Source organism: Novosphingobium sp. BL-S-34 (assembly GCF_056857015.1).
This window is the reverse complement of the sequence record NZ_CM166472.1, coordinates 2,074,081-2,130,000: the sequence shown is the minus strand read 5'-3', so window position 1 is coordinate 2,130,000 and position 55,920 is coordinate 2,074,081. Positions and strand designations below refer to the sequence as shown.

Here is a 55,920-nt window from a genome sequence, read left to right as displayed (position 1 = left end):
GGCCGAAGGCGACGGATTGGACGAGAAGTTCGATCGGTAGCTGCCGTCATATCCGAAGTAGACCTCACCCTCCTTGCCGAGCAGGGTGGCGGGGTTGTTGACCTCTGCGCCGAACGAGAACGACCACTTCGAGACGCCGGGCAGGCGCTGGCCGGAGATGTTGCAGTTGGCCGGGCTGAGCGCGCCGGGAACGCCGGGCGCGCCGGGGGTCTGGGCCGAGGTGGCGGTGGTGCCGCCCGAAAGCTCCGGCGGGCAGGGTGCGTCCGTGAACTTGCGGTAGGTGGCGTCGGTATAGGCGCCGTTGACGTAGGCATTGAAGCGCTCGCTCGGACGGACCGAGAAGTCCCATTCCACGCCCTGCGAGCGTACCTTCTGGGCATTGGCGAGATAGCCGCGGAGCACGCCGTACTGGCCGTTGCTGACATTGGCCTGATAATTGCCGATGTCGGTGCGGAAGATCGACAGGTTGAAGGTCGCCCGGCGGTCCCAGAACTGGGTCTTGATGCCGGCCTCGTAGTTGTGGACCGATTCGGGCTTCACCGTGGCGGAGGCCAGGATCGGGTTGTTCTGGGCGTCCACCGGCACGCCGTTCTGGTTGATGCCGCCCGATTTGAAGCTCTTGGCATATGTCGCATAGAACAGGATGTCCGGCGTTATCTTGTAGCTGGCGTTGAAATCGTAGCTGAAGTTCCAGTCGCTGAACTCGGGCGAGATTTCCTGCGGGGTGTAGATCGCCAGCTGTGCGGTCTGGCGTGCCGTATAGGACGCCTGGCCCAGCAGCAGTTCGTTGCCCTGGCCGTCGAACACGCGGCGCTGGTAGTAGCCTTCCTTCTTGTCGTAGTTCAGCCGCACGCCCGGCTGCAGGGTGAGTTCGGGCGTGAGATGCCAGCTGAGCTGACCAAACAGCGCGGCGCTCGTGTTCTTGAGATACTGCGTATTGTAGGCGACGAGGCCGTTCAGCACGGAGGGGGCGTTGGAAAGCGCATTCGATGGCGCGATGCTCCAGCGGCTGGCCGCGGCGCCCTGCGCTTCGGTGCCCTGCGTATCGATCCGCTGGTAGAAGCCGAAGGCGCCGACCACGAAGTCGATCTTGTCGCTGCTGTAGTTGTAGCGCAGCTCCTGCGTATACTGGTCCTGCTGCGAGGGGTTCTGCGAGAGTGCGACGATCGGCAGGCCGGTGAAGTCGCGGTCGTTCGAAGGATCCCAGTCCCAGAACCGCCAAGCGGTGATCGAGGTCAGCTGACCCGCGCCCAGGTCCCACTTCACGCGCAGCGAAGCGCCGCCGATCTTGTTCTTGGCCTGGAGCGGCGTGTCGAGATCTGTGCGCCGATCGAAGGGGTTGGTGCTGGGCGGTACATAGCCCTGCGCGGCGGCGAGTGCGGCGTACTGGCGGTTCAGCGCGCGCTGCGTGAGGCCGGTGCGAACATAGACGGAGCCGCAGCAATTGGCGTCCTGGGTGCTGTAATCGCCGGCAAGCGTGATCGCCAGATCGGCAGTGGGCTGCCAGAGAAGCTGGCCGCGCAGGCCGAGGTTGTCCTGGCTCTGGATCCACTGGTCAGTGGTGACGTTGCGGATCGTGCCGCGCCGGTCGGTCGAGGATATCGCCAGGCGCGCCGCCAGCTTGTCGGTCAGCGGGCCGGAAATGGCGGCCTTGGCCTGCTTGAAGTTGTAATTGCCGATCGACACTTCCGCCTTGCCTTCGAAATCGAACGTCGGCTGGTTGGTGGTGATGTTGATGGCGCCTGCCGTGGTGTTCTTGCCATAGAGCGTGCCCTGCGGGCCGCGCAGCACCTCGATCTGGGCAACGTCCAGGAAGTCGAACGTGGCCGAAGCGACACGCGAATTATAGACATCGTCGATGTAGATGCCGACGCCCTGCTCGATCCCGTCGTTGGTCAGGCCGAACGGCACGCCCAAGCCGCGAATGTTCACGGCGGTGTTGCGCGGATTGGAGGAATAGAACTGCAGGGTCGGCGTCAGCTGCTGGAGGCGGCCGACGTTGAACGAGCCAGTGGAATCGATGTGCTCTCCGCCCACCACCGAGATCGCCAGCGGCACTTCCTGGCTGGATTCCTGGCGGCGGCGCGCCGTCACGAAGATTTCGTTGCCCCGGTCATGCGCGCCGGTGCCGACGGAGGTCGGTGATTCCTGTTCGGCGGCGGAACCTGCAGCGGCATCCGCGGTAGCCACGGCAGGAGCCGCCCCCGGTGCGGTCTCGCCGGCCAGCGCGGGCGTGGTGGCCAGCATCAGCGGGGCGAGCGTGAACGTCAGGCATGCGAGCGGAAGCGGGGCCGGCAGCGGCCCGCGAATGGTCTTTCTCATGAGATCCCCCTTGTTTTTTCGAAGGGCCTCACATCCGGTGGTCCGGTCTGGTTGGCAGGAAATTGATTTTCCCGGTCAGCGATTGCCGGGTTGGTAACTGCCGGGGCAGCGCGCGCTTATGAAGCGAAGCGCCGCCGCTCGGTGATGTCGAGCTGCACCAGCTTGCCATCGTGGACTGTCAGTTGGATGACGCCGTAGCGCATCTGGTCCAGGGCATCGGCGACCACTTCGAGCGGTGCCGCCTTGGGATCGTCATTCCCGGAATCCCTGGAGAGGTGCCGTCCCGATCGCTGGTTGTCCGATAACGGTTGAGACATTGCGTATCTTCCTCTGAGCGCGGCTCTTCCCCGCCGCTGCCCCTCTCTATTCTCAACTGAATAAGTAGACAATACACCTAGCCGAAAGTTTCTCGTTTTCGCGCCCAAGCAAAAACTATTTACGCCGAAGCGATGTCTGGCGTTGCCCTTCGACGGATATGGCAATTTCGGGGGACTTAACGGGCACGGCTGACTTTTCGTTCGCCGATTGCCATTGAAAATGAGGGAGTTGGTCGAAGAAAGCGCCCGGCTATGCGCCGCGTCCGCAATCAGTCCTGATCGTCGACCTGGGCGGGGACGGGATCGATGCGATCCGAAAGTCTTACTCCGTCCAGCAGTTCGGCAGTCCGGTCGCGCACTTCCAGCATCAGGGCGCGCGTACGACAATCGCCCTCTTCCAGGCAGTTCTTGCACTTCTCGTGCGCGAAGCGGCTGGCGCATGGCACCAGCGCCAGGGAGCCACGCATCAGGCGGATAAGGTCGCCATAAGTGATGTCGATCGGGGACACCGCCAGCCGATAGCCGCCATCCTTGCCGCGCTGGGAATCGACGATTCCGAAACGGCTCAGTTCGGACAGGATCGTGGTGAGGAACTTGGCCGGAATGTTCTGTGCTTCTGCGATCTGCGCGAGCTGGATCGGACCCTGCCCGTAGTTGTCGGCAAGATGCTGCATGGCGCGGATGGCATAGCGGGTTTTCTGCGAAAGCACGCCTCCGTCATGCCGCACCCTTCGTGGCGATGGCAAGGCCGTTGAGGCCGCATTTCACAGATTGTCAGTCGCTTCGGTTGACAAGCATCCGGCCGGTCAACGCGGGCCGGGCCGGGGCAGACGCGGAGGCGCAGTTGTCGTCCTGGCCTTTGCGGCTTGACCCGGGCGCCCCGTGGCCCCCGCATTTTGCGGTGCAAAAGGATAGAGGCCGCCCCACATGGCGTAGCCCCGCGTCGATAATCTTCCGAATATCGGCGATTTCCATCAGCCCTGCCCTTCGCGGCAGGGGTCACCGATCAAGTACTTATTCGCAAATGCACAAGACCCGATCCGCTCCTCACGACAGATTTTCCCACAAGCGGCCAAAACCACAAACGAGCCGCACACCCGGGAATCGGTCTGACTTTGTTCGGGGAGCTACCATGATGATAAGCACGTCTCGATTTGCCTACGCGCTCGCCTCGAGCGTCTCCCTCCTGGCCTTCGCCTCGGCCAGCGCCCATGCGGAAGAAGCCGATGCCGCCGCCGCCGCGGTGGCAGCCGCCGTGCCGGCGGAAGGCCTTACCGACATCGTCGTCACTGCCGAACGCCGGGACGTCAGCCTGCAGCAGGCCCCGCTTTCCGTCAGCGCGATCACGGCCGAGACGCTGAAGGCCGCGAACATCAACGACATCACCGGGCTCAACGGCACCGTACCGGGCCTGGTCGTCGCCAAGAGCGGCGGCGGAGAGCGCATCATCACCATTCGCGGCGTGGGCTCGGAAACGCCGGAGAACACCAACACCCAGCCGGGCGTGTCCTACCACATCGACGGCGTCTATATCTTCAACTCGATCGCCGCGAGCGCCGCCTTCATCGACGTGGCCCAGGTGGAAGTGCTGCGCGGGCCGCAAGGCACGCTGTTCGGTCAGGGTTCGACCGGCGGCACCATCAATGTCGTCTCGATCGAGCCGAGCACGGACGCCATCAGCGGCAATGTGAACGCCGGCTACGGCAACTACAACTACATGGAAGGCTCGGCCGCGCTGAACGTGCCGCTTTCCGATAGCCTGGCGGTGCGCGGCGCCTTCCAGTTCACCAAGCACGACGGCTATGCCCATGCCACCGAAGTGCCGGGCACCCACGAGTACGACCTCGACGATCAGGACGAAACCGGCTGGCGGCTCGGCGCCAAGTGGCAGCCGGCCTCCAACTTCTCGATCGTGCTGAACACCGTCCAGTTCACCAGCAACACCAACGGCCCCGCGCAGAAGAACATCCTGGATCCCAACCCGGATCCGCGCGAACTGACGCAGGACTATCCCGGCCGCTCGGTGGTCAAGACCCAGCTCTACACCGGCGTCGTCAAGTGGGAGACGCCCTTCGCCACGATCAAGTCGATCACCGGCTACCAGAAGCTCCACTCCGAGCAGGCCTGGGATGCGGACGGCCTCGACACGGCGCTGTTCTATGCCCAGACCTACAACCCGGTCAGCTTCACCGGCGTCGCTTACGACCATGTGCCGCTCTGGGAATCGGATACCAAGAGCTGGAGCCAGGAGATCAACCTGACCTCCAACGGCACCGGCCCGTTCAGCTGGGTGCTCGGCGGCGTCTATCTCCATTCGTCGAACGACCAGTACGTCAACGAATACCGCAGCGACGACGACAACTTCCTGCAGGAAGCCCTGCCCACCGACACCGCCTGGAACGACCCGCTCGTCGCCAACCTGACCTATGCCGAGTTGTCGACGATCAAGCGCGACCTCTATGCCGTCTTCGCGCAGGGCACCTACAACCTCACCAGCCAGCTCAAGCTGACGGCCGGCGTGCGCTACAACCACGACAAGGCCACCGGCACATACGATTCGATGTCCGGCGGCGCGTCCGGCCAGACCTCGGGCGCCTATCTCCAGCCCAGCTCGACCGGCGGCCGCAAGGGCGACGCCTGGACCGGCAAAGTCGCGCTCGACTACCAGATCACGCCCAGCAACATGGTCTATGCAAGCTGGACGCGCGGCTTCAAGCCGGGCGGCATCAACTCTGCGGCCTCCACCGGAGGCAGCTACTCGATCCTGCCGACCTACAAGCAGGAGACCGTCGATTCCTTCGAAATCGGCACCAAGAACCGCTTCCTGGGCGATACGCTCCAGCTCAACGGCTCTGCCTTCCTGTATAATTACAAGAACATGCAGTTCCTGGAGGAAGACCCGATCCTCTACGGCGAAGGCATCAGCAACGCACCCAAGGCGCGGGTCTACGGCCTGGAACTCGAAGGCTCCTACATCCCCACCGAGGGCCTGCGCTTCGACGCGTCGCTGTCGTGGCTGGAAGGCGAGTTCACCTCGCACTACCTTGCGCTCGATCCGACCAATGCCGCGAATGCCCAGAATGCGGCGGGCTATCCCGACTACCTGTTCTGGACCAACTTCTACGCCGCCACCCTGGCGCGCGACGCCGCGCGCGAGGACATCAAGGGCAACCGCATTCCCAAGCTGCCGCGCTGGCAGGGCAATGTGGCGGCGACCTGGAACGGCAAGGTCGGCCCGGGCGAGCTGACCGCCCGCGCCCAGCTGATCTACCGGGGCAAGTACCAATACCGCCTGTTCAACGAAGGCGACGTGGACCTCACGCCTTCCTACACCCAGGTCAATGCCATGCTGAAGTACGAGCCGGAGGGCACCAATACCAACGTGACCCTGCGGGTGATCAACCTGTTCGACAGGAACGGCATCAACTCGCGGTTCTCCGACCCCTATGGCAGCGCCCAGGTGATGGACACGTACATTCCGCCGCGCCAGGTGATCCTTTCGGTCGGCTACAAGTTCTGATCCCTTCCGGCCTTCGCCGGAAAGCAGGAGGGCGCGGCGACTTCGGTCTCCGCGCCCTTCCCGTTTCCGGACATGCCGGCCACTTCCCCGCCGCGGGCCTTGTCCCGGCGTTTCGATCAACTATCTAGGCGCCCGTCATCAAGAGTGTGCAGCCGCAGCATGAGAGCCTGCACCGCGTGTCAGTCCGCGATTCCGTCCGGACGAAGCCCGCAGGAGTAGCAATGCCGCGCAGTGCCCTCGTCCTTTTCGCCGCCTCTCTGGGGTTCTTCTTCGTGACGGCGACGACGTTCACCTCGCTGGGTTACGTCCTCTACACGATGGTCGCGCAGCTCGGCTGGTCGAAGGCGGCCGCCGGCCTCAGCTTCTCGCTGCTGGGCCTCGCCTGCGGCCTCGCGAGCCCTCTGCCGCCATTGCTGATGAAATCCATCGGCACGCGGCTGACGATGTTCGCGGGCTGCCTGGTGCTGGCGGCCGGGTTCTTCATCGCATCCCAGATCGAGCATCTCACCCTCTTCTTCGTGGCCACCACGCTGATGGGCGTAGGCTTCTCGCTGATCGCCCCCTCCCCCGCCGTCTATCTGCTGGCGACATGGTTCCCCCGCACCTCGGCGCGGATGATCGGCTTCTATTTCATGAGCGGCGCGGCCGGCGGGATCGCCGGGCCGCTGATCGTGGGCGCCATCGTCGGCATGACCGGGGACTGGCGCCTCCACTGGCTGGTCATGGCCGTGAGCGCGCTGGCGCTCGGCCTGATCTGCCTGGTCTGCATCCGCGACGCCGTGAAAGTGGAGAGCGTGGAACAAGTGAAGGGCGCGGGCCACGAACAGGACGCTCCCACCGAGCGGAGCGCCTGGACCGTGCGCCAGGCCCTGACGAGCCCCAGCTTCCTGATCCTGGCGCTGATCATGACGGTGGTGCAGACCGCCGTCACTTCGGCCCACTCGATCCTGGTGGCCCATGTCGCCAACCTCGGCGAGGGCGCGGCGCCCGGCGCCATCGCCATGAGTCTGCTCGCCTTCGCCGGAACCGGCGCCAAGGGCGTGACCGGCGCCTTGTGCGAACGCGTCGATCCGCGCCGCATCCTCATTGCCGGGCTCGCGCTTCAGGCCCTGGCCATGGCGCTGCTCTGGTCCGCCTCGCTGGTGCTGGTGGCCACTGCCGCCGCCGCACTGTTCGGGCTGGGCTGGGGCATGGCCTGGCTTTCCGCCCATATCCTGCTGCTGCGCTATTTCGGCGCCGGCATCGCGGGGGACATGACGGCCATGGCCACCACCGCCACGACATTCGCCGTGCTCGGCCCGATCGGCGCCGGACGCATCGCCGACGTGACGGGTGGCTACGGCCTTGCCATCCTGATCTTCGCCCTGCTGCTGGCGGCCGCCACGATCGTCGCCGTGCTGTTCCTGCGCGCACCGGTGCGCCTGCCCACCGCGGCCGAGCCCGACATCGCCGACGGCGCGCTGCTTCCGGCCGAATAGGCGCCTGCCAAAAGTCCCTGCGCCCAGTGCAAAGCATGGACCGCGCAGGCCCGCTAGTCTGGCCGGGTAGCGGGAGGACGCAGGGCGTTCTCCCCGGTCTCACCGACATGGGGATCAGGCAGGAATGACTCTACTCAACGACCCGTTCTTCGACAGCCTCGGCAGCTCCATCAAGAACACGCTCGAGGCCGACACGCTGCCTCCGGCCTGCTATACCGACGAGGAATTCCACCACTTCGAAAAGGCCGCGCTGTTCGAGCACGAATGGCTCTGCGTCGGCCGCGCCGAGTGGCTGGAGCAGCCTGGCGACTTCTTCACGGTGACGCGCGCCGAAGAACCGATCATCGTCACCAAGACCCGCGACGGCAGCGTGAAGGCGCTCTCCGCGGTCTGCCAGCACCGCGCCATGCTGGTGGCGGAAGGGCACGGCAATGCCCGTGCCTTCGTGTGCCCCTATCACCACTGGACCTATGACCTGGACGGCACGCTGGTGGGCGCCCCGGCGATGAACCGGACCTGCAATTTCGACCGGAAAGCGGCGAGCCTGCCCGAGATCCGCCACGAGATCTGGCATGGCTTCGTGTTCATCAACCTCGATCCCGCGGCGGAACCGCTCACCCCCCGCCTGGCCGGCCTGGAGGCCGTCGTCGCCAACTACGATTTCGCCAGCTTGCGCGGTCCCCGTCCCGAGGAGGCCACCGTGTTTCAGTGGAACTGGAAGGTCATGCTGGAGAACAACAACGACGGCTACCACGCCAGCCGCCTGCACGCGGGGCCGCTGCACGACTTCATCCCGAGCGGGCTGGCCTCGTTTCCCGAGGTGCCCGAGAATTCGGCGGGCTACTACCGGCTCAACGGCACGCTTCACAAGAACGCTGCCTTCAATGCCACGCAGAAGGCGATCTTCCCGGTGTTTCCGAAACTCACCGAGGAAGAGCAGAACCGTCTCCTGTTCGTGAACCTGCCGCCCAGCCTCTCGCTGGTCGTGCTCAACGATACCGTGCTCTACCTCATCATGGACCCGCGCTCGGCCCAGTCGCACGCGCTGACCATCGGCACGCTGATGGTGCCCGAGGCGATGGACGATCCGCTGTTCGAACTGAAGATGAAGATGAACGACACGGCCGTCGAAGAGATCGTCAGCCAGGACTTCCATGTCGACGAACTGGTCCAGCAGGGCCTGCGCTCCAAGTTCGCGCCGCGCGGCCGCTATTCCTGGCAGGAGGGCGCCCAGCGGCTGCTCAACGTCTGGCTGGTCGAACGCTACCGCCGCGAATGGGACCGTCGCCGCGGGCCGCAGAACCCCCTGCCCGCGCCGATCACCCGCCTGCGCGCCTGATACACAGAGTTTTACCGTCACCCATTCCCGACGGTCTGCGGCGTCCGGTCTCGTACCGGGCGCCGCCTTTTCTTGAGCGGCGCGAGGAATCAACGATTCGTGCGCGGGATGGCGAGCGCCGGTTCGGACACCCGTTACCCCTTGCGAGCCAGCGGCGGCACCGGCCCAAACGGGCCGGTGCCGCCCAAAATCCACCTTTGGCGGATTTTCAAACACAAGGAGCCGCTATGACCAACACCCTCATCTTCGTCGATTTCGCCACTGACGATCCGGCCAGGACCGGAGAGTTCTACGCCGAAGTCTTCGGCTGGGAGAACGACGCGCGCCCCCACGGCATCTACCACCGCATGGTCCCCGGCGGCTTCTTCCCGAACAAGGACGGCAGCGACAGCCAGATCGGCAATCTCCACCTCGGCGTGTTCGATGCGAACAATGCCCGCCCACACCCGAATCCCGAAGGCGTGGAACCACGCACACTGTCCACCGAGGGCCGCAAGGCGCGCATCTGGGTGCTGATCGGCGACGACGACAGCCCCGAGCGCATCCTCGAAACCGCCGAGAAGCTGGGCGGCAAGGTGCTCTGGCGCAATCACTACTGGAAAGAGTTCAACGGCTACAACCACGCCTTCGCGGACCCTTGGGGCAACGAGATCCTGCTCTGGGGCAAGGCGGGCGAGAATCCGCAGATCCCCGGGGACTACACGCGCGAATAGGAAACGGGCTTCTCCGGCGGCGCGACAAGTTCTTGTGCGCGCCGCCGCAAGACCGCCCGGCCCCCTTCTCCATAGCCTGCGAGCATAGACGCCAACCCCAACCCAGTACCGGGAGCCAGACGCACAATGAGCCGCCTTCCCATCGTTTTCTTCGGACATGGCAGCCCGATGGTGGCGCTGGAGAAGAGCGCCGTCACCCGCACCTGGAACCAGATCGCGAGCAGCATCGGCAAGCCGCGCGCGATCCTGTGCATCTCGGCCCATTGGCAGACGCGCGGCACCGCCGTCACCGCCATGGCCCAGCCGCGCACGATCCATGACTTCGGCGCCTTCCCGCAGGCCCTGTTCGACGTGCAGTACCCCGCCCCCGGCGACCCGGAGCTGGCCGAGCGCGTGCGCGAACTGCTCAGTCCGATGCCGGTGAATCTGGATGCCAACTGGGGCCTGGACCACGGCACTTGGTCAGTGCTCGTCCATGCCTATCCCGAGGCAGACGTGCCGGTGATCCAGCTTGGCATGGACCTTGGCAAGAGCGCGGCCGAGCACTGGCTGGTCGGTCGCATGCTGCGCCCGCTGCGCGACGAAGGCGTGCTGATCATGGGCACCGGCAATATCGTCCACAACCTGCCCGCCATGGACTGGGCCAACCCCGCCGCCGATCCCTATCCCTGGGCTGAGCAGTTCAATGCCGCGATGTGCAAGGCAATCGCCTCGGACGATCCGCAGACCGTGATCGACTACGCGGCGCTGGGCGATGCCGCCCGGCTCTCGGTGCCCAGTTCCGACCATTTCCTGCCGCTGCTCTACGTCCTGGGCGCCCGCCATGAGGACGAAGCGGCGACGTTCGAGCCCGATTTCATCCAGCACAAGTCGCTCAGCATGACGAGCGTGCGGATCGGCGCCGCGTAAAGCCGCACGCGCCCCGACCTCTTTCCTTCCCAACAGGAGTTCCGATGGCACTGATCAGCCTAAAGCCCGAGCCAGCAAGGGAGACCGCCCTCCAGCCGTCGGCCCTGCACCATCTTCGGGCCACGCCGGAAACGGTGCACTGGGGCTACTTCTCGCCCGAGATCAAACCGGCGCTCTATGTGAAAAGCGGCGACCTGATCCAGGCGCAGGCCGTCACGCACCATGCCGGCGACGATCCGGAACTGATGTTCGACGACGACATCCGCCGCATCTTCACCGAGATCGACCCCGCCACTCGCGCGCCGGGCTGCCACATCATGACCGGCCCGATCTTCGTCGAGGGCGCGGAGCCCGGCGACATGCTGGAAGTGCGCTACATGGCGATGCGTCCGCGCTTCAACTACGGCTCGAACCTCGCGGCCAACTGGGGCCATCTCTACCAGGAATTCGGCGAGACCGAGCGCGTCACGATCTACAAGATCGACCCCAACGCCAATACCGCCAGCGCGCTCTACGCCTATGACGTGGACGAGAAATACGTGGTCCCCGGCCGCATCACCCATTGCCCGGAATGCGACCGTTCGGCCGCGCTGCCCGGCATCACCATCCCGGCCCGCCCGCACCTGGGCACGGCGGGTGTCGCGCCCGCCGTCAACGAGGCGGTGAGCACGATTCCCCCCGGCCTTCACGGCGGCAATATCGACAACTGGCGCATCGGCGCGGGCGCGACGATGTACTACCCAGTGCAGGTCAAGGGCGGCCTGTTCTCGATCGGCGACCCCCATATCAGCCAGGGCGACGGAGAGATCAGCGGCACGGCCATCGAAGCCTCGCTCGACGTGCTGTTCCAGATCGTGCTGCGCAAGGACTTCTCGTTCCCCTCGCCGCTGCTGGAGACGCCGGATTGCTGGATCGTCCACGGCTTCGGCGAGAACCTAGACAAGGCGATGAAGTCAGCCTCGATCGACATGCTCCACCTCCTCACCGAGCACCAGGGCCTTTCCCGCAACGACGGCTATTCGCTGATGAGCGTCGCCGCCGACTTCGGGGTGACTCAGGTGGTGGACGGCACCCAAGGCATTCACTGCCGCATCGAACGCCGAATCTTCCCCGAGAAGGGCAGCGTTAGAGATCCTGAATAGGAACGGCCCGATAACAACGAACGCACCGGATGCGAGAGCCCTCACTCCGCATCCGGTGCGTGCCCACGAAGAAAACCGGAGCCCGACAATGGGTTATGAATTGATCGACGTCCGCCCCATGACCAAGCGCATCGGCGCGGAGATCTTCGGGATCGATTTGCGCCAGCCGCTCGGCAACCAGGCTTTCACCGAGATTCACGAGGCGCTGATGAAGCACCAGGTGGTGTTCTTCCGCGATCAGGACATCGATCACGAAGCCCACAAAGCCCTTGGCCGCGCCTTCGGCCAACTGGCGATCCATTCCGGCGTTGCCGGGCTTCCCGACCATCCCGAAGTCGTGGCCATCCATGCCGACGAGAATTCGAAGTTCGTCGCGGGCGAGAACTGGCATTCGGACCTTTCGGCCGACGCCGAGCCGCCGATGGGCTCGATCCTCCATATCCACACCCTGCCCGAGGACGGCGGCGACACCCTGTTCGCCAGCATGTACGCCGCTTACGACGCGCTGTCCCCGGCGATGAAGGCCTTCCTCGATCCGCTGACCGCCGTTCACGACGCCAATCCCGTCTACAAGGCGATCTTCCCGGATTCGACCAAGACCTACCCCTGCAATTCGCACCCGGTGATCCGCACCCATCCGGTGACGGGCCGCAAGCTGCTCTTCGTGAACTCTTCCTACACCACGAAGATCAACGAACTGTCGGGCACCGAGAGCAAGGCCGTGCTCGATTTCCTGTTCGAGCACGTCAAGGACGCCAATTTCCACGTCCGCTTCCGCTGGCGGAAGAACTCGGTGGCCTTCTGGGACAACCGTTGCACGCAGCACTTCGCGGTTTGGGACTACTTCCCCGAAGTCCGCTCCGGCTTCCGCGTGACCGTGGCCGGCGACCGGCCATTCTGACCCTTCGCGCCGGCCTGCGCCTGCTGCTCGCCGCATCGGCGCTGAACTGCACAGCGCCGATGCTGGCCGATTCTCCAGCGGAAAGGCTGAAAGGCGAACTCGGCGCCATGGTCGCGGCGGGAGAATTGCCGCAGGCGCTGGTGCTGATCGAGCAGCATGGCACGCCGCTGGTGGAAATCTCCATCGGGCATGCCGACATCGAGACCGGCACACCGATCGCCCGTGACGCGATCTTCCGGCTCTATTCGATGTCGAAGCCGATCACCTCCGCCGGCATCCTGATGCTTGCCGAAAGAGGCAAGCTCGCGCTGACCGACCCTATCGGCAAGTACCTCCCGGCAATGGCGGACCTGCGGGTCTGGGACGGCAGCAGCCACAGCCCGGCCGAAACCGTGGCCGCGGCCCGCCCGGTCACGATCGAGGACTTGCTGCTCCACCGCTCCGGCCTGACCTATGAGTTCATGGGCGATACGCCGGTCCAGCGCTGGTACCGCGAAAACGGCGTCAGCCGCACCACGGCGGTGGCCAGTGCCGGGCCGCAGGTTCCGCCCGCCGCCACGCTGGATCAGTTGATCGCCCGCCTCGGCAAGGCGCCGCTGCTCCACCAGCCGGGCGAGCGCTTCAGCTACGGATTTTCAACTACGGTGCTCGGCGCGGTGATCGAGCGCGTGTCGGGCGCGAGTCTCGATGCTTTCCTCCAGTCGCAGATCTTCGGCCCTCTGGAGATGAAGGACACCACGTTCGTGGTGAGCGACGCGCAGGCCCCGCGCCTTGTCACCGGCTATGTCGCCAGTGCCGAAGGCCTGAGGCCGGTGGACCGCCAGGAAACCTCGGAATACCGCGACCCCGCTCGATTGCGCGACGGCGGAGGCGCCTTGGCGGGAACGCTGGAGGACTATCGCCATTTCGCGGAGATGCTGGCCAACCGCGGCACCTGGCGGGGCCGGCGCCTGCTGAGGCCGGAAACCGTCGACGCCATGTTCACCCCGCGCCTGCGCACCGGTGGCGGAGAGCATCTCGATGCGGGTTTCGGCCTGGGACTGGCCATCGGCGATGCCGGGACCGAGGCACGGGGCGGGCTGCCGGTCGGCGCCGGAAGCTGGTCGGGCTCGGCCAATACCTACTTCTTCGTGGACCCCGCGCACGCCGTGGTGGCCGTTCTCATGACCAACGAACTCATCCCCGGCGCATTCGAGGCGCGGACCTGGAAGCTGCGCGAGGCGCTGGACCGGGCGACACTGGCGGTCGTGCAGCGCTAGCCAGCCATCTTGCGGCGAAACTGGCCCTCGGGCCGAATTCGCCTATAGTGCCGGACATGAGCGACACGTCCCCAGCCGCCGCCGCGAAGCCCGCGACATTCCCCTGTTTCGGCCTTTCGCCCTGGGCCATCGCCGTCCCCCTGATCGCCATCGCCGCCATCGCGCTGGGCAAGCCTTCGGGCATCCCGATGGCGGTCGTGCTGGCGCTGGTGCTCGGCGGAGCGATCATGTCGGCGGTCTACCATGCCGAAGTGATCGCGCACCGCGTGGGCGAGCCGTTCGGCACACTGATCCTGGCCTTTGCCGTCACCGTGATCGAAACCTCGCTGATCGTCTCGATCATGCTGAGCGACGGCAACGGCACCCAGACCCTGGCGCGCGACACGGTTTTTGCCGCCGTGATGATCACGATCAACGGCATCGTCGGCGTCTGCCTGCTGCTGGGCGGCGGGCGGCATCACGAACAGGGCTATACGCAATCGGGCGTCAACCACGGGTTGGCGATCCTGGCGACGCTTTCAGTGCTGACGCTGGTGATGCCGAACTACACCACGAGCGAGGCCGGGCCCTTCTACAACGCCAACCAGCTGATCTTCGTCGCCGCGGATTCGCTGATCCTCTATGCGACGTTCGTCGTGGCCCAGACCATCCGTCACCGGGACCATTTCCTCTATCCCGAGGAGAGCGACGGCACGCATGAGAAGGTTCCGGCGGTCAAGGCCATCGCCGCAGGCGTCATGCTGCCGGTGGCGCTGATACCCGTGGTCCTGCTGGCCAAGGCGCTCTCGCCCTCGATCGAGGCGGGCGTTGCCGCCATGGGCGCGCCGCATGCCATGGTCGGCATCATCATCGCTGCGCTGGTGCTGGCGCCGGAGAGCCTCGCCGCGCTGTCGGCGGCGCGGGCGAACCGGGTGCAGACCAGCCTCAATCTCGCGATCGGCTCCGCGCTGGCCACCATCGGCCTGACGATCCCCGCCGTCGCCATCGCCTCCATGGCCATGGGGCTGGACCTTGAACTGGGCCTCTCCTTCAAGTCGATCGCCCTGCTCGGCCTGACGCTGCTGGTGGCGACGATGACGCTGAGCACCGGGCGGACCACGCTCGTCCAGGGCATGGTCCATCTGGTGATCTTCTCGACCTACCTCTTCACCACGCTGGTGCCGTGACGATGGTTCTGCCAGGCGGCAGGTGGCGTAAAGGGCCACCCGGCGCCTAACCCCGGTTTGCGGCCTCAGTTGCGGTAGAGCGCGTCCATCCGCTCGCCATAACGCTCCTTGAGCTTGTGGCGGCGGATCTTGAGGCTGGGGGTCATTTCCTCGTTCTCGATCCCGAAGGGTTCGTCCGCGAACGTGAACTGGCGGACCTTCTCGATCACCGAAAGGTCGGTGTTGACGCAGTCTATCGCCGCGCGGATCTCCGCCCGGAACGCCGGGAGGCCTTGCAACGCCTTGAAGTCGAATTTCTCGCCGTTGGCCTTGGCCCATTCCAGCGCCCAGTCGGCATCGGGCACGATCAGGCCGACGATGTAGGGACGGCGGTCGCCGTGGACCATGGCCTGCGCGATCTCGGGCTGCAGCGTCAGCATCGACTCCACCTTCTGCGGAGAGACGTTGTCGCCCTTGTCATTGACGATCATGTCCTTTTTGCGGTCGGTGATCATGATCCGGCCGCGACTGTCGATATGGCCGATGTCGCCGGTATGGAGCCAGCCGTCCCGGAGCACGGCATCGGTGGCGGCAGCGTTCTGCCAGTACCCCTGCATCACCAGCTCGCCGCGCACGAGGATTTCGCCGTCCTCGGCAATCCGCACTTCGACATTGCGAAGCGGCGGCCCGACGGTGTCGTGCTTGATCCCGGCGGCGGGACGGTTGCAGCTGATCACCGGCCCGGCCTCGGTCTGGCCATAGCCCTGCAGCAGCGTCAGCCCCATCGCGTCGAAGAAGGCGCCGATCTCGGGATTGAGCGGCGCGCCGCCCGAAACCAGGGCCTTGATGCGGCCGCCGAACTTGGCGCGCACCTTGGGCCGCAGCGTCCGTTCGATCACCATGTCGAGCGGGTAGTCCAGCAGACGGCGACGGCCGGCCTGCTCGCGCCCGGCAATGCCCAGTGCCATTTCCATCAGGCGCGCGGGAACGGCGCCCTGCTTCTCGATCTGCTTCATGATGCGCGTGCGCAGCACTTCGAAGAGGCGCGGGACGACCACCATGATCGTCGGGCGCACTTCCTCGATATTGGAGGCCAGTTTGTCGAGACCCTCGGAGTAGTAGATCTGCCCGCCCATGGCGATCGGCAGGTACTGGCCGCCGGTATGTTCGTAGGCATGGCTGAGCGGGAGGAACGAGAGGAATATCTCGCCTTCGTCGCAGCCGAAATCGTCGAAGATGATCTGCGCGCAGCCGGCGACGTTGGTCAGGATCATGCCGTGGTGCTGGCGCACCCCACGCGGCGCCCCGCCGGTGCCGCTGGTATAGATGATGCAGGCAAGGTCGCGGCGGCGGAAGTCGGCCACCCGGCTGTCGATTTCGGCGCGCGCGAGAACGGCGTCGCCTTCGAGGAGGCCCGCCCAGTCATGGACCTCGTAGGCGCCGCCCTGCATCTGCGGCAGTGCTTCCATGCCGATGACATGGCGGCACAAGTCCGTCTGGACGATAGCCGGAAGCAGCGCCTTGCCCAGCTTGGCCGTGGAGACGATCGCCGCGCGCGCGCCGGAATTCTCCAGTATATGAATGTGATCGCGCGTGGTGTTGGTGGTGTAGGCCGGCACGGTGACGCAGCCCGCCGCCATCACGGCCAGGTCGGCGATGCACCATTCGGGCCGATTTTCCGACACGATCAGCACGCGGTCCCCGGCCTGCAAGCCCATGCGCCGGAGCGAGGCAGCCATCAGCGAGACGCGGCGCGCCACCTCGGCCCAGCTCGTGGACAGCCATCGGCCGTCCTGCTTGGACCAGAGCATGGGCGAATCGCCCAATCGGTCTGCTCGCTTGAGGAACAGCGATACCAGGTTGGTGCACTTGTCGAAGTCACCAAGATCCATGCCGAGCCCCGTCCTCTCTATTCACGCGGAATTGTCCGTTCCGATCAACGTCTAGGCGCGTGGAGTGGTTGCGACAAGCAGAGCCGCATCCGTACTTGCACCCATATAGGTGGCTTTTGACGCTATTCGGACCCTACGGCATCCGCGATCGTGGCGAAGCCGTCGCGCTTCATCAGCGCTTCCAGCCCCTGGCAGAGCGCCCTGGCCATGCCCGGCCCCTCATAGACCATGGCGCTGTAGACCTGCACCAGGCTGGCGCCCGCGCAAATGCGGGCCCAGGCGTCTTCCGCCGTGGCGATGCCGCCCACGCCGACCAGCGGCACGGCGCCGCCCGTGGCCTTGCGGAAGTCCCGCAGGCGCTGCTGGGCCAGATCGCGCAGCGGCGCGCCCGAAAGCCCCCCCGTCTCGCCGCGGTGGGGCGAGTGCAGGGTCGGCCGCGAAATCGTGGTGTTGGAGACGATCAGCGCGCCCAGGCGCTTGTCGACGGCAATGCGGGCAATGGCGTCGATATCGGCCGGTTCGAGGTCCGGCGCAACTTTGAGGAAGACCGGCGGGCCGCCCTCGCCGCAGACCTCGGCGCGGGCTTCGAGCACGGCATCGAGCAGCCCGGTCAGCGCCGATTCGTCCTGGAGCGCGCGCAGGCCGGGCGTGTTCGGGCTGGAGATGTTCACGGCCAGATACGTCGCCAGCGGCGCCATGAGGCGGGCCATCGTCGCATAGTCAGCGATGCGGTCGGTCGCGTCCTTGTTGGCGCCGATGTTGATGCCGACGACGCCGGGACGATCCCGGCGCGCCGTCAGGCCTTCCAGCGCCACTTGCGCGCCGCGGTTGTTGAAGCCCATGCGGTTGATCACCGCGCGGTCCTCCACCAGGCGGAACAGGCGCGGCTTGGGATTGCCCGCCTGCGGCAGCGGCGTGATCGAGCCGACTTCCGCGAAGCCGAAGCCCAGGCCCAGCAGCGCGTCAGGCACTTCCCCGTCCTTGTCGAAGCCGGCCGCCATGCCAACGGGGTTGGGGAAAGCGATTCCCGCGACTTGTGTGGAGAGCGAGGCGGGGAATGCCGGCGCGCGAGTCTTGCCCGCCATTTTCAGCGCCTTGAGCGCAAGGCCATGCGCCGATTCGGCGTCGAGACGGAACAGGGCGGGTCTGATCAGGGAGTAAAGCACGGGTGCCGCATAAACGGCTCGGCGCTGTTGCTCAAATGCTTCTTATCCTGCGTGACGTTCGCAAAATCGGTTTTCCGGCGTCACCGCCAGAGCACGCATGTCGCAATTATACAATAAATCGCCGAGGGCCCGGCATACAGGAGAGTTGCGACCCGAAGGGCTCGTAGCGGGATGCGCACGAGTTCTTTATTACCTTACGGCGGTTCCCGATCCTGATCGGGGACCGCCTTTTTTCTTTGGATTTCCCCATTCGCCGGCGCGAACTCTCTCCAAAAGCGAGAAATTTGCAACAGCCCGATCGCTTTTGTCGCACAAATCCTGTGCGAAACTCCATTGAAACCGGAGGGGTCCTGCACTAGGTGGCACAAATCGGAAAGATTTGATCCACTTTAACCGCAGAGACGTGAAAGCCGCAGATATGCGCCTGTCCAGCATGGCCGACTACGCCGTTGTCATCATGTCCGCCGCGACTCGGCATTCGGGCACTTGTGCGCATCACCCCCAGGATTCGCGGATGAGCCGCATCTCGGCAGGCCAGCTTGCCGAAGACACCGGCCTTCCTGCTCCCACCGTTCAGAAGCTGGTGAGCAAACTGACCGCTGCGGGGTTGCTGCAATCGACCCGCGGCGTTGGCGGCGGGCTGAAACTGGCCCGCGCACCCGAAACGATTTCGATTGCGGATATCGTGGAGGCAGTGGAAGGGCCGATCGCGCTCACCGCCTGCCTCGAACAGGGCAAGCACGAATGTACGCTGGAAGGCGGATGCAGCGTGCGCCCGCACTGGCCGCAAGTGAATGCGGCACTGCGCGGCGCATTGGCGCAAGTGGTCCTGACCCAGCTCGTCGAGGAAGTATGAATGACTGACGAAACCTCCCCCGAGGGCACCATCGAGGTGCGCGAAGTCCATGGGGACAACCGCCGCGATGGCGAGGCCCGCGACGTAGAAGTGCGCGATCAGGCCGCGCGCGAGGCTGCGGCCCGCGTGGCCGATTACGAGCACGGCTGGGTGGCCGACATCGAGCAGGAATATGGCCCCAAGGGCCTGTCCGAGGATACCATCCGTTTCATCTCGGCCAAGAAGGACGAGCCGGAGTGGATGCTCGACTGGCGCCTTAAGGCCTATGCCCGCTGGCTGGAAATGACTCCGCCGGACTGGGCCAAGCTGAACGTGCCGCCGATCGACTACCAGGAAGCCTACTACTGGGCCGCGCCCAAGAAGAAGCCTTCGCTCTCCAGCCTGGACGAAGTCGATCCCGAGATCCTCAAGGTGTACGAGAAGCTGGGCATTCCGCTGGAGGAGCAGAAAGTGCTCGCCGGCGTCGAAGGCGCGCGCAAGGTGGCCGTGGACGCAGTGTTCGATTCGGTTTCCGTCGCCACCACCTTCCGCAAGGAACTGGAGCAGGCGGGCGTGATCTTCCGCTCGATCTCCGAAGCGATCCGCGAATATCCGGAACTGGTGAAGAAGTGGCTCGGCCGCGTCGTGCCCGTGCAGGACAACTACTTCGCAGCGCTGAACTGCGCGGTCTTTTCCGACGGTACCTTCGTCTACATTCCCGAAGGCGTGCGCTGCCCGATGGAGCTGAGCACCTATTTCCGCATCAACGCGGAAAACACCGGCCAGTTCGAACGGACCCTGATCATCGCCGAGAAGGGCAGCTACGTTTCCTACCTCGAAGGCTGCACCGCGCCGATGCGCGATGAAAACCAGCTTCACGCGGCGGTGGTGGAACTGGTCGCGCTGGAAGATGCCGAGATCAAGTACTCGACCGTGCAGAACTGGTACCCCGGCAATGCCGAGGGCAAGGGCGGCATCTACAATTTCGTGACCAAGCGCGGCCTCTGCCAGGGCGCCCGCTCCAAGATCTCTTGGACGCAGGTGGAAACCGGCTCCGCGATCACCTGGAAGTACCCCAGCTGCGTCCTCAATGGCGAGGATTCGGTGGGCGAGTTCTACTCGGTGGCGGTCACCAACAATTACCAGCAGGCCGATACCGGCACGAAAATGATCCACAACGGCAAGGGCAGCCGCTCGACGATCATCTCCAAGGGCATCTCGGCCGGCAAGAGCAACAACACCTATCGCGGCCTCGTGCGCGTGGCCGCCAATGCCGAAGGCGTACGCAACTTCACCCAGTGCGATTCGCTGCTGCTGGGCAAGGAATGCGGCGCTCACACCGTGCCCTATATCGAAGTGCGCAACCCCAGCGCCCAGATCGAGCACGAGGCGACCACCAGCAAGATCAGCGACGACCAGCTGTTCTACGCCATGCAGCGCGGGCTCGATACCGAGCAGGCGGTGGCGCTGATCGTCAACGGCTTCGCCAAGGAAGTGCTTCAGCAATTGCCGATGGAATTCGCCGTCGAAGCGCAGAAGCTGCTGGGCATCTCGCTGGAAGGTTCGGTGGGTTGATGTTGACGCCTAGCGATACAGCAAGGCGCATCAACTCCCCTCTCCTTCAGGGGAGGGGCCGGGGGTGGGGGCTATCCGTCACCCGCAACGCCGAGATCGCACAATTCGCCCGCGAAATGCGCAATGAGCCGACCGAACCGGAAAAGCGCTTATGGCGCGCCCTGTCGCGCTCGCAGCTAGGCGGCTTCAAGTTCCGTCGGCAGGCGCCAATCGGCCCGTTCATTGCGGATTTTCTCTGCCCGCAGAAAGCGCTGGTCGTGGAAGTCGACGGCGAGACGCACGATTCCGAATGCGACCGCAAGCGTGACGCGGCGCTCGCCGGGATGGGGTTCGCCACCATCCATGTCACCAACACCGAGGTGATGCGCAATATGGAAGGGGTTCTGACCGTGGTCCTGAATGCTCTGCACGAAGCGTCGGATCGTTGGGCTACCCCCCACCCCAACCCCTCCCCTGAAGAGGAGGGGCTTTCTGGTACTTCTTTCATCCAAGGACTTAATCCATGACCGCCGCCCGCAAGACCCTTGGCATCAGCAAGGACTCCGCGCCCAAGGCCGACGCCAAGGCCAGCTTCAATGTGACCGGCGCACGCCTGGAAACGCTCAAGGAGCGGGCCAAGGAACAGCGCCGCAACCCCAGCGAGGCGCAGAAGGCGCTCTGGGCAGAGCTGGCCGGCTCGAAGCTGGGCGGCGTGAAGTTCATCCGCCAGTCGGTGGTCGGCTCGGCCATCGTCGACTTCGCCTGCCCTTCGCGCTGGATCGTCGTGCAGCTCAGCGCCGACGATTCCAACCCGGACGTCAACGAATTGCAGGACCGCAAGCTCACCGAAGTGGGCATCCGCGTGCTGCGCTTCTCCGAGGACGAAGTGCTGGACCGCGTGGACAGCGTCGTTCGCGAGATCACCACCGAACTCAACGTGCCTTTCGACAAGCGCTCCGCGCGCCGGAAGGCCGGAACCACTGCCACTCCCCGTTTTGACGAGGGCCGCTTCGACGAGGGCTCCGAAGGATGACCATGCTCAAGATCGATAACCTTCAGGCCAATGTTGCCGGAGCCAACGTAAACCGGCCGATCCTCAAGGGTCTCTCGCTGACGATCAATCCAGGCGAGATTCACGCGATCATGGGCCCGAACGGCGCGGGCAAGTCCACCCTGGGCTACACGCTCGGCGGCCGCCCCGGCTATGAAGTGACCGGCGGTTCGGTGGATTTCATGGGGCAGGACCTGCTTGAACTGGAACCGCACGAGCGCGCCGCCGCCGGCCTGTTCCTGGGCTTCCAGTACCCGGTCGAGATCCCCGGCGTGTCCTTCGTCCAGTTCCTGCGCGAATCCGCCAATGCCCAGCGCAAGAGCCGCGGCGAAGAAGTGCTTTCGGGCGGCGAGTTCCTGAAGCTGGCACGCGAAAAGGCGGGCCTGCTGCGCATGGACATGGACATGCTGAAGCGCCCGGTGAACGTGGGCTTCTCCGGCGGCGAAAAGAAGCGCGCCGAGATGGTGCAGATGGGCATCCTCGACCCGCGCCTGGCCATCCTGGACGAGACCGACTCCGGCCTCGACATCGACGCCCTGCGCATCTGCGGCGAAGGCATCAATGCGATCATGCGCGCGCCCGACAAGGCCGTGCTGCTCATCACCCACTACCAGCGCCTGCTGGACTACGTGAAGCCGGACTTCGTCCACGTCCTGGCCGACGGCCGCATCGTCAAGACCGGCGGCGCGGACCTCGCGCTGCGGCTTGAGGAAGAAGGCTACGAAGCCGTGGTGCAAGAGGCGGCCGCATGAGCGAAGTCGCTGCTCTCCCGACGCGGAAGCACGAAGACTTCCGCTATTCCGACATCGACGCGCTGGCCGGCGTCTGGCCGATCGCGCGCGAGAGCATCGTCGTGGCGGACGGCGCCGAGGATTCGCTCCAGATCGTCGAGGACGGCGCAGAAGCCGTCGCCCGGCACCTGGTGATCTCGCTGGGCAAGGGCGCGAAGTTCGATCTTCGCGTGCTTTCGGCCGGGCCGGTCTATGGCCGCATCGCCGTCGACGTGCGGCTGGCCGAAGGCGCGGACTTCACTCTGGGCGCGGCGCAGCTTGCCACCGGCAGCGAGACGCTGGAAGTGGTCACCGAAGTCACGCACGCCGGGCTGAACGCCACGTCCAGCCAGATCGTGCGGACGGCGCTGGCCGGCCATTCCGTCGGCACTTACCTCGGCCGCATCGCCGTGGAGCGCGGGGCCGACGGCACCGATGCCGAACAGTCGGTCCGCGCCATGTTGCTGGACCGCACGGCCACCGCCAATGCCCGGCCGGAGCTGGAAATCTACGCCGACGACGTCAAGGCGGCGCATGGCTGCGCGGTGGGCGAACTCGATGCCGGCGGCCTCTTCTACCTGATGAGCCGCGGCCTTACCCCGCCCGAAGCGAAGCGGCTGATGCTCCAGGCCTTCATCGCCGAAGCCTTCACCGGCGCGCCCGGCGAGGCGGAACTGAGCGCGGCGGCCATCGCCCGGCTGGAGCAGATCCTGTGAGCGATCTCGTGCGCGAAGCCGGAGACGTGCTGGCCGTGAAGGGCGAATTCCCGGGGCTGGCCTCGGTGGATGGCGCCGCCGACTGGCACTATCTCGACACCGCCGCCACCGCGCAGAAGCCGCAGGCGGTGATCGACGCCACGGTCAATGCGCTGGGCCGCGACTACGCGACCGTGCATCGCGGCGTCTATGCCCGGTCGGCCGAGATGACCCTGGCCTTCGAGGCCGCCCGCCGCACCGTCGCGGAATTTCTCGGCGGCCGGGAGGACGAGATCGTCTTCACCCGCGGCGCCACCGAGGCGATCAACCTGGTGGCCCAGACATGGGGCGTGCAGAACCTCAAGGCGGGGGACCGCATCCTCGTCTCCGTGCTCGAACACCACTCCAACATCGTGCCGTGGCAGCTTCTGCGCGACCGTACCGGCGTGGAAATCGACGTCTGCCCGCTGACCGCCGACGGCAGCATCGATCTCGAAGCCGCCGAACGCATCCTGACGCCCGCTCACAAGCTGGTGGCCTTCGCGCATGTTTCCAACGTGCTCGGCTCGGTGCTTCACGTGGAACATGCCGCGCGCCTGGCCCATGCCGTGGGCGCGAAGCTGCTGGTCGACGGCTGCCAGGCCGCCCCGCGCATCGCACTCGACATGAAGTCGATGCAGGCGGACTTCTACGTCTTTTCGGCCCACAAGCTCTATGGTCCCACCGGGATCGGCGCGCTCTGGGCGCGCAAGGACATCCTCGATGGCATGCCCCCGTGGCAGGGCGGCGGGTCGATGATCGACCGCGTGACCTTCGAGAAGACCACTTACGCCCCCGCGCCGCAGCGCTTCGAGGCCGGCACCCCGATGATCGTCGAGGCCATCGGCCTGGCGGCCGCCATCGACTGGCTCCGCGCCTTCGGTCTGGACCGGGCGGAGGCCCATGAACGCCACCTCGCCGCCAAGCTGCGCGAGGAACTCGGCAAGCGCAACGACGTCACCCTGTTCGGCCCGGCCGATTCGGTGGGCATCGTCAGTTTTGCGCTCGACGGGGTGCATCCGCACGACCTCGGCACCATATTGGACGAAGAGGGCGTTGCGATCCGGGCCGGCCATCACTGCGCACAGCCGCTGATGGACCACCTGGGCGTACCCGCTACGGCCCGCGCAAGCTTCGGCCTCTACAGTGATGACAGCGACATCGAGGCGCTCATGAAGGGTATCGAGCGCACCCGGAGAATTTTTGGATGAGTGACGACACTTCCGCTTCTGGCCCCGGCTTCACCGTCGAGGAAGTCGATTCGGTGACCCCCGCGCCGCGTGCGCGCGTGGAGGATGCGCCCGATCAGCAGGTCCCTGGCGAACAGGGCGCTCCCGAGCGCCGGCGCGACTATCTGGACGGTTTCCTTGCCGAAAAGCCTCAAGGCATCGACCCCGGCCAGCCCGGCGGCGCGATCTACGACGGCGTCATCGATGCGCTGAAGGAAATCTTCGATCCGGAAATCCCGGTGAACATCTACGATCTCGGCCTGATCTACGGCGTCGACGTCTCGCCCGAATCCTCGGTCGCGGTGACGATGACGCTGACCACGCCGCATTGCCCGGTGGCCGAATCGATGCCCGGCGAAGTGGAGATGCGCGTGGCCGCCGTGCCCGGCGTGCGCGATGCAGAGGTCAATCTCGTCTGGGATCCGCCGTGGGACATGGCCAAGATGTCGGATGAGGCGAAGCTCGAACTGGGCATGCTCTGATGAGCTCGCTTGCCCCCACCGTCACCGTGCGTTCTGTTTCTGTCAGGCTGGCCGATTATGCCGACGCGGCCGATGCCGCGCGCGTGGTCACGCTGCTCGACAGTTATGCGCGCGATCCGATGGGTGGGGGCAAGCCGCTTTCCGAAGACGTGCGCGCGCGGCTGGTCTCCGGCCTTGCCGCCCATCCCGGCGCGTTCTCGCTACTCGCCTTCGAGAGTGACGAGGGAGCCGAAGGCCGGCCGCTGGGCCTTGCCAACTGCATCACCGGCTTCTCGACGTTCGCGGCCCGGCCGCTGGTGAACATCCATGACATAGCCGTGCTGCCCGAAGCGCGCGGCAAGGGCGTGGGACGCGCGCTGATGCTGGCCGTCGAGGAAGAGGCCCGCGCGCGCGGCGCCTGCAAGATCACTCTCGAAGTGCTGAGCGGCAATGCGACCGCCAAGGGCCTCTACGCCTCGCTCGGCTACGGAGACTACGCGCTGGACCCGGAAGCGGGCACGGCGCTGTTCTGGGACAAGAAGCTATGACCACGACCACTTCTGCGAATCCTGGCGTAAAGCCGGCGCGCCAGCGCCCGGCCGCCGTGATCCTTACCGCCAATGCCGAAGCCCGCATCGCCAGGCTGATGGGCGAGGCGCCGGAAGGCACGATCGGCGTGCGTCTTTCCACCCCGCGCCGCGGTTGTTCGGGCCTGGCCTATTCCGTCGACTACGTCAGCGAGGAAAAGCCCTTCGACGAGAAGATCGAGACGCCCGGCGGCATCTTCTACATCGACGGTGCCTCGGTGCTCTACCTGATCGGCTCGATCATGGACTGGAAGGAAGACGACTTCACCGCCGGTTTCGTGTTCGAGAATCCCAATGCCAAGGGTTCCTGCGGCTGCGGTGAGAGCTTCACGGTCTGAAGCCCCGCTTCCGGGAGCGCTTCTCCCGGAAAATGCCTACTTGCGGAGCGCCGCGATGCAGGCGGCGCGATCGACATCCTGCCCGTCCGAAACCCGCCGCGCATCGATATAGGATGCGCGCGGCTCCTTCGTGGCGGCGGAAGGGTAGAGATAGACGTCCAGCAGGCACGCCTTCCCGGTGAACTGCAGCTTGCGGGCATCGCCTTCCCAGACGTTGAGCCGCGGCTCCCCGAACATCCGCACGAGCTGGCTCTCGCTCGATCCGATCACCCCTTCGGCACCGGGAATCGCCTGGAAACTGGGGTCCCGCGCGGTATGGGTCGGCTGGCGCACATTGGGTATCTGCGTGCCCCGCTTGGGCGGATGCTGCGCCGTGGCCACGCCGCCGGACGTGCTGGCGCACCCTGCCAGCAGTACGGCAAGCCCTGCCGCGGCAACAACGCCCCGCAAGTGGGCGGTGGCGCATCGCAGGCGGGTGGGAGCGATCATCGGAATGGCGTGAAGCGCCGAACGGTCTTGGGTCATGACATCTCACCGCATTGCGCGGGCCAGTGGTGCTGTCAACTCTCGCCGCGCTTGCGAAGCGGCGGCCCGCGCGCTACTCGCGACACAACCTCCAGACAATCCAAGGACTCCTTTTCGCATGGCTCAACCCACCGTGCCGCCCACTTTCGACGTGATTGCCATCGGCAATGCCATCATCGACGTGATCGCCAACTGCAGCGACGCGCTGATCGACGAGCTTGGTCTCTCGCGCGGCGGCATGATGCTGATCGACGCCGATCAGGCCGAAAGCCTCTACGAAGCCATGGGCCCGGCCCGCGAGATTTCCGGCGGTTCGGCCGCCAACACCCTGGCCGGCCTGGCCGCGCTCGGTGCGAAGTGCGCCTTCATCGGCCAGGTCGCGGAAGACCAGCTGGGCGACGTCTTCACCCATGACATCCGCGCCGGCGGCATCGCCTTCGACGTGCCCGCCCGCCCCGGCAACCCGCCGACGGCCCGCTGCCTGATCTTCGTGACGCCGGACGGCCAGCGCACGATGAACACCTTCCTCGGCGCCTCGCACTACCTGCCCGCCGAAGCGCTGGACGAAAGCGCCGTCGCCAATGCGGCCGTGCTCTATCTCGAAGGCTATCTCTGGGATCCCGAGGAACCGCGCGCCGCGATGCGCAAGGCCATCGAGGCCGCCCGCGGGGCCGGTCGCAAGATCGCCTTCACGCCTTCCGAATGCTTCGTGATCGACCGTCACCGCGCCGATTTCCTCGACCTGATCGACACCGGCAAGATCGACGTGCTGTTCTGCAACGAGCACGAGATGGCCGCCCTTGTCGGTCATGACGATTTCGAAAAGGGCGTCGCCCAGCTCGCTCCGAAGATCCCCGTGCTTGTCGTCACGCGCGGTGCCGAGGGCGCGGTCGCGATCTCGGGCGACCAGCGCGCCGAAGTCGGCGCCGAGCCGATCGAGCGCGTGGTGGACACCACCGGCGCCGGCGACCTCTTCGCGGCCGGCTTCCTGTTCGGCCATGTGCGCGGCAAGAGCCTGGAAGAATGCCTGCAGTACGGCGCGATCTGCGCCTGCGAGATCATCTCGCACTACGGCGCGCGTCCCGAAGCGGACCTCCAGGCGCTGATTTCCGAACGCGTCGGCTGATCGCTTCGGCTTCGGCTGGAAAAAGGGGCTCCATTCGCAGGAATGGGGCCCTTTTTGCATGGCGTTGACGCCGGCCTCTCCGCAGGACACGTTGGTCCACCGTCCTCAACCGGAGCGCCCATGGCCAAGCACGATCCCGCACTGATCGACTTCGAGGCGAGTTGCCTGCCCGAATATGGCCAGTCCTATCCGATCGAGGTCGCCGTGGCGCGCATCGACGGGGAAAGCCGCTCCTGGCTGATCAAGCCCCCGCCCCGCTGGCAGACCTGGGACTGGTCCGAAGAAGCGGAATCGCTCCACGGCATCAGCCGCGCCATGCTGGCATGCGACGGACTGCCGCCCGCGCAAGTCTTCGCGGAGATGGTGGCGTTCGTCGGTACGTGCGAGGTCTATTCCGATGCCGACCTCGATGGCTTCTGGCTGGAAGTGCTGTGTGAGGAACTGGACGAAAAGCTGCCGTTCCCGATCCGCTTCCTGGGCGAATGGATGGCCGCGCGCGGCCTTACCCGAGAGCAGGTCGACGCCGCGCTGGAGGAAGCCAGGCGCCGCCTGCCCAAGGCCCACCACGCGCGCGAGGATGCCAAACGGCTCGCGCTGGTCGTTCGCCTGTTGATCGAGGAACAGCCCGCATGAATCTTCGCGAAGCCCTGCTGGTGCGCATCCACGTTCCGGTTTCGCCGGAGACCTTTCGCGCCATGCTGGCAGGCGACGTCGCCGCCGGCGAGCGCGACCCGGTCCTGGCCGCGATCCTGGCGGTCGTCCGCGCCGACAATCCGCTCGGCGATTTCGGCCTCTACAAGGGAGTCGCCGAGATCGGCCTGGGGTGGGAGAGCTTCCAGCCCGGGCCGGACGCAAGACCGGCGCTGGGCGAAGCGGCCATGACCAGCCTCTCCCCCACCGTGATCCTGTCCCTCCACGCGCCCTGCAGCGAGGAAGACCCGGAATTCCTGGAGGCGATGGACCGCATCATGGCGGCCCACCCCTGGGAAATCCCGGTGATCGAAATCGCACCGACCTGGCTGGCCGAGCGCGGTCAGTAAGTATCCGCTTGCGGCATCGCGCCGTCCCGCCCCGCCGGTTCCGACAGGGCCTGGCCCTGGGGCGCCAAAGGCTGGGTGCTGGGCTGGGCACCGGGTTGGGCTGACTGGAACCGCGCGAGGCACTCGGCCTTGCGCTGCTCGCGGGCGTCGGAATAGCTTTGCGCCGTCTGCCCCGGCAAGGCGCAGTCGCGCTCGGGCCGGATCGGCACCTTGGCCCGGCAGCCTTCCTCGGTGGCGAACAGGTTGTCGGCACAATCGGCCAGTGCCGAGACATCGGCATCGTGCTGCGCGCGGCAACTCGCCGTCCAGCGCTGCTTGTAGGACAGCTCCGCGAAGTTCAGGCAGTCCTGATACTCCTGCTGAGCCGCTTCCTGTCGGCGCGACTGCTCGGCCTGCTCGCGCTGCTGCGCCTTGGCCACGGCGTCTTCCTGCTTCTGCCGGGCTTCCTGCTCGGCAGCCACACGCGCTTCCTGGCGGGACGCCTGACCGGGCAGGAACACCCCGTAGTAATAGCCGACGCCGGTGCCGGCAAACACCGCCGCCACCGCCAGCGCCACCTTCAGGATCGAATCCGCCTTACTGGTCATGGGCCTTCTCGCGCGCCACTTCGCGCCAGCCGATGTCCCGGCGGCAGAAGCCGGTCGGAAAATCGAGCGCATCCACGGCCGCATAGGCCCGGCCCTGCGCCTCGGTGACCGACGCGCCCCGCGCCGTCACGTTGAGCACGCGGCCACCGCTGGAGACGAGCACGCCGTCCTTCACGTCGGTGCCGGCGTGGAACACCTTGGCGCCATCCGCCTCGGCCGCCGCGATGCCGCCGATCGCGCCGCCCTTCTCGGGTGTGCCGGGGTAGCCATTCGCGGCCATCACGACGGTCAGCGCCGTGTCGCGGCTGAAGCGCGGCGCCGCGATCGCGGCAAGGCGGTTGTCGGCGCAGGCATGGAGCAGCTCGACGAGATCCGATTCGAGGCGCAGCATCATCACCTGGCACTCGGGATCGCCGAAGCGGCAGTTGTATTCGATCAGCTTGGGACCTTCGCGGGTCAGCATCACGCCCAGAAACAGCACGCCGGAGTAAGGCGTGCCTTCGTTTTCCAGCGTCCGCACGGTCGGCGCGATGATGCGTTCGAGCACTTCGGCTTCCAGCATCGGCGTCAGCACCGGCGCCGGGCTATAGGCGCCCATGCCGCCGGTATTGGGGCCGGTGTCGCCGTCGCCCACGCGCTTGTGGTCCTGCGCGGAGGCGAAGGGGACGATGGTGGAACCGTCGGTCAGGGCGAAGAAGCTGGCTTCCTCACCTTCCATGAATTCTTCGATCACGGCTTCGGCGCCGGCCTCTCCGAAGCGGCCCGAGAAGATCTCGCGCACGGCTTCCTCGGCTTCGGCCATGGTCATCGCCACGGTCACGCCCTTGCCAGCGGCCAGGCCGTCGGCCTTGATCACCACCGGCGCCCCGAATTTCGCCAGCGCGGCCATCGCGTCCGCTTCGTTGGCGACGCGGTCGTAACCGGCGGTGGGAATGCCCGCGCGTTCGCACAGGTCCTTGGTGAAGCCCTTGGAGCCTTCGAGCTGGGCCGCCGCCTGGCTCGGTCCGAACACCGAGAAACCCTCGCCGCGCAGGGAATCGGCAAGGCCGTCGACCAGCGGGGCCTCGGGGCCGATGACGATCAGGCCGACCACGTTGCTCTCGCAAAAGGCGATGACGGCCGCGTGATCGGTGACATCCAGCGAAATGCAGCTTGCGACCTCGGCAATGCCCGGGTTACCCGGCGCGGCCCAGAGGGTCTCGCAGAGCGGGGATTGCGCCAGCTTCCAGGCCAGCGCATGTTCGCGGCCGCCAGAGCCCAGAAGAAGGATGTTCATTAGCCGTGCCTTTCGATGACGACGAATTCGATGATGGTCGTTCGGGTGGGCTGGTAGCGAAGCAAGCGGCCGGGGACAACGCTGCGCCGCTCTCGATCAGCGAGATTTCGAACCTTTTAAAGCGCACCGTGGAAGACCGCTTCGGCTTCGTGCGCCTGCGCGGAGAGCTTTCGGGCGTGAAGCGGGCGGCCTCGGGCCACCTCTACTGCGCGCTCAAGGACGACAAGGCGGTGATCGACGGCGTCATGTGGCGCGGCGGCGCGCAGCGGCTGGCCTTCCGCCCCGAAGACGGCATCGAGGTGATCGCCACCGGCAAGCTCACCACTTATCCCGGCCGCTCCAAATACCAGGTCGTCATCGAGACCATGGAGATCGCCGGCGAAGGCGCACTGCTGGCGCTGCTGGAAAAGCTGCGCGCCCGCCTTGCCGCCGAAGGGCTGTTCGCGCCCGAACGCAAGCGTGAGCTACCCTTCCTGCCGCGCGTGATCGGCGTGGTCACCTCCCCCACCGGCGCCGTGATTCGCGACATTCTCCACCGCCTGGACGACCGCTTCCCCAGCCACGTCCTGGTCTGGCCGGTCCTCGTGCAGGGCGAAGGCTCGGCGCAGCAGGTGGCCAATGCCGTGCGCGGTTTCTCCGCGATCCGGCCCGGCGGCCCGGTACCGCGCCCCGATCTGGTGATCGTGGCGCGCGGTGGCGGTTCGATCGAGGACTTGTGGTCGTTCAACGAGGAAGTCGTGGTCCGGGCCGTGGCGGAATCGTCGATTCCCGTGATTTCGGCGGTCGGGCACGAAACCGACACCACGCTTTGCGACTATGCTGCCGACCGCCGGGCGCCCACGCCCACTGCAGCCGCCGAAATGGCCGTGCCGGTGCGGCTGGAACTGGCCGCCACGCTGGACGAACTGGCCTATCGCAAGCGCCGCTGCGCGCTGCGCCCGGTCACGCTCGGCCGCGAACGACTGGAAGCGCGGGTGCAGCGTCTCCCCCGGCCCGAGGCCATTCTCGCCGCCAAGGCGCAGAAGCTCGACGAACTTTCCGAACGCCTGCGCCGCGGCCTGCGCGATGAAGCGGCGGCCAAGCGCGAACAGCTGGGCCGCACCGCCTCCCGCCTGTCACTGCCATTGCTGCGTCACCGGGTGGAGCGCTGCGACGAGCGGCTGACGCGCGTCGGCCTGACCGCGCGCCTGCTGACCCGCCGCTGGACTCTGGCGCGCGACAGTCTGGCACCGGTTTCCCGCGTGCTGCCGCAGCTTGACCCGAAGCGCCCGCTGGAGCGGGGCTATGTCCTTGCCAAGGGGCCGGACGGCCGCGCGCTGACCAGTCGCGAAGCGGCGGCGCGGGAATCGCTGCTGACGTTGGAATTCCGGGACGGCGAACTGACGGTCGCCGTCGGCACCGAAGCGCCGGTCCTGGCCGCCACGACGCCTGGAACCGTCGCCGAACCGGCACCTGAAACACCGGCGTCCAAGCGCCCGGCACGACCGAAGGCGGGCGAGCCGAGGCAAGGCGATTTGTTTTGAACCGCCGGCTCTGCTAGGATTTCGCCCATGCTTATGTCTTCTGCCGACCGCCCCGCCAAGCTCGCCTACGGACCCAATGGTTTCCGGGTGCTGAGCGGCGGACACTTCGTGCTCTGCGCCGTCACCGGCGAGAAGATTCCGCTGGAGGAACTCCGCTACTGGAGCGCCGAATTCCAGGAGCCTTACGCCAGCGCCGAAATCGCGACCAAGCGTCTCACCGCCAAGGCATGAAGGCCCGCAAGGCCTCAAGGGCATCGCTGATCCCGGCCTCGCTGGTTCTCGGCGGCCTGGCGGCTGCCGGTGCGATGCTGGCGTGGAGCGGCCTCGCGGCCCAATCGACGGCGCCGGTGGCGCCTGCGGCTGTCCCGGGCACCCTGACTTATAGCGGGGAACTCACCCAGGGCGGCTGGGTCCGCGGCAAAGTACCTGCCGGCACGAGCGCTCTGGCGCTGGGCGGTCAGCCGGTGCAGATCGCGCCGGACGGCACCTGGTTCGCCGCCTTCGACCGCGATGCCGGCACCATCGCCACGCTGACGGCCACGCTCGCCAACGGCCGCCGCATCACGCAGCCGATTTCCGTCTCGCCGCGCGCCTGGCAGATCGAGAACGTCAATATCGCCCGCAAGCCAGGCGGCCCGACCGAAGCCTTCATGGCCCTGCGTCGGCCCGAACTGGACCGCATCAACGCCGCGCGGGCGATGAAGACCGACGCCCAGGGCTGGCGCCAACATTTCATCTGGCCCGCCAAAGGCCGCATTTCCGGCCGTTTCGGATCGCAGCGCGTCTATCGGGGCGAGCCCGGCGCCTATCACTCGGGTCTCGACATCGCCACCGGCACCAGCGGCACGCCTTTCGTTGCCCCGGCCGACGGCGTGGTGATCCTGGCCGCCGAGAAGCCGTTCACGCTCGAAGGCAACCTGCTGATGCTGGACCATGGCATGGGCCTCAATAGCGCTTTCCTGCATTGCTCCGAGATCCTGGTGAAGCCGGGCGAACACGTCCGCCAGGGCCAGGTGATCGGCAAGATCGGCATGTCCGGCCGGGCCACTGGACCGCATCTGCACTGGTCGATCAAATGGAACGAGGCGCGGCTGGACCCGATCCTCTTCACCGGCCCCCAGACCTGAACCGATGAGATTGCGCCGATAATATCGGCAATTCCGCAAGGCTGCAGCGAAAGCGGGTTGCAGCCTTCGCCGGAATGCTTATCCCGCCCTTGTGCGCCGCACCATTGCCCTCCTCGTCTTGCTGTCCCTGCTGCCGCTGACCTGGGGGCATGCGCCGCAGCACAAGAAATTCAAGACATTCGAACTGTCGTTCGAGCAGCTACCCCTGCCTGCAGCCCGGCGCGCCGACCCGCGTCTGGGATCGTTCAAGCTGGAGGAAGTCTGGCAGGCGCATAGCCGTACCCACTCCTTCGGCAGCTATTCCGCGCTGCTGCTGCGGCCCGGCGGCATCATGCTGGCGCTCAGCGATTCGGGCGGATTTCTGGAGTTCAGGGCACCCGGACAGTCGCAGGCGGAAAGCCGCATGGGCGACCTGCCCCTTTCCAAGGATGCGGACAAGGCCGCGCGCGATGTCGAATCGGCCACGCAGGACGAAACCGGCATGATCTGGCTCGGCCTGGAGGGGCGCAACGCCGTCTACCGGATGAATCCGGACTACGAGATCGAACGCCGCGCCAGCCCGCCGGTCATGGCGGACTGGGGAGTCAATTCCGGTCCCGAAGCGCTCACGCGCCTTCATGACGGGCGATTCGTGCTGCTGCGCGAAGGGTATGTCGGCTGGAGCGATCACCTGCACCAGGCCGCCCTGTTCGGCGGAGATCCCACTCTGAACCCGAACGGGCAGGGCTTCACGCTCGATTCGCCTGCGGGCTTCAGCCCCACCGACATGGCGCAAATGCCGGACGGCCGGTTGCTGATCCTGATGCGGCGCCTGATCTGGCCGATGCCGCAACGATTCGCCGGCCGAATCGCGATCGGCAATCCGGCGGACATCCGCCCGGGCGGCACTTGGAAAGTCACCGAGGTTGCGCGGCTTTCGTCCGATCTGCCCATCGACAACTTCGAAGGCATCGCAATCGCCCCGCAGGAGAGCGGCAAGCTGACCGTCTGGCTGATCTCGGACGACAACTTCTCCCCGCTCCAGCGCACGCTGGTGTGGAAGATGAGCGTCGACCCAGCCGAACTGCCGTAAGCCCGAACCGGCATTCGCTGCCGCGCGGAAACGGCTTCCGCCTGCTCTTGAGACAACAGGAACCGAGCCCCGCCTTCAGCGGCGCGGCGGATTCATGGAATTCAAGAGGAATGGGCGCGCTGCAAACCGGGAAACCGATCCCAGCCGGGCATGCGAAAAGGCGCGCAAGTCAAGCTTGCACGCCTTTTTGCGAAACCGTGTTCTTCACGCTCCCCGTAGGGAGCGGGAGAATCAGGCGGCCTGCTGCTTCTTCAGCTCGCGCTTCACCTTGACGGCGCGCGCGCTCAGCTTCGTGTCCGAAGTCTTCAGCAGCCAGTTGTCGAGGCCACCGTTGTGCTCGACCGAACGCAGGCCGTGGGTCGAGACGCGGAACTTGAAGCTGCGCTCAAGACCGTCCGACAGCAGCGTGACGTTCTGAAGGTTGGGAAGGAAGACGCGCTTGGTCTTGTTGTTGGCGTGGCTGACGTTGCAGCCGACCTGGCGGCCCTTGCCGGTCAGTTCGCAGATGCGGGACATGTCTACTCTCGCTCGAAAAAGTCTGTGGCCGTAAATACGGGAAGGCGCGCCCTTAGCGATTCCCCGGGTGAAGGTCAAGTTGCGCACAGCTTTTTGAAGGTCTAGCGCATGGCCATGACCCGCTGGCCCCTGCCCGAATACATGGAACTCGCCCTGGCGCAAGCCCGGGAAGCCGCCGATTCCGGCGAAGTGCCGATTGGCGCGGTCGTCGTGAAGGACGGAAACGTCATCGCCACCGGCCGCAACGGTCCGCGCGAGCGCCACGACCCTACCAGCCACGCCGAAATCGAGGCGATTCGCGCCGCGGCGCTGATTCTCGGCAATGAGAGGCTGGAGGGATGCGAGCTATGGGTGACGCTGGAGCCCTGCGCCATGTGCGCGGGCGCCATCGTCCACGCGCGAATCGCCCGGCTCTACTATGCCGCTTCCGATCCCAAGGGCGGCGCGGTCGAGCACGGCGCGCGCGTGTTCGAGCACGACCAGTGCCTGCACAAGCCGGAAGTCTATTCGGGAATCGGCGAATCGGAGGCCGCGGAGATGCTCCGCAGCTTCTTCCGGGCGAAACGGTGACCGGCGACTAGCTGAAAATGCTCTGGTCGTCCGGCGCGATGCCGCCCTTGCGGGCGAACCAGGCGCGGGCATCGCTGCGGAACAGGAAGGCCACTGCGGCGACCTGCAGCGCGGTTATGACCAGCGCGAAAGCCATGTTCCCTATCCCGCGTTCGGCAAGGACCGGGACCATGGGGATCGTCACGAGCATGCCCAGCACCGTCATCACCGTGAGTATCCACCTGGCCGCGTTCCCTGCCCTGCGGGAAATGAAGAACCACAGCGCCAGCATCAGCGCAAAGCTGAAGACCTGAATGCCCACGATGAAGCCCATTCCCAGCCCCGAGCGTGCCAGCCTGGGATCGGCAAGCGTGTCCTGCATCGACAGGACGGCATTCACCCCCGCCAACACCAGGGAGCCGAGAAAGAATCGATCGAATTGAATGATGGAATTCGGACGCAAGGCGGTGTCCCCCGTTTCCCCTCCCCCCTTTGGGCGAGGTCGAGGGAACATGGCGGCGCGCACTCCCGTCCGCAACCGCTTCTAAAGCGGCGAGAAATCCAGCCCGATATCGGCCGCCGGGGCGCTTTGAGTGAGGCGGCCGACGGAGACATAGGTGACACCCGAAGCGGCGATGGCACCGATCGTGGAGAGATTGACACCGCCCGAAGCCTCGGTCGGCACGCGGCCTGCGACGATGGCCACGGCTTCGCGCAGGGTATCCGGCACCATGTTGTCGAGCAGGAGGTGATGCGCGCCGGCGGCGATGGCGGGTTCGATCTGGTCGAGATGGTCCACCTCGCAGATGATCTGCGCCACGCCCGCCGCCTTGGCGCGCGCCACCGCCGGGCCGACGCCGCCCGCCACCAGAACATGGTTGTCCTTGATCATGGCCGCGTCCCACAGCCCCATGCGGTGATTGCGCGCGCCGCCCATGCGGGTCGCGTACTTTTCGAGGTGGCGCAGGCCGGGAATGGTCTTGCGCGTGTCGAGCAGCGTCGCGTGCCCTTCCATGGCATCCACATAGGCCCGGGTCATCGTTGCGATGCCGGAGAGGTGCTGGACAGTGTTGAGAGCGGAACGCTCGCCGGTCAGCATGGCGCGGGCATTGCCGGTGAGGCGCATGAGCTTGGCGCCGGGTTCGACCGGGGCGCCTTCCTCGACGAGAATCTCGATCTCCATCGCGGGATCGAGAGTGCGGAAGAAGGCCTCGGCAAGGGGCAGGCCGGCAACGATGATGGCATCGCGCGAATCCATCACGCCGGAGAACCTGGCCCCGGCTTCGATCACGCTTTCCGAGGTAACGTCATGCCCGCCACCCGGAAGCCCCACGCCGAGGTCCTCGGCAAGCGTTGCATCGACGAAGGCGGCAAGGTCGAAACCCGGGATCGCGAATGTGCTCATGCCCGCGTCTTTCGCGCGTCGTGACGGGGTTGTCGAGTATGGAAGAGAGGATTCGCGCAGAGACGCAGAGGAACCGCGCTTGCGGCGAAGCCCGCCTTTCTCCTGAGCCTCGCCCTGAAGGCGCGGCAACGGAAAAGGGGCTGCGCCGCAGACTATCCTCTCCGCATCCCAGCGTGAAAGGAGAATGCGGAAAAGCCCGGGGGCCCTTCCGCATTTCCGGAATCAGTGAACGAAGCGCGCGATCACGTCGCGGTAGGATCGGCTGACCTTAACCTGCGCGCCCGAATCGAGCACCAGGAAGCATTCGCCATTGGTATGCGGCTTGACCTGGCGGACCTGGTTGAGGTTGACGATCGTCGAGCGGTGGACGCGCTGGAACACGCGCGGGTCAAGGCGGCGTTCCAGGTCCTTCATCGTTTCGCGCAGGATCAGCGAATTGTCGGCGGTGCGGATGCACATGTAGTCGCCGGCGGCTTCGATATGCTCGATCGAATCGACATCGATGCGGAAGATCTGGCCGCGATCCTTGATGTTGATGAGCTTTTCGTAGCGGTCCGCGTTGGGGTCGCTTTCCTCGGGGATGTGCTCGATCGCGTCGGGGGCCACTTCGGCCAGCACCGTCTTGAGCTTCTCCGCCTCGTCCGACGAACGCTTCTCGGCCAGCCGCTGGCGCACGCGGGCCAGCGTATCGTCGAGCTTGGTCTCGTCCACCGGCTTCATCAGGTAGTTGACGGCATTGGCCTCGAAGGCGCGGACGGCATGTTCCTGATAGGCGGTGACGAAGACGAAGAGCGGCGGCTCGATCTCCATCACGCCCTTGACTACCGAGAAGCCGTCGAAACCGGGCATCTGGATGTCGAGGAAGACGAGATCGGGCTTTTCGGTCTTGATCTTGCGGATGGCCTCGCGGCCGTTCGAGCAGGTATCGATGATCTCGACATCCGGATACTTCTCCAGACGAAGCTGAAGGCCCTGGATGGCGAGTTTCTCGTCGTCGACGAGGATCGTGCGAATGGTCATCAGTTATTGTCTCCGGCCCGGCTAACGCACGTGGGCCAAATATGTTTCATCGCGCGGCGAAAACAGGCTGCCGCGGCTGCTCGTGCATGTCTTCCGGGGTGGGTTGGCGTTCGGCGGGAAGTTCGATGAGTACGGCGAATCCGCCTTCGATCGGCTCGATCGTCTCGAATCGATGATGCTCGCCATAAGCCTGGGAAAGACGGTCGCGGATATTTGCCAGGCCAACGCCAGTGGAGACCGGCTCCCCTCCATCGTAAGTCATGCCCGACAACCTGTTGTCCGTCGTCGGACTTTGCAAGCCCGGCCCGGTGTCCGAGACGGTGATGCGAAGCATCGGCCCGACGAGTTGCGTGACGATCGTGATCTCAGCCCCGGATTCCTGCGGTGTCACGGCATATTTGATCGAGTTTTCGACCAGAGGCTGAAGCAGCAGCGAGGGCAGGAGACAGGTCTCTGTTTCCGGGTCGATGTTGAAGGTGGTGCGCAGCCTCTCCTCGAATCGCATCAGTTCGATATCGAGGTAGAGCTTCAGCGTTTCCACCTCGAGCGCCACCGTGACCTGGGCGGACGGCTTGTTGATCAGGGTGTAGCGCAGGAAAGAGGACAGCCGGCTGAGCATGGCATTGGCCGGCTCGGTCTGTTTCAGCAGGACCAGCGTGGAAATCGAGTTCAGCGTGTTGAACAGGAAATGGGGATTCAACTGGTAGCGCAGCATGGCGAGCTGCGCCTGCGTCGCCTGATTCTCCAGCCGGATCATCTGGTCGTTCTGCTCCTCCACCTGGAGGTAGAAATTGATGGCGTAGTAAAGCGCCGACCAGGCGCCGAGCAGCGTGGCGTCCAGATAGAAGACGCCGATGAACAGCTGCGCGAAGCTGGAATCGCTGTCCGTGCGGTAAAGCGAGATCACCCAGGCATCGATGAAGGCGTGGAGGCCCACCGCGAACGGCAGGATCATCGCTGTCAGGCCCCAGGTCACCAGGGCGCGTCGGGTGATCAGCGCGCGATAGACGACGGACAGCACCAGCGAGATCGAAAAGCCGGTAACGGTCGCGATCAGCACCAGCACCAGATAGGACAGGGGCTGGGCATTGGCGATCGTGGACATGGCGCGAAGCAGCATCGCGCCGCCCCAGCCTACGAACTGCAGGCGCCAGAAGGCCTTGTCCTTGTTGGCGAAGAAAGGAATGGGCTGGATCGGCAGGACGCTCATTCTCGCTTCCTAGCCGAAATCATGCCCATGCGGAAACAGCCGATAATTCCGCAAGTCGACTTGTCAGCCCTTCTTGTCGCCCTTGGGTTCGGCGCGCGCCTCGGAGACCGCCTCGGACAGCTGGTCGAAACCGACCGCGCCGGAGATCAGCCGCTCGCCGGCCACCCAGCTTGGCGTACCGCTGAAGCCAAGGCGTCCGGCAATGTCCATGTTGCGCGAAAGCTCCTGCGCCACGGCGGGCCCGGCGGCGACCTTGCGGGCGCGCTCGATGTCGAGGCCGGCCTTCTGCGCCGCGGCATCGATGCTCTGGGCGTCGACCTGGCCCATGGCGAACATGGCATCGTGGAACTGCGGGAACTTGCCCTGTTCGGCCGCGGCCAGCGCCATCTTCGCGGCGGCGGGGCTTTCGGGGCCGATGATCGGCAGTTCGCGCACGACGATGCGCAGATCGGGGTTCTTCGTCAGAAGCTGGGCCACGTCGGGCAGGCTGCGGCGGCAATAACCGCAGGCATAGTCGCTGAATTCGATCAGCGTGACCTTGCCGTTCGGATTGCCGAGCACGGCGCCGGGGAACGGCGTCTCCACATTCTGGCGCACACCGGCCAGTTGCTGGCTGGCCTGCTTGCGCTGCAGGTTGTCCATGGCCTGGGGCAGGATTTCGGGGTGTTCGAGGATATAGTCGTGAACGACCTTCTCAACCGCCACCCGGCCGCCGAACCAGCCACCGACGCCGATCAGCGCGATGCAACCGGCGATCGCTGCGAACTTCGTGCCATTACCCATCGTCGTCGAGAATCCTGTCAATTGAGCACTGCCCTTAGCGGGCTATGAGAACCGCGGCCAGAGCCGAAGGTCCGACCCGGACTGCGACCTGGGACGGGGCATTCATCGCCGTTTCTTGCGCTGCAGTTCGGCGCGGGCCTGCATCTCGATATCCTGCGCCCGCAGCCAGTCCGGCGTGCCGGTGGGCAGCCCCGCTTCGGCGGCCTGCGCGCTCATCAGCGCGGCTTCCATCTGGCCGGTCAGCGATTGCTGCTCGGCGCTGGCCAGCCGGGCGCGCGGCATATCGCCATTGGCGGCGTAGATCGTGCCGAGCTGATACCAGGCGAAAGGATTTTCCCGATCCCGCGCGACGGCGTTTTTCAACACCGTCTGCGCCTCGGCGAAATGGGCGGAATCCTCGGTGGCGATCAGGGCATGGCCGAAGAGCGTGGCGATCAGCGGCTGGTAGCCGGTCAGTTCCGTGGCCTTGCGCAGCGGCACCAGCGCTTCGGCCGCCTGCCCCGCCTCCAGCAGGATCTGCCCTTTCAGCTCAAGGAAATAGGGATCGTTCGCATCGACCGCCAGCAGCGCATCGGTTTCGGCGCGCGCACGGTCGAGCTGCGACTGGCGGTGGAAGGCATAAGCGCGGGCGTAGTGGGCCGGCACCGAATTGTCCGTCTCGGGATAGACGCGGAACACGTCGCGCGGCTCGGCCAGGTAGCCGAACAGCTTGGCCTTCATCCGCATGAACCGCTGCTGGAGCTTGGCATCGTCCGGCTTGGCCCAGGCCGGGTCCTTCTCGTAGACGTCCTGCAAGGTCTGGATACGGTCACCGGTGAGCGGGTGGGTGGAGTAGAACTCGTCCCCTTCCTGCGGCCGGTATCCATAGCGGAATTCGAGATTCTGCAGCTTCTTGAAGAATTCCACGGACCCGCGCCCGCTGATCCCGGCGGCGGAGAGATATTGCGCGCCGGCAGCATCCGCGGAGGCTTCCTGCGAGCGACTATAGGCCAGGTACTTGCCCATGGCGGCCTGCTGGCCGGCCATGATGACGCCCATTGCCGCCTCGCCGGCCCCCGCTGCCGCGGCGGCCGCGCCGAGCAGGAGCGAGAGGATGGAGATGTTAGACGCCGGCTGCGCGCCCTGGTTGAGCACGGCATGGCCGCCGGTGACATGGCCCAGCTCGTGCGCGATCACGCCCTGCACTTCGGCGGCGGTATCGGCCTGGTTGATCAGCCCGCTGTTGACGTAGACCGCCTGCCCGCCCGCCACGAAAGCGTTCACCGAGGAATCGTTGACCAGCACGATGTCGACATGGTTGGGATCGAGCCCCGCCGCCGTGATCAGCGGGCGCGACATGTCCTTGAGCAGGGCCTCGGTCTCTGCATCGCGCAGGATCGACTGCGCGCTGGCCGGGGCAGCGGACCAGCCGAGCAGCGCCAGAAAGCTCAGGAGAAGTGCGGCAAATCGCGCAAAGGGCATGCTCTACTCTGGGGCCTTTCGGCCTGAACCGGTGCTGAAGACGCTTGTCCGTCCGGATCGGGCAACTGCCGAATCAAGCCCTCAGCCTAGCGGCGGCAAGCCTGCTGGCAAGAGCGCTCTGCGCTGCGAATCATCCCAGCAGGTGCCGGGCAGCGCGGCCGAGCAGGGCCTCGTCATCGGCCACTTCGCCCAGCAGGACCAGCTCGCCCGCCTCGTTGCGCCGGGCCACCAGCACGGTGAACTCGCCCGAGCGGCCAAGGTCTTCCATCGGTAGGGGCTGAAGGGCGCGAAGCCCGCGCGCCACGCGGTCGCGGCGCGATTCGGCGGGGGCCGCATCGCGGTCATCCTCGCGGCGGAGGCGGCGTTCGTCGCGGACCAGGGCCTTGATGCCGCCGTCCGCCCCGGCGATGTGCGGGGCCAGCGCGCCCTGTTTAAGGCCCAGGCGGCGGCCATGGGCGATCACGGTGGCGAATTCGGTCAGGCGCGTCTTGTCGTAGTCGGCACCGAAGACGAGCTTGACGAGCGGCATCAGCGGCGCCCGCTCCTGCACTTTCAGCCCGGCATCCTGCACGAGTTCGGCATAGTCCTCCGGCGCCTGCTCTGCGGCCAGCGCAAAGTCGTAGGCGCGGCCGAGCGCCGCATAGAGCGCCTGGCGCGAGCGATCCTCCGCGCGGTGCGCCGCCTGTGCCAGTTCGCGCGCCGAAGCCAGCCAGTCGGCCAGCTCCATGTCGGCCGTAAGTTCCAGAATGTCCGAAGCCGCGAGGTCGGGGCCGAGGGGGGCGTCCTCCGGGAGTCCGGTATTCAGGCCGGTAATCAGCCCGGCTTCGACGAGGTCCAGCGCGTGGGGCGCGGCGCTGCCGAAGCCCACGGGCGGAAGCGCGAAGGCACCGTCCGCCGGGCCGTCCGCCCATTCCGTCAGCGGGGCCGCCGCGCGGGGCAGCGGCAGGCGATCGATGGGATCGGCCGGACCAGCCGCCGGCTCCATGCCGGTTGGCGAACCGGCCTGCTCCTTCCAGTTGATGACGCCGTAGATGCAGTCGATCGCCAGATGGTGGCGCGAGAACGGCAGCAGGATGCCGCGATAGAGGATCGTGGCGCCGCGCTGGTTCACGAACTCGGCCTCGAATCCGACGGGAGCCTGATTGGCGAGGATCTGCATGTAGTGATCTGTGATGCGGGACAGCAGCGAGCGACTGGGTACGTCGTCCAGCCGCTGGATGGCGCCGTCCGTGCCGCATTCCTGCGCCAGTTCCGCCCCCAGCCAGGCGATCTCGGGATTCTCCAGCCCTTGCGAGAAATCGAGCAGGACGCCGTGCGGGCCGAAATCGGGCAGGGCTGCGGGATCGAGGTCGGCGACATCGGGGAAGGCGCGGTCTCCCAGCAGACTCGCCCAGAAATTGTAGGCACGCACCTGCATGCGCCGCTCATCCTGGGCAAAAACCGGGCTGGGGGTGATGGCAGGCGCGAGGGCAGGCGCTTCGGCATAGTTGCCCGCTTCGGCATAGTTGCCCCAGGTGCCGATTGCCGGCTCGTCCCCATCGGCAAACCCGCCGCGCAACCTGTCCATCGCTAATCCCCGTTGATCCTTCCGCCTCCTTGTGAGGGGCCATGGTGAAATAAAGTTTAAGCCGCCGAAAAGGAGGCGTTCCGTTATTTCGGACGCAGCACGCCTTCGCCCAGGCGCGGCAGCGGTGCGAGGAAGCGCAGGATCACGAAAGAGGCGATCAGGAAGACGGATGCCGCGTGGAGCGCGAAAGCCAGGCTCTTCCAGTCCGCGAACATGCCCCAGGTCCAGGCGCCCAGCGCCATGCCGCCGAACGTGACGGCCTGATAGATCGACAGGCACCGCCCCAGGATCTCGTCCGGGGAGCGAAGCTGGACCGCGGTGTTGAGCGTGGTGAGGATCAGCACCCAGGCGCTCCCGGCCACGAAGGCCGCGGTCAGCGCCCAGGTCAGCTCATGCGCAGCGGCAAGGGCCCAGAACGAGAAGATGAACATTCCCGAACCCAGCGCGAGGATGCCTTCCAGCCCCATGGCGTGGCGAATCCTGCCGATGAACGGCGCCGTGGCGATCGAGCCGATGCCGAACAGCCCCAGCATGACGCCGAAGTCGATCTCCGACCCGTGCATCGAATCGTTCACCACGGCGGGAAGCAGACCCTGGTAGGCGGCCAGGCTGAAGCCCAGCGCGAAACCGCGGATCAGCAGGCGTCGCAAGGGGCCGTTGCCGAAGCAGTAGCGGATGCCCACGCCCACGGCGGGCAGGATCGGCCGGCGGTCGATCTGCCGCGCCTCGGGCCGCCACCAGAGCAGCACGCCGATCAGGCCGACGTAACTGACGGCGTTGATGGCAAAGGCGAAGGACACGTTCCACAGCGAGATCAGCAAGCCGCCCACGGCAGGGCCGATCGAGCGGGCGATGTTGAACGAGATCGAGTTCAGCGCGATGGCCTGGGGAAGCTGGTCCCGCGCGACCTGCTGGCGAACGGAGGCCTGCCACGCCGGCGAGTTGAGCGCCGTGCCGGTGCCGACGCTCAGCGTGAACGCCAGCAGGAGGAAAGGCGTCATCCAGCCGAGCCAGGACAGCACCGCGAGCGCGGCCGAGACCGTCAGCATGCCGATCTGCGCGGCCAGCATCACCAGGCGGCGGTCGTAGTTGTCGGCAATGGCGCCCGCGAAGACGCCGAAGAGCATGATCGGCACCGTGGCCGAAGCCTGCACCAGCGCCACGAGCTGGTGCGAAGTGGTCAGCTCCGTCATCAGCCAGGCAGCGCCGACGCCCTGGAGCGTGGAGCCGATGTTCGAGAAGAGGTTGGCGATCCAGATCGCCCGGAACACGGGATAGCGGAATGGCGAGAACGTGCCGTGCACCGGCTTGGGCACGAGCCCGGCAGTGGCCGTATCCACCACCTCCTCGACGATGTCCTCTTCCCTGGTCATGAAGTATGCCTGTTCACGAATCGGGGTTAGGCCGCGGCGCGATGGGCGGCAAGGCTCGCTCTGCCGTTCAGAGCAGGTATCGCATCTTGATCGCCATGCGGGTATTCTGGTCCCCCACGTCGAAAGCCGCCTTGTCGAAACGGGGCGGGCCCATCCGCACCGGCGCATCGCGCGAAAAGCCGAAGCCCTCGCGCGGGATCATCAGCGCGGTATCCAGCTTGCCGTTGCCGTTCTCGTCATGGACGAGCGAGATCGCATAGCGGCCTTCGGGCACCGAGCCGAAATCGAGCCGCACTTCGCCCTGCGCCGGGATCGTCAGCTTGCGGGCCTTGGGGTCCTTGTCGCAATTGGGGAAGGTCTGCGGGTCGGCGGTCAGGCAGGCCAGGATCTGCCCCTTGGCGGAGCGCAGCCCGGTGACGGCAGCGGACACGTCCGACTGCGGCCCCGTGGCCCCCAGCACGATCGGCGCCGCCGCCAGCAGGGTCAGGGCGCCGAAACGCCCCGATCGGTGCCGCACAGATGATCCCAGAAACGAAAATAGAGGCCGTAGTTGCATCGATAAAGCTCATGATGGCGGTGATGGTGGCTGGCCGTGATCAACCAGTGGCCGAGACGCGAATGGACGAGGCGCTGCGGAAACATTTCCCAGCCCATGTGATTGGCGATTCCCATCACCGTCATGATGGTCAGGACCAGCCCGAGCATCCCGACATGGATCGGCACCAGGAACACCAGCGCCGGGACGACCACCGCGCCGGTCAGCGCCTCCAGCGGATGGAAGCTCATCGCCGCCCAGGCCGTGGGCGGGCGGCTGGCGTGGTGCACGGCGTGCATCCGGCGGAACACGCGGGGCCGGTGCATCCAGCGGTGGGTCCAGTAGAACCAGGTGTCGTGCAGGAACAGGTAGATGAACAGCGATACCGGCATCCACCACAAGGGCAGGGCCAGGGGATCGGCATAGATGCGGGTCCAGCCATGGGCCTGCCAGCCCCAGGCCACCACGCCCGCAGGAATGCCGTAGATCGCGCAGGAGGCCAGCGACCAGCCGATCTCGCCCCGGATCTGGCCCTCCATCCCGGCATAGAGGCCGGGCCTGGCGCGCGCGGTGATCCAGGCGAAGAGGCCCGAGGTGCCGAGATAGCGCAAGCCGACGATCGCCGTCATCGTGACGGCGGAAACGCAGAGCGCCCACAGGCCGGGACCGGAAATCGCTGACATGTCGGGGCTTATGCGCGGTGGGCGATATTGAAGCCAGTCGAATTTGCGGCGCCGATGCTCTCACCGCCAAAGGCGCGTCGTCCCGGACCTGGTTCAGGATGAGGCGGCAAGTGGGGCAGGTCCAGCCAGTGCGGCCCCTGCGCTCAATCCGGGGAAACCCGGATCGGCGGCAGCACGTCGAGCCCGGCCGCACCGGCTTCGTCGACCAAACCCTCGGGATCGGGATGAATCAGGATCTCGGTATCCGGAAATTCGTCGCAGAGCCGGTGTTCCAGCTCGTCCATCACCCGGTGCGCCTCGCGAACGGTCATGTTCGGATCGACCCAGACGTGGAACTGCACGAAGTCCCGGTTGCCCGACGTGCGCGTGCGCAAGTCATGGACGCCGGTAATATCGGGATGGCGGGCCAGCACCTGGAGAAAGCGGTCCTTCTTCTCCTCGGGCCACTCGTGATCCATCAGCTGGTCGAGCACATCCTGCGAGGCCTTCCAGGCGCCCCAGCCCAGCCACGCGGCGATGCCCAGGCCGAACAGCGGGTCCGCGCCCTTCAGCCCGGCATATTGGTCCAGCACCAGCGCGGCGATCACCGCCACGTTGAGCAGGAGGTCGGACTGGTAGTGGACGCTGTCGGTCTGGATGGCGATGCTGCCGGTGCGGCGGATGACGTGGCGCTGCCAGGCGACCAGCGCCAGGGTCAGCGCGATCGCCACGGCCGAGACGGCGATGCCGCTTTCCGCGCTCTCGACCCGGCTCCTGGCCAGGAATTCCTCCACCGCGCGGCTGGCGATGGCGAGCGCGGAGATCGAGATCAGCACGATCTGGAACATCGCCGCGATCGCCTCGGCCTTGCCGTGGCCGAAGCGGTGCTTGTCGTCCGCCGGCTGTGCACCGATCCACACGCCCAGCAGCGTGGCCACGCTGGCGACGAGGTCCAGCGTGGTATCGGCCAGGCTGCCGAGCATCGCCGTGGAGCCGGTGGACCAGGCCGCCCAGCCCTTCAGGCCGAGCAGCAGCACGGCCACGCCAATGCTGGCGAAAGCGGCGCTGCGGGTGAGTTTGGCTTGTTCGTGCAAGGGCGGGCTCAAGGATAGAGGAGCGTGCTGACCCAGCCGCCTGCCGCATCGGCGCCGCGCACGAAGCGGCGGCGCTCATGGAGGCGATAGGGCCGGTCCTGCCAGAACTCGATGGCGGCGGGCACCACGCGATAGCCGGTCCAATGGGCCGGCCGCTCGATCTCGCCTTCGCCAAAGCGGCTGCGGACATCCTCGTAGCGGGCCAGGAACGTCTCGCGGCTGTCGAGCGGGGCGGACTGGTCGGAAGCGACGGCGCCCAGCTGCGAATCGCGGGCGCGCGAATGGAAATAGGCATCGGCTTCCGCGGCGGTCACCGGCACCAGTTCGCCTTCGATGCGAATCTGGCGGCGCAGGCTCTTCCAGTGGAACAGCAGCGCGACATGGGGATTGGCGGCGATTTCCTGGCCCTTGCGGCTATGGCCATTGGTATAGAACACGAAGCCGTCCGGCCCGTAGCCCTTGAGCAGGACCATGCGAACGGAAGGCAGTCCGTCCGGCGTGGCGGTGGCCAGGGCCATGGCGTTCGAATCGTTGGGCTCGCTCTCGCGCGCGGCTTCGTACCAGTCCTTGAACAGGGCGAAAGGATCGCCGTGGGGGATGACTTCGCGGGCCTGTTCAGCTTCCATGTTCGCTTCCTGGGATCGTGCCTGTGGTCAAACGCAGCCGCGCCGGGCCGGACCTCGCTGATTTCACGGCGATTCCCGGCGGCAGGGCGGGGCGTGAAGGTTCCAATAGACTCGTGACCGGAACTAGGAAAGCACCGCTTGCCGTAACGCGCGTCCGCACCTAGCTAGGAAACCATGGCAGCAGACCCTTATTCCACCCTTGGCGTATCGCGCACGGCCAGCGAGAAGGACATCAAGTCCGCCTATCGCAAGCTGGCGAAGGAACTTCATCCCGATACCAACAAGGACAATCCCAAGGCCGCGGAGCGCTTTTCCGAAGTGACCGGCGCCTACGACCTGCTGTCCGACAAGGACAAGCGGGCCCGGTTCGACCGGGGCGAGATCGATGCCGAAGGCAATCCCATGGGCTTCGGCGGGTTCGGCGGCGGCGGAGCCGGCGGCTTCGGGGGTGCCGGATTCGGCGGCGGGCCCGGCGGGCAGCGCGGCTTTTCGGGCGGATTCGGCGGTAACGACGGCATCGACCTGGAAGACCTGTTCGGCGGCATCTTCGGCGGTTCCGGCCAGCGCGGCCCCGGCGGATTCGGTGCCGGAATGGGCGGAGCCGGCGGTGCACGCGGCCGCGCGGCGCCGCGCGGCGGCAATGTGAACTATCGCCTTTCCGTCCCTCTGACCGATGCGGCCGAACTCAAGCCGCAGCGCATCACCCTGTCCGACGGCAAGACGATCGACCTCAAGCTGCCCGTCGGCATGGAGGACGGCACCCAGATGCGCCTGGCCGGCAAGGGGGAGCAAGGCCCCGGCGGCGCGGGCGATGCCATCGTCACGCTGCAGATCCAGCCCCATGCCTTCTTCCGCCAGGACGGCGACGACTTGCGCGTGGACCTGCCGATCACCCTCGACGAGGCGCTGAACGGCGGCAAGGTGAAAGCGCCCACCGCGGCCGGCGCGGTCATGTTGTCGGTTCCGGCCGGGGCGAGTTCGGGCAAGGTCCTGCGCCTTAAGGGCCGCGGCATGTCCCGCAAGGACGGCGCCCGCGGCGACCTGCTGATCAGCCTCCAGATCGTCTTGCCAGAGAGCGACGCCGATCTCGCCAAGCGGCTGGAAGGCTGGAAGGATACACGCGACGTGCGCGCAAAGCTCGGGATCTGAGGGTGCGGGCGGGGATGTCTTTGCGGATCGCCCCACCTAACCCCTTCCGAAATTTGAATATCCTCTTTTCAGCGCCTATCTCGGCGTGGTGAACATCGACCATTCGATAGACGTGCAGGCCCCGGGAACGCCGGCTTCGGCAGCGATAACGCCCGAAGCCCGGCGACGCGCGGCCATGCGCTGGCAGGAAATGCAGGACCGGATTCCCCGTCCCGATCCTTCCAGCCGCGCCTATATCGTGGTCAAGCGCGTGTTTACCGGGACCTGGGAAGACGGCTTCATCCACGCCGGCAACTTCGCCTACATGACGATCGTGGCGCTGTTCCCCTTCTTCATCGCCCTGGCGGCCATCTATTCGGCGCTGGGCGAACAGGGGCAGCTGGAAAGCGCGATCGACGCGGTGCTCAACGCCCTTCCCCCGCGCGTGGACGAAGCGCTGGCCCCGGTGGCCCGCGATGCCGTTGCCGCGCGGCACGGCTGGCTGCTCTGGATCGGCGGCGTGCTGGGCCTGTGGACGGCGACCAGCCTGATCGAGACCATCCGCGATATTCTTCACCGCGCCTACGGCATGAACAAGGGCCTGAAGTTCTGGCGAAACCGCCTGGCGTCGAGCGGGCTGATCTTCGGCTCGGTCCTGCTGCTGCTGCTCTCGCTGTCTTCGCAGGTGCTCATTTCAGTGATCGAGGAAGTGCTGCTGACGGTTTTCCCCGGCCTCAAGGCTTTCAACTACCAGATCGGCATTTCCCGCGGCATCACCGCCGCCACCCTGTTCGCCTCGCTCTACGCCCTGTTTTTCCTGCTCACGCCCTCGCGCTATCAGTCTCGCCGCTATCGGAAATGGCCCGGTCCTCTGTTCGTCGCGGCATGGTGGCTGGGGGCCGCATGGCTGCTGCCGAAAGTGTTGCGCAATTTCATCGCTTACGATTTGACGTACGGAAGTCTCGCCGGAGTGATGATCGCGCTTTTCTTTTTCTGGCTTGTCGGACTAGGGATGGTCGCGGGCGCGGAACTCAATGCCGCCCTTACCGTCAGTCCCGAGGAGCAGGAAATGCTTGCCGGGGGGCCAGGCGGAAATAGCAGCGCCGCTGCACAGAACAACGAAGTACAGGAAGAACACGAATGACCGGTCTGATGCAGGGTAAACGCGGCCTGATCATGGGCCTTGCCAACGACAAGTCCCTGGCCTGGGGCATCGCGAAGAGACTGCACGAACAGGGTGCCGAGCTGGCCTTCTCCTATCAGGGCGAAGCGCTGGCCAAGCGCGTGAAGCCGCTGGCCGAGAGCCTGGGCAGCGATTTCCTCATCGATTGCGACGTTTCGGACATGGCAGCCCTCGACACCGCCTTCGAAACGCTGGCGGAACGCTGGCCGACGATCGACTTCGTCGTCCACGCCATCGGCTTCTCGGACAAGAACGAGCTGCGCGGCAAGTATGTCGACACCAGCCTCGAAAACTTCCTGATGACGATGAACATCTCGGCCTACAGCCTGGTCTCGGTGACCAAGCGTGCGATGCAGATGATGCCCGAAGGCGGCTCGATCCTGACGCTGACCTATTACGGCGCCGAAAAGGTCGTGCCGCACTACAACGTCATGGGCGTGGCTAAGGCGGCACTGGAAGCCTCGGTGAAGTACCTCGCCAACGACCTTGGCCCGCAGAACATCCGCGTCAACGCGATCTCGGCCGGCCCGATCAAGACGCTGGCCGCCAGCGGCATCGGCGACTTCCGCTATATCCTCAAGTGGAACGAGCTGAACTCGCCGCTGCGCCGCAACGTCACGATCGAGGACGTGGGCGGCTCGGGCCTCTACTTCCTTTCCGACCTCTCCTCGGGCGTGACCGGCGAGACGCATCATGTGGACGCGGGCTACCACGTCGTCGGCATGAAGCAGGAAGACGCACCGGACATCGCCCTGAGCTGATCGGCCTCCGCTGATCGGCACACTCAGGACAACAAAAAGAGGGCCGGAAGGAAACTTCCGGCCCTCTTTGTCTGCGCACGCGGCCCATCAGCCCATCAGGCGCGGTACCGATACCGAGAACACGTCGAAATGCGCATCGAGATGCTCCGCCTGCCCGTCGCGCGGGGCCTGGCGAACCTGCACAACGCCGTTCTTGCCAAAGCCCTCCACCACCGGGCGCCCGGCATCGCGGCTCAGCCACAACCGCAGGAGGTGGCGTTTGCGCTGCGGCTCGGGCCAGTCCCAGAACGTGGTGCGGGCATGGAGCGCGGCGTAATTGGAGAGCCACTGGATGTCGCCGGGGCGGAAATCCATCTCGATAGCCATGCCCTCCTCGTAGGTGATCGTGTCGAAGAGTTCGAGCACCGCGATCTGCTCCGGCGTCAGCCTGGGCACACCTTCATATTCCTGCGCGGTGAGGATGTAGAGCGAGCCCGCATACATCGAGAACACCCCGTCCACCAGGCTGACGATCGGCGAGGTATACGTATCCGCCGGGGCATTGTGGTCCTGCCGGCGCCAGTCCCAGTGGAAGGGTTCCAGCAGCAGCGGCGCCAGATCGGGGCGGCGGCGCAGGATCTCGTTGTAGATCTCCGCGCCGGAGACGAGGCAGGACAGGCCGCCCTCCTTGGCCGGGCGCAGGCACATCAGCGCGACGATGTCCGAGCTGTCGGAGTGGTAGACCAGCTTGTCCCGCACCTTGGAGGAGAGCGCGGTGGGATCGTCCATGGTCTTGTCGCTGGTGGCATAGACGTGGTCGATCAGGTCGCCCATCTCGTTCTGGCGGATCGGATCGCCCATGTGCAGGCCGAGCACGTAGTAGATCGCGTTGGAAAGAACGTCCGAATAGAGCTGGGTCCGCAGGCCCCGCACCAGCACGAAGCCGCGGCCGTAATCGACATCCTCGCCCCATGACTTCACCGCATCGGCGCAGGCTACCAGCGGATATTCCTCGGCGGTGACCGTGCGCAGGTCCGGGTCATCGGCCATGAAGCGGGCACCGAGCGTCTCCAGCTCCAGCACCTGTTCGTCGGACAGCCTGTAGATCCACGCGTCGGTCTCGGAAAGCCGGTCTCCCCGCCAGGCAGCGGCAGTGGTGACGGGCGGAACGGCTTCCAGCGGCGCGGGAGCGGAACTGGCCATGCTTCGTGAGTCCTTCTTTGAGGGTAGGGGCCGTAAGGTAGGCGATGCCCGAACCCTAGGCGGAATGCCTTGCGATGACTTGGCGAACGATGCCCGAAAGCTTTTCGCCCTGCGTTCTGCGCCGGCAGGATCGGGAGACCGGGCTGTGCCCACAGCCGATTGCACCCTCATTTCCAGACTCGATTGCGTAGGACAGGAATAGAACATAAAAGGAACATATGTTCGATTCGAGTCGCCTCCAACTGGCTGCAAACCTCGCTCAGGCGTCTCCTGACGGCTGGCCCGAGTCGCCTTTGCAGCAGGACGGCGTTCATGAATTCTATGCCGCGACCGAGCAGGACAGCGGGGCCGCCCTGGCGCTGGCGCTGCTTTGCGCGGTGCAGGCGCGCAAGGCGCGGGAACCTCTGCTCTGGCTGCGGCTGGGCAAAGTTAATGGAAAGGGCGGGGGCAAGCAGGCCCGTTCGCGCCCTTATGCCCCCGGCCTTGCCGAACTGGGCATAGACCCGGCCGCCATGGTGCTGCTGCGCCTGCCCGATCTCCAGAGCCTGCTGCGCGCGGGCGTGGATTCGGTGCGGCATGGCGGGGCAGCGGCCGTGGTGATGGAAATGGACGGCCGCGCCCCGGCCTTCGACCTTACCGCCTCGCGGCGGCTGGCGCTGGCGGCCGAGCAAAGCGGCACCATGGTCATGATCGTGCGCAGCGGCGCCCAGCCCACGCCCAGCGCCGCCCACACCCGCTGGCAGGTGACCAGCGCACCGTCGGTTCCCTTGCCTGCCAATGCGCCGGGAGATCCGGTGTTCGACGTGACCCTGCTGCGCCGGCGCGGCGGGCGGGAGGGTCTCAACCTGCAACTGGAATGGAATCGTGAGCAAGGCACCTTCCGTAAGCCCATGCTTGGCCATGCGCCGCTATCTGGCGGTCACCTTTCCCTTCCTGCCGTCCGAACGGGCGATGCGGGAAGGCGCAGCGCCGCCTGACGCGGCTTTCGCCCTGATCGCGAAGCAACGCGGGGCGCAGCGCATCATGGCGCTGTCTCCCGCGGCGCTGGCGCTGGGCCTCTCGGCCGGCATGATGCTGGCCGATGCGCGCGCGCTGGAACCGGACCTGCCTGCTCTCGAACACCGGCCCGCAGCGGACCATGCCCTGCTGCTGCGCATCGTCGAATCCTGCGAACGCTATACCCCGATGGTGGCCCCCGATCGCGACGACGCGCTGGTGCTGGACCTCACCGGCTGCTTCGACAGCCTGGGGATGGATGAAGACGCCGTGCGGGGCGATCTCGTCACCCGGCTCGCGCGGCGGGGGTTCCGGGCGCTGGCGGCCTGTGCCGGAACGCCGGATGCCGCCCTTGCCCTTGCCCGCTTCGGCAAGAGCACCTTGCGCGAACTGCCGGTGGCCGCACTCAGCCTGGGAGACGATGCCCACCTCGCGCTGAAGCGCGCCGGGCTGCGCACCCTGGGCCAGCTTGCGGATCGCCCCCGCGCGCCCCTCGCCGCTCGCTTCGGCAAGGCGATGTCGATCGCCCTCGCCCACCTGCTGGAGGAGCAGGACCGGCGCATCACCCCGCATCGCACCCTGCCCCCGATCTGGGTGGAGCAGCGCTTCGCCGAACCGATGGCGACCGTGAAGCCCCTCCTCGGCGTGATCGAATGGCTGGCGGGGCAGGCGCGGGACATGCTGGTCGCCCGCGGCCGGGGCGGCCGACGCTACGAAGTCTCGCTGTTCCGCACCGATGGCCATGTCGCCCGGCTCGCCGTGGACAGCGGCCTGCCCCTGCGCGAACCCGCCGATGTCGTCCGCCTGTTTCGCGAACGCATCGAATCGCTCGCCGATCCGCTCGACCCGGGCTTCGGTTACGACCTGCTGCGCTTGGCCGTGCCCCTGCACGAGGACGTCTCCGAAGGGCAGGACCGGCTGGACGAGGAGAATTCCGGCAAGCCCGACCTCGCCCCCCTGCTGGACCGCCTGCAAGTGCGCTTCGGCGCCGAATGCGTCCACCGCTTCGCCCCCCGCGACGAGCACTTGCCGGAATATGCCGACCGCCTCGTGCCTCCCGCATCGATTCCGCAGCCCTGGCCCCAGCCGGAGGCAGGCGAGCCGCCCTTGCGCCCGCTGTTCCTGTTCGATCCGCCCCAGCCCGTCACCGTGCTGGCCGAAGTGCCTGACGGTCCCCCGCGCCGGTTCGGCTGGCAGGGACGCCAGCACCGGGTGGTGCGGCAGGAAGGCCCCGAACGCCTCGCCTATCCCTGGTGGAAGACGGTGGAGGCGACCGGCCCCACGCGCGACTATTACCGGATCGAGGACAGCGACGGCCGCCGGTTCTGGCTGTTCCGCCATGGTCTCTACGGCAGCGAGAAAGCCGACCCGCGCTGGTATCTGCACGGCGTCTTCGCATGAGCCTCGAAACGCCGCCCTATGTCGAGTTCGCGACGACGACCGCCTATTCCTTCCTGCGCGGGGCCAGCACGCCGGGGGAAATGGCGCTGCGGGCGCTGGCGCTCGGCCACCCCGGAATCGGCATAGCGGACCGCAACACCGTATCCGGCGTCGCCCGCGCTTTCGCCGCGCTGCGCAGGTTCGGGGAGGAGATGGAAGCCGAAGGCGTCACCCTGCCCCCGTTCCGCCTCATGGTCGGCGCGAGGCTGGTCTTTGCCGACGATACGCCCGAGATCCTCGCCTATCCGACCACGCGATACGGCTGGGGCCGCCTGACCCGCCTGCTCACCACCGGCAACTTGCGCACGACCAAGGGCAACTGCGAGCTGCGCCTGAGCGACCTGCTGGAATTCCTGGAGGACATGCAGCTCATCGTCGCCACCCCCGCTTCCGACGCCCTGTTGCGCCAATTGGCGCAGGCCGCGCCCGGCAAGGTCTGGCTGGGCGCGGGGATGCTGCGGCAGGGCCGCGACGCGCGCCGGCTGGCAGCCTTGCGCGAACAGGCGGCCCTGGCCGGCGTGCCGCTGATCGCGATCAACGACGCTCTCTACGATGGGCCGGAATCCCGCCCCCTGCACGACGTCATGACGGCGATCCGCGAGAAGACCACGGTACAGGCCGCCGGCCGCCGCCTCACCGCCAATGCCGAGCGGCACTTGAAGCCCGCAGCCGAAATGGCCCGCCTCTTCGCCGCCGCCCCCGAGGCGATCGCCGCCACCGCAGACTTCATGGGCGGCATCGTCTTCAAGCTCGAAGACCTGAGCTACACCTACCCCCACGAGCCGGTCCCCTACGGCTACACCCCGCAAGGCTGGCTGGAGGAACTGGTCTGGAGCCGCGCCAGCGACCTCCACCCGCAGGGCATCCCCGAAAAGCTCACCCGCCTGCTTACCGAGGAACTGGGGATCATCGGGCAGCAGGGCTACGCCGCCTACTTCCTCACCGTCCACGATATCGTGCAGTGGGCGCAGATACAGGGCATCCTCTGCCAGGGGCGCGGCTCGGCGGCCAATTCGGCGGTCTGCTTCGTCCTCGGCGTCACCGCCGTCGATCCGATGAAGCACAACCTGCTGTTTTCCCGCTTCATCTCCACCGAGCGCAAGGAACCGCCCGACATCGACGTCGACTTCGAGCACGAGCGGCGCGAGGAAGTGATGCAATATATCTACAGCCGCTACGGCCGCGAGCGCGCTGGAATCGCCGCCACGGTGATTCACTACCGCTCACGCAGCGCCGCCCGCGATGTCGGCAAGGCGCTGGGGCTCAGCGAGGACGTCACCGCCCGGCTCGCCAGCACGGTGTGGGGCAGCTACGCCTCGGAATACGACCGCAACCGCTGCATCGAGGCCGGCCTCGATCCCGATAATCCCACGATCGCGCGGGTCAATCACTTCACCGGGACGATCCTGAACTTCCCCCGCCATCTCTCCCAGCATGTCGGCGGTTTCGTGCTGACTCAGGACCGGCTCGACGAAACCGTGCCGATCCACAATGCCGCGATGGAAAAGCGCACGTTCATCGAATGGGACAAGGACGACATCGATACGCTCGGCCTGATGAAAGTCGACATCCTGGCGCTCGGAATGCTGACTTGTATCGGCAAGGCCTTCGCCATGATCGAGACGCACATCGGCCGCCAGTACCAGCTGAGTTCCGTGCCGGGCGACGAGGAAGATCACCGGAGCAACCCTCCTCACGTCAAAGCCGTCTACGAGATGCTCCAGAAGGGCGACAGTATCGGCGTCTTTCAGGTGGAGAGCCGCGCGCAGATGAACATGCTGCCCCGTCTGAGACCTGAGAGGTTCTACGACCTGGTCATTCAGGTCGCCATCGTGCGCCCCGGCCCGATCGAGGGGGACATGGTCCATCCCTATCTGCGGCGCCGACAAAAGATCGAGGACGTCATCTACCCTTCTCCGGCCCCTCCCCACGATCGCGACGAATTGCGCGGTGTCCTCGGCGAGACTCTCGGCGTCCCCCTGTTCCAGGAGCAGGCGATGCGGCTGGCGATCACCGCCGCGAACTTCTCCGATGCCGAAGCCAACCAGCTCCGCCGCGCCATGGCGACCTTTCGCAATGTCGGCACGATCGGCTCCCTGCACAGCAAGATGGTGAACGGCATGGTGGCCCGTGGCTACGAGAAGGACTTCGCCGAGCGCTGCTTCCAGCAGATCAAGGGCTTCGGCAGCTACGGCTTCCCGGAAAGCCATGCCCTCGCCTTCGCGCGGCTGGTCTGGGTCTCGGCCTATATCAAACACCACTACCCCGAGGTCTTCGCCGCCGCCCTGCTCAATTCGCAGCCCATGGGCTTCTATGCCCCGGCCCAGATCGTCCGCTGCGCGCAGGAGCATGGCGTGGAAGTGCGCACCATCGATGCCAACCACAGCGAGTGGGACTGCACCCTGGAACCCAAAGCGAAAGGCGCACTCGCCCTCCGGCTCGGCCTGCGCCAGATCAGCGGCTTTCGCGAGAACTGGGCGGAGCAGATCAA

The 55,920-nt window shown here is 66.1% G+C and carries 55 protein-coding genes (2 of these 55 cut by a window edge); 33 read left to right on the top strand and 22 right to left on the bottom strand.

Annotated features, from left to right (window positions below; translation table 11 throughout):
- The 3 genes from AC1VV3_RS10150 to AC1VV3_RS10140 all read right to left on the bottom strand — a co-directional run.
- On the bottom strand, window positions 1-2,247 hold the 5' portion of the coding sequence (locus AC1VV3_RS10150; protein WP_465128272.1) for a TonB-dependent receptor. It extends 207 nt beyond the left edge of the window; 2,247 of the gene's 2,454 nt are visible here — the first part of the coding sequence; the start codon lies at window positions 2,245-2,247; its stop codon lies off the left edge, out of view.
- Window positions 2,248-2,438: 191 nt separating this feature from the next.
- A complete protein-coding gene (locus tag AC1VV3_RS10145) occupies window positions 2,439-2,639 on the bottom strand; it encodes a YezD family protein (RefSeq protein WP_132269986.1) in 201 nt (66 codons plus the stop codon).
- Window positions 2,640-2,908: 269 nt separating this feature from the next.
- Window positions 2,909-3,349 (bottom strand): RrF2 family transcriptional regulator, encoded by a 441-nt coding sequence (locus tag AC1VV3_RS10140; protein WP_132269984.1) that lies wholly within the window; start codon window positions 3,347-3,349, stop codon window positions 2,909-2,911.
- 422 nt (window positions 3,350-3,771) lie between these two features.
- Between AC1VV3_RS10140 and AC1VV3_RS10135 the strand changes: the two genes are divergently transcribed.
- The 9 genes from AC1VV3_RS10135 (at window position 3,772) to AC1VV3_RS10095 (ending at window position 15,066) form a co-directional block, all read left to right on the top strand.
- Complete coding sequence (locus AC1VV3_RS10135) at window positions 3,772-6,159, top strand: TonB-dependent receptor (RefSeq protein WP_465127721.1); 2,388 nt, start codon at window positions 3,772-3,774, stop codon at window positions 6,157-6,159.
- A 221-nt stretch (window positions 6,160-6,380) separates the two neighbouring features.
- A complete protein-coding gene (locus tag AC1VV3_RS10130; protein WP_465127720.1) occupies window positions 6,381-7,637 on the top strand; it encodes an MFS transporter in 1,257 nt (418 codons plus the stop codon).
- Window positions 7,638-7,761: 124 nt separating this feature from the next.
- Window positions 7,762-8,976, top strand: a complete 1,215-nt coding sequence (locus AC1VV3_RS10125) for an aromatic ring-hydroxylating oxygenase subunit alpha (protein ID WP_482961679.1) — start codon at window positions 7,762-7,764, stop codon at window positions 8,974-8,976.
- A gap of 227 nt (window positions 8,977-9,203) precedes the next feature.
- On the top strand, window positions 9,204-9,689 hold the full coding sequence (locus tag AC1VV3_RS10120) for a VOC family protein (RefSeq protein WP_482961678.1): 486 nt from the start codon (window positions 9,204-9,206) through the stop codon (window positions 9,687-9,689).
- Window positions 9,690-9,815: 126 nt separating this feature from the next.
- Window positions 9,816-10,598, top strand: a complete 783-nt coding sequence (gene ygiD, locus AC1VV3_RS10115) for a 4,5-DOPA-extradiol-dioxygenase (protein ID WP_465127717.1) — start codon at window positions 9,816-9,818, stop codon at window positions 10,596-10,598.
- 44 nt (window positions 10,599-10,642) lie between these two features.
- Window positions 10,643-11,740 (top strand): acetamidase/formamidase family protein, encoded by a 1,098-nt coding sequence (locus AC1VV3_RS10110; RefSeq protein ID WP_132269976.1) that lies wholly within the window; start codon window positions 10,643-10,645, stop codon window positions 11,738-11,740.
- 88 nt (window positions 11,741-11,828) lie between these two features.
- The gene (locus AC1VV3_RS10105) at window positions 11,829-12,641 is read left to right on the top strand and encodes a TauD/TfdA dioxygenase family protein (protein WP_134094871.1); all 813 of its coding nucleotides are present in this window, start codon (window positions 11,829-11,831) and stop codon (window positions 12,639-12,641) included.
- A gap of 59 nt (window positions 12,642-12,700) precedes the next feature.
- A complete protein-coding gene (locus AC1VV3_RS10100; RefSeq protein WP_465127715.1) occupies window positions 12,701-13,900 on the top strand; it encodes a serine hydrolase domain-containing protein in 1,200 nt (399 codons plus the stop codon).
- 56 nt (window positions 13,901-13,956) lie between these two features.
- Window positions 13,957-15,066, top strand: coding sequence for a calcium:cation antiporter (locus tag AC1VV3_RS10095; RefSeq protein ID WP_132269972.1), 1,110 nt, complete (start codon window positions 13,957-13,959; stop codon window positions 15,064-15,066).
- Window positions 15,067-15,131: 65 nt separating this feature from the next.
- Here AC1VV3_RS10095 and AC1VV3_RS10090 read toward each other — a convergent pair whose 3' ends face one another.
- Together AC1VV3_RS10090 and AC1VV3_RS10085 are read right to left on the bottom strand one after the other, a co-directional pair.
- On the bottom strand, window positions 15,132-16,937 hold the full coding sequence (locus tag AC1VV3_RS10090; RefSeq protein ID WP_482961677.1) for an AMP-dependent synthetase/ligase: 1,806 nt from the start codon (window positions 16,935-16,937) through the stop codon (window positions 15,132-15,134).
- Between the two features lie 122 nt (window positions 16,938-17,059).
- Window positions 17,060-18,103 (bottom strand): quinone-dependent dihydroorotate dehydrogenase, encoded by a 1,044-nt coding sequence (locus AC1VV3_RS10085; RefSeq protein ID WP_482961676.1) that lies wholly within the window; start codon window positions 18,101-18,103, stop codon window positions 17,060-17,062.
- A gap of 418 nt (window positions 18,104-18,521) precedes the next feature.
- Here AC1VV3_RS10085 and AC1VV3_RS10080 point away from each other — a divergent pair, with 418 nt between their 5' ends.
- From AC1VV3_RS10080 to AC1VV3_RS10035, 10 genes are all read left to right on the top strand, one after another.
- Entirely contained in the window at window positions 18,522-18,959 is a 438-nt protein-coding gene (locus tag AC1VV3_RS10080; protein WP_132269998.1) for an RrF2 family transcriptional regulator, read from the top strand.
- On the top strand, window positions 18,960-20,513 hold the full coding sequence (gene sufB, locus AC1VV3_RS10075; protein ID WP_243841080.1) for a Fe-S cluster assembly protein SufB: 1,554 nt from the start codon (window positions 18,960-18,962) through the stop codon (window positions 20,511-20,513).
- 116 nt (window positions 20,514-20,629) lie between these two features.
- A complete protein-coding gene (locus AC1VV3_RS10070; RefSeq protein ID WP_465127712.1) occupies window positions 20,630-21,019 on the top strand; it encodes an endonuclease domain-containing protein in 390 nt (129 codons plus the stop codon).
- Entirely contained in the window at window positions 21,016-21,525 is a 510-nt protein-coding gene (locus AC1VV3_RS10065) for an endonuclease domain-containing protein (protein WP_314467907.1), read from the top strand. Before AC1VV3_RS10070 ends, AC1VV3_RS10065 begins: the two co-directional genes overlap by 4 nt.
- Before the next feature lie 2 nt (window positions 21,526-21,527).
- Window positions 21,528-22,295: a Fe-S cluster assembly ATPase SufC gene (gene sufC, locus AC1VV3_RS10060; protein ID WP_465127711.1), complete on the top strand. Its 768-nt coding sequence runs from the start codon at window positions 21,528-21,530 to the stop codon at window positions 22,293-22,295.
- Window positions 22,292-23,029 carry a SufD family Fe-S cluster assembly protein gene (locus AC1VV3_RS10055; protein WP_132269964.1) on the top strand — a complete coding sequence of 246 codons (738 nt, stop codon included), beginning with the start codon at window positions 22,292-22,294 and terminating at the stop codon, window positions 23,027-23,029. Before sufC ends, AC1VV3_RS10055 begins: the two co-directional genes overlap by 4 nt.
- Window positions 23,030-23,055: 26 nt before the next feature.
- A complete protein-coding gene (locus AC1VV3_RS10050; RefSeq protein WP_482962088.1) occupies window positions 23,056-24,258 on the top strand; it encodes an aminotransferase class V-fold PLP-dependent enzyme in 1,203 nt (400 codons plus the stop codon).
- Window positions 24,255-24,758, top strand: coding sequence for an SUF system Fe-S cluster assembly protein (locus AC1VV3_RS10045; RefSeq protein ID WP_431568031.1), 504 nt, complete (start codon window positions 24,255-24,257; stop codon window positions 24,756-24,758). The genes AC1VV3_RS10050 and AC1VV3_RS10045 overlap by 4 nt, the downstream gene beginning before the upstream one ends.
- A complete protein-coding gene (locus AC1VV3_RS10040) occupies window positions 24,758-25,285 on the top strand; it encodes a GNAT family N-acetyltransferase (RefSeq protein WP_482961675.1) in 528 nt (175 codons plus the stop codon). Before AC1VV3_RS10045 ends, AC1VV3_RS10040 begins: the two co-directional genes overlap by 1 nt.
- Window positions 25,282-25,662: a HesB/IscA family protein gene (locus tag AC1VV3_RS10035; protein WP_314467900.1), complete on the top strand. Its 381-nt coding sequence runs from the start codon at window positions 25,282-25,284 to the stop codon at window positions 25,660-25,662. Before AC1VV3_RS10040 ends, AC1VV3_RS10035 begins: the two co-directional genes overlap by 4 nt.
- A gap of 36 nt (window positions 25,663-25,698) precedes the next feature.
- Here the strand turns inward: AC1VV3_RS10035 and AC1VV3_RS10030 are convergent, their stop codons facing one another.
- Window positions 25,699-26,187, bottom strand: a complete 489-nt coding sequence (locus AC1VV3_RS10030; RefSeq protein WP_431568034.1) for a hypothetical protein — start codon at window positions 26,185-26,187, stop codon at window positions 25,699-25,701.
- Between the two features lie 118 nt (window positions 26,188-26,305).
- Here AC1VV3_RS10030 and AC1VV3_RS10025 point away from each other — a divergent pair, with 118 nt between their 5' ends.
- The 3 genes from AC1VV3_RS10025 to AC1VV3_RS10015 all read left to right on the top strand — a co-directional run bounded on the left by AC1VV3_RS10025 (window position 26,306) and on the right by AC1VV3_RS10015 (window position 28,353).
- The gene (locus AC1VV3_RS10025; RefSeq protein WP_132269957.1) at window positions 26,306-27,313 is read left to right on the top strand and encodes an adenosine kinase; all 1,008 of its coding nucleotides are present in this window, start codon (window positions 26,306-26,308) and stop codon (window positions 27,311-27,313) included.
- Window positions 27,314-27,433: 120 nt separating this feature from the next.
- Window positions 27,434-27,946 (top strand): 3'-5' exonuclease, encoded by a 513-nt coding sequence (locus tag AC1VV3_RS10020; RefSeq protein WP_482961674.1) that lies wholly within the window; start codon window positions 27,434-27,436, stop codon window positions 27,944-27,946.
- Entirely contained in the window at window positions 27,943-28,353 is a 411-nt protein-coding gene (locus AC1VV3_RS10015; protein WP_134094862.1) for a YqfO family protein, read from the top strand. Before AC1VV3_RS10020 ends, AC1VV3_RS10015 begins: the two co-directional genes overlap by 4 nt.
- On the opposite strand, the gene AC1VV3_RS10010 is transcribed toward AC1VV3_RS10015, so the two are convergent.
- The gene (locus tag AC1VV3_RS10010; protein WP_442047022.1) at window positions 28,347-28,940 is read right to left on the bottom strand and encodes a hypothetical protein; all 594 of its coding nucleotides are present in this window, start codon (window positions 28,938-28,940) and stop codon (window positions 28,347-28,349) included. The genes AC1VV3_RS10015 and AC1VV3_RS10010 overlap by 7 nt on opposite strands.
- A complete protein-coding gene (purD, locus tag AC1VV3_RS10005; RefSeq protein WP_132269950.1) occupies window positions 28,930-30,216 on the bottom strand; it encodes a phosphoribosylamine--glycine ligase in 1,287 nt (428 codons plus the stop codon). The genes AC1VV3_RS10010 and purD overlap by 11 nt, the downstream gene beginning before the upstream one ends.
- Window positions 30,217-30,221: 5 nt before the next feature.
- Here purD and xseA point away from each other — a divergent pair, with 5 nt between their 5' ends.
- The 4 genes from xseA (at window position 30,222) to AC1VV3_RS09985 (ending at window position 33,938) form a co-directional block, all read left to right on the top strand.
- A complete protein-coding gene (xseA, locus tag AC1VV3_RS10000; protein WP_482961673.1) occupies window positions 30,222-31,739 on the top strand; it encodes an exodeoxyribonuclease VII large subunit in 1,518 nt (505 codons plus the stop codon).
- A gap of 27 nt (window positions 31,740-31,766) precedes the next feature.
- On the top strand, window positions 31,767-31,970 hold the full coding sequence (locus AC1VV3_RS09995) for a DUF2093 domain-containing protein (protein ID WP_132269946.1): 204 nt from the start codon (window positions 31,767-31,769) through the stop codon (window positions 31,968-31,970).
- Window positions 31,967-32,866 (top strand): M23 family metallopeptidase, encoded by a 900-nt coding sequence (locus AC1VV3_RS09990; protein WP_482961672.1) that lies wholly within the window; start codon window positions 31,967-31,969, stop codon window positions 32,864-32,866. Before AC1VV3_RS09995 ends, AC1VV3_RS09990 begins: the two co-directional genes overlap by 4 nt.
- Window positions 32,867-32,957: 91 nt before the next feature.
- Window positions 32,958-33,938: an esterase-like activity of phytase family protein gene (locus AC1VV3_RS09985; RefSeq protein ID WP_482961671.1), complete on the top strand. Its 981-nt coding sequence runs from the start codon at window positions 32,958-32,960 to the stop codon at window positions 33,936-33,938.
- Between the two features lie 231 nt (window positions 33,939-34,169).
- On the opposite strand, the gene rpmB is transcribed toward AC1VV3_RS09985, so the two are convergent.
- Window positions 34,170-34,454 carry a 50S ribosomal protein L28 gene (gene rpmB / locus AC1VV3_RS09980; RefSeq protein ID WP_132269943.1) on the bottom strand — a complete coding sequence of 95 codons (285 nt, stop codon included), beginning with the start codon at window positions 34,452-34,454 and terminating at the stop codon, window positions 34,170-34,172.
- A gap of 114 nt (window positions 34,455-34,568) precedes the next feature.
- On the opposite strand from rpmB, the gene AC1VV3_RS09975 reads away from it, so the two are divergent.
- Complete coding sequence (locus AC1VV3_RS09975) at window positions 34,569-35,024, top strand: nucleoside deaminase (protein WP_132269941.1); 456 nt, start codon at window positions 34,569-34,571, stop codon at window positions 35,022-35,024.
- A gap of 7 nt (window positions 35,025-35,031) precedes the next feature.
- On the opposite strand, the gene AC1VV3_RS09970 is transcribed toward AC1VV3_RS09975, so the two are convergent.
- From AC1VV3_RS09970 to pdxH, 12 genes are all read right to left on the bottom strand, one after another.
- Window positions 35,032-35,412 carry a hypothetical protein gene (locus AC1VV3_RS09970; RefSeq protein ID WP_482961670.1) on the bottom strand — a complete coding sequence of 127 codons (381 nt, stop codon included), beginning with the start codon at window positions 35,410-35,412 and terminating at the stop codon, window positions 35,032-35,034.
- A gap of 135 nt (window positions 35,413-35,547) precedes the next feature.
- Entirely contained in the window at window positions 35,548-36,408 is an 861-nt protein-coding gene (gene nadC, locus AC1VV3_RS09965) for a carboxylating nicotinate-nucleotide diphosphorylase (RefSeq protein WP_482961669.1), read from the bottom strand.
- A gap of 222 nt (window positions 36,409-36,630) precedes the next feature.
- Window positions 36,631-37,428 carry a LytR/AlgR family response regulator transcription factor gene (locus AC1VV3_RS09960; protein ID WP_132269936.1) on the bottom strand — a complete coding sequence of 266 codons (798 nt, stop codon included), beginning with the start codon at window positions 37,426-37,428 and terminating at the stop codon, window positions 36,631-36,633.
- A 46-nt stretch (window positions 37,429-37,474) separates the two neighbouring features.
- Window positions 37,475-38,638, bottom strand: coding sequence for a sensor histidine kinase (locus tag AC1VV3_RS09955; RefSeq protein WP_132269935.1), 1,164 nt, complete (start codon window positions 38,636-38,638; stop codon window positions 37,475-37,477).
- A 63-nt stretch (window positions 38,639-38,701) separates the two neighbouring features.
- Window positions 38,702-39,421 carry a DsbA family protein gene (locus AC1VV3_RS09950; RefSeq protein ID WP_482961668.1) on the bottom strand — a complete coding sequence of 240 codons (720 nt, stop codon included), beginning with the start codon at window positions 39,419-39,421 and terminating at the stop codon, window positions 38,702-38,704.
- 102 nt (window positions 39,422-39,523) lie between these two features.
- A complete protein-coding gene (locus AC1VV3_RS09945; RefSeq protein ID WP_482961667.1) occupies window positions 39,524-40,882 on the bottom strand; it encodes a M48 family metalloprotease in 1,359 nt (452 codons plus the stop codon).
- Window positions 40,883-41,012: 130 nt separating this feature from the next.
- Window positions 41,013-42,449, bottom strand: coding sequence for a PAS domain-containing protein (locus tag AC1VV3_RS09940; RefSeq protein ID WP_482961666.1), 1,437 nt, complete (start codon window positions 42,447-42,449; stop codon window positions 41,013-41,015).
- A gap of 83 nt (window positions 42,450-42,532) precedes the next feature.
- Window positions 42,533-43,822 carry an MFS transporter gene (locus AC1VV3_RS09935; protein ID WP_482961665.1) on the bottom strand — a complete coding sequence of 430 codons (1,290 nt, stop codon included), beginning with the start codon at window positions 43,820-43,822 and terminating at the stop codon, window positions 42,533-42,535.
- A gap of 67 nt (window positions 43,823-43,889) precedes the next feature.
- Window positions 43,890-44,339, bottom strand: coding sequence for a DUF2141 domain-containing protein (locus AC1VV3_RS09930; protein WP_243654466.1), 450 nt, complete (start codon window positions 44,337-44,339; stop codon window positions 43,890-43,892).
- Window positions 44,306-45,040 (bottom strand): sterol desaturase family protein, encoded by a 735-nt coding sequence (locus AC1VV3_RS09925; RefSeq protein WP_482961664.1) that lies wholly within the window; start codon window positions 45,038-45,040, stop codon window positions 44,306-44,308. The genes AC1VV3_RS09930 and AC1VV3_RS09925 overlap by 34 nt, the downstream gene beginning before the upstream one ends.
- Window positions 45,041-45,183: 143 nt before the next feature.
- Entirely contained in the window at window positions 45,184-46,113 is a 930-nt protein-coding gene (locus AC1VV3_RS09920; protein ID WP_482961663.1) for a cation diffusion facilitator family transporter, read from the bottom strand.
- An 8-nt stretch (window positions 46,114-46,121) separates the two neighbouring features.
- On the bottom strand, window positions 46,122-46,739 hold the full coding sequence (pdxH, locus tag AC1VV3_RS09915; protein WP_442047030.1) for a pyridoxamine 5'-phosphate oxidase: 618 nt from the start codon (window positions 46,737-46,739) through the stop codon (window positions 46,122-46,124).
- 174 nt (window positions 46,740-46,913) lie between these two features.
- On the opposite strand from pdxH, the gene AC1VV3_RS09910 reads away from it, so the two are divergent.
- From AC1VV3_RS09910 to fabI, 3 genes are all read left to right on the top strand, one after another.
- Entirely contained in the window at window positions 46,914-47,888 is a 975-nt protein-coding gene (locus AC1VV3_RS09910) for a DnaJ C-terminal domain-containing protein (RefSeq protein WP_132269921.1), read from the top strand.
- Window positions 47,889-47,976: 88 nt separating this feature from the next.
- Window positions 47,977-49,011 carry a YihY/virulence factor BrkB family protein gene (locus AC1VV3_RS09905; protein ID WP_482961662.1) on the top strand — a complete coding sequence of 345 codons (1,035 nt, stop codon included), beginning with the start codon at window positions 47,977-47,979 and terminating at the stop codon, window positions 49,009-49,011.
- On the top strand, window positions 49,008-49,811 hold the full coding sequence (fabI, locus tag AC1VV3_RS09900) for an enoyl-ACP reductase FabI (protein ID WP_134094853.1): 804 nt from the start codon (window positions 49,008-49,010) through the stop codon (window positions 49,809-49,811). Before AC1VV3_RS09905 ends, fabI begins: the two co-directional genes overlap by 4 nt.
- An 87-nt stretch (window positions 49,812-49,898) precedes the next feature.
- Here the strand turns inward: fabI and AC1VV3_RS09895 are convergent, their stop codons facing one another.
- On the bottom strand, window positions 49,899-50,993 hold the full coding sequence (locus AC1VV3_RS09895) for a TauD/TfdA family dioxygenase (protein WP_482961661.1): 1,095 nt from the start codon (window positions 50,991-50,993) through the stop codon (window positions 49,899-49,901).
- Between the two features lie 218 nt (window positions 50,994-51,211).
- Between AC1VV3_RS09895 and AC1VV3_RS09890 the strand changes: the two genes are divergently transcribed.
- The 3 genes in view from AC1VV3_RS09890 to AC1VV3_RS09880 are tightly spaced (each overlapping or abutting the next) and all read left to right on the top strand, a layout consistent with a single transcriptional unit that may run on beyond the window.
- A complete protein-coding gene (locus AC1VV3_RS09890) occupies window positions 51,212-51,970 on the top strand; it encodes an ImuA family protein (protein ID WP_482961660.1) in 759 nt (252 codons plus the stop codon).
- Window positions 51,894-53,390, top strand: coding sequence for a Y-family DNA polymerase (locus AC1VV3_RS09885; RefSeq protein WP_482961659.1), 1,497 nt, complete (start codon window positions 51,894-51,896; stop codon window positions 53,388-53,390). Before AC1VV3_RS09890 ends, AC1VV3_RS09885 begins: the two co-directional genes overlap by 77 nt.
- Window positions 53,387-55,920 carry the 5' portion of an error-prone DNA polymerase gene (locus AC1VV3_RS09880; protein WP_482961658.1) on the top strand. 727 nt of this gene lie beyond the right edge of the window, so the window shows 2,534 of its 3,261 coding nt (coding positions 1-2,534); its start codon is at window positions 53,387-53,389; its stop codon lies off the right edge, out of view. Before AC1VV3_RS09885 ends, AC1VV3_RS09880 begins: the two co-directional genes overlap by 4 nt.

Coding starts and splice junctions, on each gene's coding strand:
- AC1VV3_RS09895 (WP_482961661.1), bottom strand. CDS start 50,993: ATGGCCAGTTCCGCTCCCGCGCCGCTGGAAGCCGTTCCGCCCGTCACC.
- AC1VV3_RS10030 (WP_431568034.1), bottom strand. CDS start 26,187: ATGACCCAAGACCGTTCGGCGCTTCACGCCATTCCGATGATCGCTCCC.
- AC1VV3_RS10095 (WP_132269972.1), top strand. CDS start 13,957: ATGAGCGACACGTCCCCAGCCGCCGCCGCGAAGCCCGCGACATTCCCC.
- AC1VV3_RS10110 (WP_132269976.1), top strand. CDS start 10,643: ATGGCACTGATCAGCCTAAAGCCCGAGCCAGCAAGGGAGACCGCCCTC.
- AC1VV3_RS10065 (WP_314467907.1), top strand. CDS start 21,016: ATGACCGCCGCCCGCAAGACCCTTGGCATCAGCAAGGACTCCGCGCCC.
- AC1VV3_RS09910 (WP_132269921.1), top strand. CDS start 46,914: ATGGCAGCAGACCCTTATTCCACCCTTGGCGTATCGCGCACGGCCAGC.
- AC1VV3_RS09975 (WP_132269941.1), top strand. CDS start 34,569: ATGACCCGCTGGCCCCTGCCCGAATACATGGAACTCGCCCTGGCGCAA.
- AC1VV3_RS09945 (WP_482961667.1), bottom strand. CDS start 40,882: ATGCCCTTTGCGCGATTTGCCGCACTTCTCCTGAGCTTTCTGGCGCTG.
- AC1VV3_RS09890 (WP_482961660.1), top strand. CDS start 51,212: ATGTTCGATTCGAGTCGCCTCCAACTGGCTGCAAACCTCGCTCAGGCG.
- AC1VV3_RS10055 (WP_132269964.1), top strand. CDS start 22,292: ATGAGCGAAGTCGCTGCTCTCCCGACGCGGAAGCACGAAGACTTCCGC.
- AC1VV3_RS09955 (WP_132269935.1), bottom strand. CDS start 38,638: ATGAGCGTCCTGCCGATCCAGCCCATTCCTTTCTTCGCCAACAAGGAC.
- AC1VV3_RS09940 (WP_482961666.1), bottom strand. CDS start 42,449: ATGGACAGGTTGCGCGGCGGGTTTGCCGATGGGGACGAGCCGGCAATC.
- AC1VV3_RS09885 (WP_482961659.1), top strand. CDS start 51,894: ATGCGCCGCTATCTGGCGGTCACCTTTCCCTTCCTGCCGTCCGAACGG.
- fabI (WP_134094853.1), top strand. CDS start 49,008: ATGACCGGTCTGATGCAGGGTAAACGCGGCCTGATCATGGGCCTTGCC.
- sufC (WP_465127711.1), top strand. CDS start 21,528: ATGCTCAAGATCGATAACCTTCAGGCCAATGTTGCCGGAGCCAACGTA.
- AC1VV3_RS10045 (WP_431568031.1), top strand. CDS start 24,255: ATGAGTGACGACACTTCCGCTTCTGGCCCCGGCTTCACCGTCGAGGAA.
- sufB (WP_243841080.1), top strand. CDS start 18,960: ATGACTGACGAAACCTCCCCCGAGGGCACCATCGAGGTGCGCGAAGTC.
- AC1VV3_RS09950 (WP_482961668.1), bottom strand. CDS start 39,421: ATGGGTAATGGCACGAAGTTCGCAGCGATCGCCGGTTGCATCGCGCTG.
- AC1VV3_RS10015 (WP_134094862.1), top strand. CDS start 27,943: ATGAATCTTCGCGAAGCCCTGCTGGTGCGCATCCACGTTCCGGTTTCG.
- AC1VV3_RS09995 (WP_132269946.1), top strand. CDS start 31,767: ATGCTTATGTCTTCTGCCGACCGCCCCGCCAAGCTCGCCTACGGACCC.
- AC1VV3_RS10080 (WP_132269998.1), top strand. CDS start 18,522: ATGCGCCTGTCCAGCATGGCCGACTACGCCGTTGTCATCATGTCCGCC.
- AC1VV3_RS10120 (WP_482961678.1), top strand. CDS start 9,204: ATGACCAACACCCTCATCTTCGTCGATTTCGCCACTGACGATCCGGCC.
- AC1VV3_RS10025 (WP_132269957.1), top strand. CDS start 26,306: ATGGCTCAACCCACCGTGCCGCCCACTTTCGACGTGATTGCCATCGGC.
- AC1VV3_RS10100 (WP_465127715.1), top strand. CDS start 12,701: ATGCTGGCCGATTCTCCAGCGGAAAGGCTGAAAGGCGAACTCGGCGCC.
- AC1VV3_RS10105 (WP_134094871.1), top strand. CDS start 11,829: ATGGGTTATGAATTGATCGACGTCCGCCCCATGACCAAGCGCATCGGC.
- AC1VV3_RS09960 (WP_132269936.1), bottom strand. CDS start 37,428: ATGACCATTCGCACGATCCTCGTCGACGACGAGAAACTCGCCATCCAG.
- AC1VV3_RS10040 (WP_482961675.1), top strand. CDS start 24,758: ATGAGCTCGCTTGCCCCCACCGTCACCGTGCGTTCTGTTTCTGTCAGG.
- AC1VV3_RS10090 (WP_482961677.1), bottom strand. CDS start 16,937: ATGGATCTTGGTGACTTCGACAAGTGCACCAACCTGGTATCGCTGTTC.
- AC1VV3_RS10135 (WP_465127721.1), top strand. CDS start 3,772: ATGATGATAAGCACGTCTCGATTTGCCTACGCGCTCGCCTCGAGCGTC.
- AC1VV3_RS09990 (WP_482961672.1), top strand. CDS start 31,967: ATGAAGGCCCGCAAGGCCTCAAGGGCATCGCTGATCCCGGCCTCGCTG.
- AC1VV3_RS10035 (WP_314467900.1), top strand. CDS start 25,282: ATGACCACGACCACTTCTGCGAATCCTGGCGTAAAGCCGGCGCGCCAG.
- AC1VV3_RS10010 (WP_442047022.1), bottom strand. CDS start 28,940: ATGACCAGTAAGGCGGATTCGATCCTGAAGGTGGCGCTGGCGGTGGCG.
- ygiD (WP_465127717.1), top strand. CDS start 9,816: ATGAGCCGCCTTCCCATCGTTTTCTTCGGACATGGCAGCCCGATGGTG.
- AC1VV3_RS09925 (WP_482961664.1), bottom strand. CDS start 45,040: ATGTCAGCGATTTCCGGTCCCGGCCTGTGGGCGCTCTGCGTTTCCGCC.
- AC1VV3_RS10130 (WP_465127720.1), top strand. CDS start 6,381: ATGCCGCGCAGTGCCCTCGTCCTTTTCGCCGCCTCTCTGGGGTTCTTC.
- AC1VV3_RS10125 (WP_482961679.1), top strand. CDS start 7,762: ATGACTCTACTCAACGACCCGTTCTTCGACAGCCTCGGCAGCTCCATC.
- AC1VV3_RS10070 (WP_465127712.1), top strand. CDS start 20,630: ATGCGCAATGAGCCGACCGAACCGGAAAAGCGCTTATGGCGCGCCCTG.
- AC1VV3_RS10145 (WP_132269986.1), bottom strand. CDS start 2,639: ATGTCTCAACCGTTATCGGACAACCAGCGATCGGGACGGCACCTCTCC.
- pdxH (WP_442047030.1), bottom strand. CDS start 46,739: ATGGAAGCTGAACAGGCCCGCGAAGTCATCCCCCACGGCGATCCTTTC.
- AC1VV3_RS09935 (WP_482961665.1), bottom strand. CDS start 43,822: ATGACCAGGGAAGAGGACATCGTCGAGGAGGTGGTGGATACGGCCACT.
- purD (WP_132269950.1), bottom strand. CDS start 30,216: ATGAACATCCTTCTTCTGGGCTCTGGCGGCCGCGAACATGCGCTGGCC.
- nadC (WP_482961669.1), bottom strand. CDS start 36,408: ATGAGCACATTCGCGATCCCGGGTTTCGACCTTGCCGCCTTCGTCGAT.
- AC1VV3_RS10020 (WP_482961674.1), top strand. CDS start 27,434: ATGGCCAAGCACGATCCCGCACTGATCGACTTCGAGGCGAGTTGCCTG.
- rpmB (WP_132269943.1), bottom strand. CDS start 34,454: ATGTCCCGCATCTGCGAACTGACCGGCAAGGGCCGCCAGGTCGGCTGC.